58 protein-coding genes and 2 pseudogenes (1 of these 60 running past the window's edge) are annotated in these 57,671 nt (G+C 35.7%); 49 read left to right on the top strand and 11 right to left on the bottom strand.

The features are described 5' to 3' along the window. The 27 genes from nirD to ACK4M9_RS16725 all read left to right on the top strand — a co-directional run. Positions 1-131, top strand: partial view of a nitrite reductase small subunit NirD gene (gene nirD / locus ACK4M9_RS16855; protein WP_409853062.1) — the end only. 196 nt of this gene lie to the left of the window's left edge; only the last 131 of its 327 coding nucleotides appear in the window; the start codon falls outside the window, past its left edge; it ends in the stop codon at positions 129-131. A gap of 32 nt (positions 132-163) precedes the next feature. Further along, positions 164-2,326 (top strand): assimilatory nitrate reductase catalytic subunit NasC, encoded by a 2,163-nt coding sequence (gene nasC / locus ACK4M9_RS16850; RefSeq protein ID WP_409853059.1) that lies wholly within the window; start codon positions 164-166, stop codon positions 2,324-2,326. Positions 2,327-2,348: 22 nt separating this feature from the next. Further along, on the top strand, positions 2,349-3,824 hold the full coding sequence (gene cobA, locus ACK4M9_RS16845) for a uroporphyrinogen-III C-methyltransferase (protein ID WP_409853057.1): 1,476 nt from the start codon (positions 2,349-2,351) through the stop codon (positions 3,822-3,824). Positions 3,825-4,154: 330 nt separating this feature from the next. Beyond that, on the top strand, positions 4,155-5,195 hold the full coding sequence (locus ACK4M9_RS16840; RefSeq protein WP_409853055.1) for a serine hydrolase domain-containing protein: 1,041 nt from the start codon (positions 4,155-4,157) through the stop codon (positions 5,193-5,195). Between the two features lie 225 nt (positions 5,196-5,420). Beyond that, positions 5,421-5,888, top strand: a complete 468-nt coding sequence (gene yiaA / locus ACK4M9_RS16835) for an inner membrane protein YiaA (RefSeq protein ID WP_409853052.1) — start codon at positions 5,421-5,423, stop codon at positions 5,886-5,888. 103 nt (positions 5,889-5,991) lie between these two features. Beyond that, entirely contained in the window at positions 5,992-6,768 is a 777-nt protein-coding gene (locus ACK4M9_RS16830) for a CPBP family intramembrane glutamic endopeptidase (RefSeq protein ID WP_409853050.1), read from the top strand. Between the two features lie 115 nt (positions 6,769-6,883). Then, positions 6,884-7,447, top strand: a complete 564-nt coding sequence (locus tag ACK4M9_RS16825) for a hypothetical protein (RefSeq protein WP_409853048.1) — start codon at positions 6,884-6,886, stop codon at positions 7,445-7,447. A gap of 199 nt (positions 7,448-7,646) precedes the next feature. Beyond that, entirely contained in the window at positions 7,647-8,066 is a 420-nt protein-coding gene (locus ACK4M9_RS16820; RefSeq protein WP_409853046.1) for a VOC family protein, read from the top strand. 447 nt (positions 8,067-8,513) lie between these two features. Then, positions 8,514-8,930: a hypothetical protein gene (locus tag ACK4M9_RS16815; RefSeq protein ID WP_409853043.1), complete on the top strand. Its 417-nt coding sequence runs from the start codon at positions 8,514-8,516 to the stop codon at positions 8,928-8,930. A gap of 93 nt (positions 8,931-9,023) precedes the next feature. Further along, positions 9,024-9,203, top strand: a complete 180-nt coding sequence (locus ACK4M9_RS16810) for a hypothetical protein (protein ID WP_409853040.1) — start codon at positions 9,024-9,026, stop codon at positions 9,201-9,203. 257 nt (positions 9,204-9,460) lie between these two features. Further along, the gene (locus tag ACK4M9_RS16805; RefSeq protein ID WP_409853038.1) at positions 9,461-9,667 is read left to right on the top strand and encodes a DUF5316 family protein; all 207 of its coding nucleotides are present in this window, start codon (positions 9,461-9,463) and stop codon (positions 9,665-9,667) included. Positions 9,668-9,722: 55 nt separating this feature from the next. After that, on the top strand, positions 9,723-10,208 hold the full coding sequence (locus ACK4M9_RS16800) for a GyrI-like domain-containing protein (protein ID WP_409853036.1): 486 nt from the start codon (positions 9,723-9,725) through the stop codon (positions 10,206-10,208). A gap of 88 nt (positions 10,209-10,296) precedes the next feature. Next, on the top strand, positions 10,297-10,818 hold the full coding sequence (locus ACK4M9_RS16795) for a GNAT family N-acetyltransferase (protein WP_409853033.1): 522 nt from the start codon (positions 10,297-10,299) through the stop codon (positions 10,816-10,818). A gap of 110 nt (positions 10,819-10,928) precedes the next feature. Further along, positions 10,929-11,429 (top strand): hypothetical protein, encoded by a 501-nt coding sequence (locus tag ACK4M9_RS16790; protein WP_409853031.1) that lies wholly within the window; start codon positions 10,929-10,931, stop codon positions 11,427-11,429. An 88-nt stretch (positions 11,430-11,517) separates the two neighbouring features. Continuing rightward, positions 11,518-12,045, top strand: coding sequence for a hypothetical protein (locus tag ACK4M9_RS16785; protein WP_409853029.1), 528 nt, complete (start codon positions 11,518-11,520; stop codon positions 12,043-12,045). 167 nt (positions 12,046-12,212) lie between these two features. Next, positions 12,213-12,539 (top strand): hypothetical protein, encoded by a 327-nt coding sequence (locus tag ACK4M9_RS16780; RefSeq protein WP_409853026.1) that lies wholly within the window; start codon positions 12,213-12,215, stop codon positions 12,537-12,539. Between the two features lie 97 nt (positions 12,540-12,636). Beyond that, positions 12,637-13,362, top strand: coding sequence for a polysaccharide deacetylase family protein (locus ACK4M9_RS16775; RefSeq protein ID WP_409853023.1), 726 nt, complete (start codon positions 12,637-12,639; stop codon positions 13,360-13,362). Between the two features lie 50 nt (positions 13,363-13,412). After that, complete coding sequence (locus ACK4M9_RS16770; RefSeq protein ID WP_409853019.1) at positions 13,413-13,973, top strand: GrpB family protein; 561 nt, start codon at positions 13,413-13,415, stop codon at positions 13,971-13,973. Further along, the gene (locus ACK4M9_RS16765; RefSeq protein ID WP_409853016.1) at positions 13,960-14,538 is read left to right on the top strand and encodes an SF0329 family protein; all 579 of its coding nucleotides are present in this window, start codon (positions 13,960-13,962) and stop codon (positions 14,536-14,538) included. Before ACK4M9_RS16770 ends, ACK4M9_RS16765 begins: the two co-directional genes overlap by 14 nt. Before the next feature lie 41 nt (positions 14,539-14,579). Then, on the top strand, positions 14,580-14,936 hold the full coding sequence (locus tag ACK4M9_RS16760; protein WP_409853013.1) for a nuclear transport factor 2 family protein: 357 nt from the start codon (positions 14,580-14,582) through the stop codon (positions 14,934-14,936). A gap of 102 nt (positions 14,937-15,038) precedes the next feature. Next, positions 15,039-16,121 (top strand): hypothetical protein, encoded by a 1,083-nt coding sequence (locus tag ACK4M9_RS16755; protein ID WP_409853011.1) that lies wholly within the window; start codon positions 15,039-15,041, stop codon positions 16,119-16,121. Positions 16,122-16,297: 176 nt separating this feature from the next. Beyond that, positions 16,298-16,915 (top strand): alpha/beta hydrolase, encoded by a 618-nt coding sequence (locus ACK4M9_RS16750; RefSeq protein WP_409853008.1) that lies wholly within the window; start codon positions 16,298-16,300, stop codon positions 16,913-16,915. 21 nt (positions 16,916-16,936) lie between these two features. Continuing rightward, positions 16,937-17,389 (top strand): hypothetical protein, encoded by a 453-nt coding sequence (locus ACK4M9_RS16745; protein ID WP_409853005.1) that lies wholly within the window; start codon positions 16,937-16,939, stop codon positions 17,387-17,389. 362 nt (positions 17,390-17,751) lie between these two features. Continuing rightward, entirely contained in the window at positions 17,752-18,126 is a 375-nt protein-coding gene (locus tag ACK4M9_RS16740) for a hypothetical protein (protein ID WP_409853003.1), read from the top strand. Positions 18,127-18,360: 234 nt separating this feature from the next. Continuing rightward, positions 18,361-19,041, top strand: coding sequence for an ABC transporter ATP-binding protein (locus ACK4M9_RS16735; protein WP_409853000.1), 681 nt, complete (start codon positions 18,361-18,363; stop codon positions 19,039-19,041). After that, the gene (locus ACK4M9_RS16730) at positions 19,038-21,458 is read left to right on the top strand and encodes an ABC transporter permease family protein (protein ID WP_409852997.1); all 2,421 of its coding nucleotides are present in this window, start codon (positions 19,038-19,040) and stop codon (positions 21,456-21,458) included. The genes ACK4M9_RS16735 and ACK4M9_RS16730 overlap by 4 nt, the downstream gene beginning before the upstream one ends. A gap of 171 nt (positions 21,459-21,629) precedes the next feature. Beyond that, positions 21,630-22,139, top strand: coding sequence for a GNAT family N-acetyltransferase (locus tag ACK4M9_RS16725; RefSeq protein WP_409852994.1), 510 nt, complete (start codon positions 21,630-21,632; stop codon positions 22,137-22,139). A gap of 459 nt (positions 22,140-22,598) precedes the next feature. On the opposite strand, the gene ACK4M9_RS16720 is transcribed toward ACK4M9_RS16725, so the two are convergent. Next, positions 22,599-22,802 (bottom strand): helix-turn-helix transcriptional regulator, encoded by a 204-nt coding sequence (locus tag ACK4M9_RS16720; protein WP_409852991.1) that lies wholly within the window; start codon positions 22,800-22,802, stop codon positions 22,599-22,601. Further along, a complete protein-coding gene (locus tag ACK4M9_RS16715) occupies positions 22,803-23,105 on the bottom strand; it encodes a hypothetical protein (RefSeq protein WP_409852988.1) in 303 nt (100 codons plus the stop codon). It lies immediately after the preceding gene. A 261-nt stretch (positions 23,106-23,366) separates the two neighbouring features. On the opposite strand from ACK4M9_RS16715, the gene ACK4M9_RS16710 reads away from it, so the two are divergent. From ACK4M9_RS16710 to ACK4M9_RS16690, 5 genes are all read left to right on the top strand, one after another. Further along, positions 23,367-24,551: a hypothetical protein gene (locus tag ACK4M9_RS16710; protein WP_409852986.1), complete on the top strand. Its 1,185-nt coding sequence runs from the start codon at positions 23,367-23,369 to the stop codon at positions 24,549-24,551. Positions 24,552-24,628: 77 nt separating this feature from the next. Beyond that, positions 24,629-25,141: a hypothetical protein gene (locus ACK4M9_RS16705; protein ID WP_409852983.1), complete on the top strand. Its 513-nt coding sequence runs from the start codon at positions 24,629-24,631 to the stop codon at positions 25,139-25,141. 144 nt (positions 25,142-25,285) lie between these two features. After that, positions 25,286-25,681, top strand: a complete 396-nt coding sequence (locus ACK4M9_RS16700) for an NUDIX hydrolase (protein WP_409852981.1) — start codon at positions 25,286-25,288, stop codon at positions 25,679-25,681. Between the two features lie 113 nt (positions 25,682-25,794). Beyond that, entirely contained in the window at positions 25,795-26,097 is a 303-nt protein-coding gene (locus tag ACK4M9_RS16695; protein WP_409852978.1) for a hypothetical protein, read from the top strand. Positions 26,098-26,202: 105 nt separating this feature from the next. Continuing rightward, positions 26,203-26,604 carry a DUF3888 domain-containing protein gene (locus tag ACK4M9_RS16690; protein ID WP_409852975.1) on the top strand — a complete coding sequence of 134 codons (402 nt, stop codon included), beginning with the start codon at positions 26,203-26,205 and terminating at the stop codon, positions 26,602-26,604. A 131-nt stretch (positions 26,605-26,735) separates the two neighbouring features. Here the strand turns inward: ACK4M9_RS16690 and ACK4M9_RS16685 are convergent, their stop codons facing one another. Beyond that, complete coding sequence (locus ACK4M9_RS16685; protein WP_409852972.1) at positions 26,736-27,275, bottom strand: DUF4367 domain-containing protein; 540 nt, start codon at positions 27,273-27,275, stop codon at positions 26,736-26,738. 117 nt (positions 27,276-27,392) lie between these two features. Between ACK4M9_RS16685 and ACK4M9_RS16680 the strand changes: the two genes are divergently transcribed. From ACK4M9_RS16680 to galU, 6 genes and pseudogenes are all read left to right on the top strand, one after another. Then, positions 27,393-27,932 (top strand): hypothetical protein, encoded by a 540-nt coding sequence (locus tag ACK4M9_RS16680; RefSeq protein ID WP_409852969.1) that lies wholly within the window; start codon positions 27,393-27,395, stop codon positions 27,930-27,932. A 440-nt stretch (positions 27,933-28,372) separates the two neighbouring features. Continuing rightward, entirely contained in the window at positions 28,373-29,644 is a 1,272-nt protein-coding gene (locus ACK4M9_RS16675) for an ATP-binding protein (protein WP_409852966.1), read from the top strand. Positions 29,645-30,099: 455 nt separating this feature from the next. Next, on the top strand, positions 30,100-31,068 hold the full coding sequence (locus tag ACK4M9_RS16670; RefSeq protein ID WP_409852964.1) for an alpha/beta hydrolase: 969 nt from the start codon (positions 30,100-30,102) through the stop codon (positions 31,066-31,068). A gap of 1,115 nt (positions 31,069-32,183) precedes the next feature. Beyond that, a pseudogene (locus ACK4M9_RS16665) lies at positions 32,184-32,389 on the top strand (transposase); the annotation flags it as partial. Between the two features lie 336 nt (positions 32,390-32,725). Further along, positions 32,726-40,951, top strand: coding sequence for a glycoside hydrolase family 94 protein (locus ACK4M9_RS16660; protein ID WP_409852961.1), 8,226 nt, complete (start codon positions 32,726-32,728; stop codon positions 40,949-40,951). A 58-nt stretch (positions 40,952-41,009) separates the two neighbouring features. Then, a complete protein-coding gene (galU, locus tag ACK4M9_RS16655) occupies positions 41,010-41,885 on the top strand; it encodes a UTP--glucose-1-phosphate uridylyltransferase GalU (RefSeq protein ID WP_409852958.1) in 876 nt (291 codons plus the stop codon). Between the two features lie 415 nt (positions 41,886-42,300). Here the strand turns inward: galU and ACK4M9_RS16650 are convergent. The 4 genes and pseudogenes from ACK4M9_RS16650 to ACK4M9_RS16635 form a co-directional block, all read right to left on the bottom strand. Continuing rightward, positions 42,301-42,500, bottom strand: a pseudogene (locus tag ACK4M9_RS16650) (GNAT family N-acetyltransferase); the annotation flags it as partial. 128 nt (positions 42,501-42,628) lie between these two features. Further along, positions 42,629-42,970, bottom strand: a complete 342-nt coding sequence (locus ACK4M9_RS16645; protein WP_409852955.1) for a hypothetical protein — start codon at positions 42,968-42,970, stop codon at positions 42,629-42,631. A 110-nt stretch (positions 42,971-43,080) separates the two neighbouring features. Beyond that, positions 43,081-43,422, bottom strand: coding sequence for a hypothetical protein (locus ACK4M9_RS16640; RefSeq protein ID WP_409852953.1), 342 nt, complete (start codon positions 43,420-43,422; stop codon positions 43,081-43,083). Between the two features lie 151 nt (positions 43,423-43,573). Continuing rightward, a complete protein-coding gene (locus tag ACK4M9_RS16635; RefSeq protein WP_409852950.1) occupies positions 43,574-43,861 on the bottom strand; it encodes a hypothetical protein in 288 nt (95 codons plus the stop codon). Between the two features lie 682 nt (positions 43,862-44,543). On the opposite strand from ACK4M9_RS16635, the gene ACK4M9_RS16630 reads away from it, so the two are divergent. The 7 genes from ACK4M9_RS16630 to ACK4M9_RS16600 all read left to right on the top strand — a co-directional run bounded on the left by ACK4M9_RS16630 (position 44,544) and on the right by ACK4M9_RS16600 (position 49,197). After that, the gene (locus tag ACK4M9_RS16630; protein WP_409852947.1) at positions 44,544-45,446 is read left to right on the top strand and encodes an ABC transporter ATP-binding protein; all 903 of its coding nucleotides are present in this window, start codon (positions 44,544-44,546) and stop codon (positions 45,444-45,446) included. After that, complete coding sequence (locus ACK4M9_RS16625; protein WP_409852944.1) at positions 45,439-46,692, top strand: ABC transporter permease; 1,254 nt, start codon at positions 45,439-45,441, stop codon at positions 46,690-46,692. The genes ACK4M9_RS16630 and ACK4M9_RS16625 overlap by 8 nt, the downstream gene beginning before the upstream one ends. A 197-nt stretch (positions 46,693-46,889) precedes the next feature. After that, positions 46,890-47,285, top strand: coding sequence for a hypothetical protein (locus ACK4M9_RS16620; RefSeq protein WP_409852941.1), 396 nt, complete (start codon positions 46,890-46,892; stop codon positions 47,283-47,285). A gap of 120 nt (positions 47,286-47,405) precedes the next feature. Next, positions 47,406-47,579, top strand: coding sequence for a hypothetical protein (locus tag ACK4M9_RS16615; RefSeq protein ID WP_409852938.1), 174 nt, complete (start codon positions 47,406-47,408; stop codon positions 47,577-47,579). Between the two features lie 677 nt (positions 47,580-48,256). Then, positions 48,257-48,514: a hypothetical protein gene (locus tag ACK4M9_RS16610; RefSeq protein ID WP_409852935.1), complete on the top strand. Its 258-nt coding sequence runs from the start codon at positions 48,257-48,259 to the stop codon at positions 48,512-48,514. Between the two features lie 82 nt (positions 48,515-48,596). Beyond that, positions 48,597-48,851 (top strand): hypothetical protein, encoded by a 255-nt coding sequence (locus tag ACK4M9_RS16605; RefSeq protein ID WP_409852933.1) that lies wholly within the window; start codon positions 48,597-48,599, stop codon positions 48,849-48,851. Between the two features lie 103 nt (positions 48,852-48,954). Further along, positions 48,955-49,197, top strand: a complete 243-nt coding sequence (locus ACK4M9_RS16600; RefSeq protein ID WP_409852930.1) for an amino acid decarboxylase — start codon at positions 48,955-48,957, stop codon at positions 49,195-49,197. 117 nt (positions 49,198-49,314) lie between these two features. On the opposite strand, the gene ACK4M9_RS16595 is transcribed toward ACK4M9_RS16600, so the two are convergent. The 3 genes from ACK4M9_RS16595 to ACK4M9_RS16585 all read right to left on the bottom strand — a co-directional run bounded on the left by ACK4M9_RS16595 (position 49,315) and on the right by ACK4M9_RS16585 (position 52,886). Next, positions 49,315-51,312 (bottom strand): S9 family peptidase, encoded by a 1,998-nt coding sequence (locus ACK4M9_RS16595; protein WP_409852928.1) that lies wholly within the window; start codon positions 51,310-51,312, stop codon positions 49,315-49,317. Between the two features lie 216 nt (positions 51,313-51,528). Further along, complete coding sequence (locus ACK4M9_RS16590) at positions 51,529-51,858, bottom strand: DUF3817 domain-containing protein (RefSeq protein ID WP_409852925.1); 330 nt, start codon at positions 51,856-51,858, stop codon at positions 51,529-51,531. A gap of 263 nt (positions 51,859-52,121) precedes the next feature. Continuing rightward, positions 52,122-52,886 carry a MerR family transcriptional regulator gene (locus ACK4M9_RS16585; protein WP_409852923.1) on the bottom strand — a complete coding sequence of 255 codons (765 nt, stop codon included), beginning with the start codon at positions 52,884-52,886 and terminating at the stop codon, positions 52,122-52,124. Between the two features lie 324 nt (positions 52,887-53,210). On the opposite strand from ACK4M9_RS16585, the gene ACK4M9_RS16580 reads away from it, so the two are divergent. Beyond that, positions 53,211-53,447 carry a hypothetical protein gene (locus ACK4M9_RS16580; protein WP_409852921.1) on the top strand — a complete coding sequence of 79 codons (237 nt, stop codon included), beginning with the start codon at positions 53,211-53,213 and terminating at the stop codon, positions 53,445-53,447. A 353-nt stretch (positions 53,448-53,800) separates the two neighbouring features. Continuing rightward, a complete protein-coding gene (locus ACK4M9_RS16575) occupies positions 53,801-54,862 on the top strand; it encodes a serine hydrolase domain-containing protein (protein WP_409852918.1) in 1,062 nt (353 codons plus the stop codon). A 50-nt stretch (positions 54,863-54,912) separates the two neighbouring features. On the opposite strand, the gene ACK4M9_RS16570 is transcribed toward ACK4M9_RS16575, so the two are convergent. Then, positions 54,913-55,506 carry a hypothetical protein gene (locus ACK4M9_RS16570; protein WP_409852915.1) on the bottom strand — a complete coding sequence of 198 codons (594 nt, stop codon included), beginning with the start codon at positions 55,504-55,506 and terminating at the stop codon, positions 54,913-54,915. 312 nt (positions 55,507-55,818) lie between these two features. Here ACK4M9_RS16570 and ACK4M9_RS16565 point away from each other — a divergent pair, with 312 nt between their 5' ends. Both ACK4M9_RS16565 and ACK4M9_RS16560 read left to right on the top strand, forming a co-directional pair. After that, complete coding sequence (locus ACK4M9_RS16565) at positions 55,819-56,385, top strand: hypothetical protein (protein WP_409852912.1); 567 nt, start codon at positions 55,819-55,821, stop codon at positions 56,383-56,385. Positions 56,386-56,900: 515 nt separating this feature from the next. Beyond that, positions 56,901-57,446 (top strand): DUF3231 family protein, encoded by a 546-nt coding sequence (locus ACK4M9_RS16560; RefSeq protein ID WP_409852909.1) that lies wholly within the window; start codon positions 56,901-56,903, stop codon positions 57,444-57,446. Positions 57,447-57,671: the final 225 nt, after the last annotated feature.

The raw sequence follows: 57,671 nt of genomic DNA, 5'->3' as shown, positions 1-57,671 counted from the left end.
ATTATGTGTTTTGTCCTTTGCATGATCGTAAAATATCGCTAGAAGACGGACTTGTGCAAAAGCCCGATGTTGGTTGCGTAAAAACGTATGATGTTACCGTTATAGATGACAACATTTATATTGATTTTTAGGGAGGTTTTTCAATTATGAAAGGTGTGTCTAAATGCATGATTTAGTTCAGTACTTCAGAGAAAAGCAATTAGAAAAAAGTACCGAAACTACAATGAAAACACGCTGTCCATACTGTAGTATGCAGTGCTCCATGGATTTAATTGAAGAAAGAGTGGAAACTCGAAACCGCTTTAAAGTAAAACCAAATAAAAACGATCCTACATCTGAAGGGAGACTTTGTATCAAAGGTACGTTTGCTCATCAACATGCAATAAATGAAGAGCGAGTTCATTTTCCATTAATGAAACTTGATGGCGAATTCGTTCGAGTTCCTTGGGAATTAACATTTGAAATGATTGCAAACCAGATGAAAAGTTTACAAAAAGAATATGGGCACAATAGTGTGGCTGTCTATGGTGGTGGATCATTGACAAATGAGGAAGCTTATTTGTTAGGAAAGTTTGCTAGAGTTGCGCTAAAAACAAAATATATTGATTACAACGGTAGATTTTGTATGAGCGCAGCTGCTTTTGCAGCGAATGCTACTTTTGGTATAGATCGGGGGCTGACAAATCCACTTTCAGAAATTGAAGATAGCAAATGTATCATTCTTGCTGGTACAAATTTAGCCGAATGTCAACCAACAATGCTGCCATATTTCAAAAGGGCCAAGAAAAATGGAGCGAAAATCATTGTAATTGACCCAAGAAAAACCTTAACGGCGAAACAAGCCGATATCCATGTGCAAATTATCCCTGGAATGGATGGGGTATTTGCTATAGGTTTATTAAAGGTAATGGTTGAAGAAGGGCTAGTAAACTATGATTTTGTAAAAGACCAAACAGATGGTTTTTTTGAAGCTGAACAAAGGGTGAAAGAAATTAGTTATTCTTCAATAAAAAAATTAACTGGTGTTAAATTAGAGACGATTTTTGAAGTAGCAAGATTGTTTGCAACTTCAAAAACCGGGATGATTTTTACCGCCAGGGGAGTTGAACAGCATGCCAATGGACAAGAAAATGTTAGGCATTTTCTAAACCTTTTACTAGCCACTGGAAAAATTGGCAAGCATGCTTGTGGATATGGCGCGATTACTGGTCAAGGAAATGGTCAAGGAGGTCGAGAGCATGGTCAAAAAGCGGATCAATTACCTGGTTATCGCTCAATTGAGAACGAGAGTGACCGAGAATACGTGGCAAATGTTTGGGGAGTTTCCCCAGCAGAACTTCCGCGAAAAGGTGTTTCGGCCTATGAATTGTTTGAGAAAATCGACAAAGGCGAAATCAAAGCAATGGTTGTTATGGGATCAAATCCAATTGTCTCAAATCCAAATGCAATATTTGTGGAAAATTGCTTAAAGAAGTTAGAGTTACTTGTTGTAGTTGATATGTTTCAATCTGAAACTGCTAGATTTGCTCATTTTCTACTACCATCTTCAAGTTATTTAGAAGATGAAGGGACAATGACAAATTTAGAAGGGAGAGTTGTTTATCGACATGCAGAAAGAAAGTTACCTGGAGAAACAAAGCATGATTGGCAAATTCTTTGTCATTTAGCCGAGGCTTTAGGTGTCAAACAAGGATTTAGATTTGCTAATTCAGAGGACATTTTTAACGAATTACGAATTGCTAGTAAAGGTGGGAAAGCAGATTATTCTGGAATTACGTATGAAAACATTAAAGAAAAAGGGGTGTTTTGGCCGTGTCCAGAGCAGAGCAAGGGTACTCCACTCCTTTTTGAAACAGGATTCTTTACTAGTAATAAGCGTGCAAACTTCTTAACCAATTTTGACATCCCAGAAAAAGCAAAAGTTGATGATGAATATCCGCTAATCCTAACAACAGGAAGGCTTATGGAACATTATTTGACAGGGGTACAAACACGAAGAAGTAAACAATTAGTAGAACGTAGTCTTGAAGCGTTTGTGGAAATTCACCCTGAAACTGCAAAGCACCAGCAAATAATAGATGGTGATCTCGTCGCGATTTCATCGCGGAATGGAAGTGCCATTTTAAAAGCAAGATTAACAGAATTAATCCGTGAAGATGTTATTTTCGCGCCATTTCATTGGGGTGATCTTCACAGCGTAAATCGGATTTTTCCACCAATATTCGATCCGAACTGTTACATGCCTCAGTTTAAACAAGTCTCAGTTAAGGTGGGACCAGTTATGAAGATTCAAAAGGATGCTATCTTTCAATCCACTATTAATTAGATATTACGGGAGGTCTGCAACAATGACATATGGAAAAGTATATCTAGTAGGGGCCGGCCCTGGAGATAAACGCTTAATTACTGTTAAAGGTCTACAATGCATTCAAAGAGCTGAAGTAATATTATATGACCGGTTAGTAAATCCGTTATTACTAGAAGAAGCACAAGACAACGTGGAACTCATTTATTGTGGGAAACTACCTCAGCAGCATACCCTACGACAAGAAAAGATTAACGATCTCCTAGTTGCAAAAAGCAAGGAAGGGAAAATGGTTGTTCGTCTAAAAGGAGGTGATCCATCTGTCTTTGGACGAGTTGGCGAAGAGGCAGAAATATTGGTGAAGAATGGTATCGATTTTGAAATTGTACCAGGAATTACTTCAGGGATTGCAGCAAGTGCGTATGCTGGTATTCCTGTCACACATCGTGATTATGCCACTTCGTTTGCTATCGTTACTGGTCACCAAAAATCCAAAGATGGTAAGCCAAAAGTGAATTGGGCAAGTCTAGCTTCTAGTATTGATACGATTGCTTTTTATATGGGAGTTGGTAACTTAGACTATATTGCAAACCAATTAGTTTTACATGGGAAGCCAGCAACAACTCCAGTGATTTTGATTCAATGGGGGACATACAGTGACCAGAAAACATTGGAAGGTACCTTAGAGAACATTAGCCGTAAGGCTTCCGAAGAAAATTTTCAAAATCCAGCGATTACACTAGTAGGATCAATTGTCACCCTGAGAGAGAAGTTAAAATGGTTTGAAAAGATGCCTCTCCATGGAAAAAATATTATTGTAGCTAGGGCAACAGCTGGTGAAGTTGATTTGGCTGCTGAATTAATCGAGCAAGGAGCAGATGTTTTTCAATTTCCCCGCTTTACGAATAAATCACTTTTATTTGATATTACTACTATAAAAAAGTTTCGGAAACTATCATTTTACGATCAAATCTTATTTACATGTCCAACAAGTGTAGAGCAATTTTTTAAGGGATTAACCTTATATGGGATCGACATACGTAATATCAAAGCAGAGTTTTTTGTTAAAACGAGAAAAACGGATAAGCAATTAAAAAAATATGGTTGTTCATCAAGAAGAGAAAATGAATTGTCATTGCTTCGTAATCTCTTAATTATTGGAGCTAAGACCAGTGCCGCCCCTAGTGCCCCCCTTAAAAAACGATTGGACTATTTAGCAACCCATCAACTTGTTCCTGTGGAACATTCTTTTGAAACACTTAAAAGACTGGAAATGGAGAATAGGCTTAATACAGTTGTTTTTCCAAGTGTAAAGTCTATAAGCGTATTATTACATTCATTAACAGAAGCAACGATTGATCCGTTCACTTTTTTTCAAGATAAAAAAGTCATTACTTTTGGAGAGAACTCTTATTTAGCAGCTGTTAAAGCAGGTTTAGCTGTAGATTGTTGTTTAGAGGAACAACCGACCGTAGAATGTTTAATAGACGCATTAAGGAAAGAACGGGTAAGTGTATAGGTGGAAGTGCTATTACACTTGAAACTCGCTAATTAGCTGTCTTAAACAAAAATTAATAAACTAACAAATATAAAGGATGGCTTTTGGTCTCCTGTTAAAAATAAAACTTTATTTGCAAAATGGATATTTATGTTAAAATAGATAGATAGGCTGGTTATTGAGATTTCCTCTAAACTTTAATAGCCTTTCTAAGGAACCAGAAGTGATTATTTAATTTATTTACAGGAATTTTAATAAGGGGTTGATTCCTGCATCGAGGGGGACAGTGTACCTGTCCCCCTGTCCCCATTAGAAACAAGAGAGATAATTTTTTGAAAGAGGAGGGATACGATGAAAACTAATTTACTAGATCGTATAACAACTTTGCAAAGCGAAGATGAATTTTCAGGTACGGTTTTGGTCACTAACGATAAGGGAATTTTGGCAGAAGTAAGTTATGGGTATGCTAATCGTTCTGATCAATTTAAAAATAGGACTTCAACTCGCTATGGAATTGCATCGGGATGTAAGCTTTTTACTGGAATCGCAATTTGTCAGCTAGTGGAGGAAGGACGGCTTTCCTTCGATTTAAAGTTAAAAGAATGTCTTAATGTAGATTTCCCACAGTTTGATGAAGAAATAACAATCCATCATCTATTAACACATACTTCTGGAATACCTGATTACTTTGATGAGGAAGTAATGGTTGACTTCGAAGAAATGTGGATTAAACATCCAATGTATCATATTAGAAGTTTGAAAGATTTTTTACCGTTATTTCAAGATCAACCGATGAAATTTAAAGCCGGAGAAAGATTTCACTATAATAATGCCGGTTATATTTTACTAGGTTTAATTGTTGAACAAGCAAGTAAATGTAACTTTTCTGACTATATTCAAACACATATTTTCGATAAAGCTGGTATGGGGGACTCAGGCTACTTCGAATTAGATGCTCTTCCAGCGAATACCGCACTAGGTTACATTGACCATCCAGACGGAACGTGGAAAACGAATATCTATTCCTTGCCAGCAAAAGGTGGTTCGGATGGCGGCGCGTTTGTAACAGTAAAAGATATGGCTAAACTATGGGATGCACTAATGAACAATGTACTTTTAAGCGAAGTAACCACTCAACAGTTGCTCACTGCCCACGTTCGAGTTGATGATGAAGATAATTTTTATGGCTATGGGCTATGGATAAAGAAAAAAGGAGGCGAGATACAGAAGTATCATGTGATGGGTTATGACCCTGGTGTTAGTTTTCATTCTGCTTTTTATCCGGAGACGTTGAATAGAGTGGTTGTGTGTTCAAACAAGTCTGAAGGTGCTTACGGTATAATGAAGGGCATTGAAGCTGAACTACATGTAGGAAGTAGTATTAGTGAATAGTTGACTTATATTTTTGATGTGCGGTAGCCGAATTAAGGTTATCGCCTTTTTATTAATCTAATGAACAGAAAAGTCTAGCTAGTCAGAATCACCAAAAAAATAATCAAGGAAAATTTATCTATTATTTGTAATAAATTTCTATATAATGAAATTAGGGGTGAAGCACTACCGTGTATTTGGGGTGCTTTATTTTTATAACATGCAAAGATGGAGGCGAAACATTGAATGTCAAATGAACATGAAGTTTTAGTTGAGAAAAAACAAAGTGATTTAAAAAGGAAAGTAGAAAGGAAAGAGGGAGAACCGACTCCGGCTTTCGTGGGAGCTTCTTGGGGAGCGCTGTTAGTAGGTGTAGCGGCTTACCTTATCGGTTTGTTTAACGCAACGATGGAACTGAACGAAAAAGGCTATTACTTTGCTGTTTTAATTTTCGGACTATATTCAGCGGTATCTTTACAAAAAGCAGTAAGAGATAAAGATGAGGGAATTCCAGTTACAACTATTTATTATGGCATTAGTTGGTTTGCACTTATTGTCGCTATTTCATTAATGGCAATCGGTTTATTCAATGCAGGAAGTATTGATTTAAGTGAAAAAGGATTTTATGCTATGGCATTTGTTCTAAGTTTATTTGCAGCCATAACGGTTCAAAAGAATATTAGAGATACACAGAGGGCAAGAGAAAGAGATTAAAGGGACAGAGGGACAGGTTCACTGTCCCTCCCCAATTGCTAACAAAACCGAAACTAAAATTACATTACCCTTAGAACTATTTTAAATTTGGCGGTGACATTAAATGGATTTGTTACGTGAAAGCATAGAGGAAAATCAACGCACAGTTAATCTTAGCGTGTGGAAGGTACTTCTCCTTGTTTTTGTACCTACTTCAATATTAACAATAAGCTATCTCATTGTAGGTCATATACTTGGAGAAACGATTCCAACTCTATTAATATTTTTTATTTTAGCACTATCAATTCTCTTCCCCATACAGCTCTATGTGGTATTTTCTGCTAGTAAGAAAGAGTTTGGAAGATATTCTTTAAAAAGTGCATTTTCAAATTACCAAAAGTTAAGTTGGTGGAAGATCATTACCTATGCAGCACTCCTATGGGCTTTTGCTGGTGTAATGTCCGCAACAATAGCCCCATTAGAAGAGATGTTTTTTGCCCCAATTACTGAACGATTTTCGAATATTTTACCAACATACTTTAACTGGACTAATTTTGATTACTTGGAAAACTATTCAAGGAACATACTGTTGTTGACTTGTGGTGTTTATTTTATCTTAAATGGATTTATTGGTCCTATCGTTGAAGAGCTATTTTTTAGGGGTTATCTCACACAGAAATTTAGTAGATTTGGCAACTATGCCCCATTCATCATAACAGTATTATTTTCTTTTTATCATTTTTGGTTACCGTTTAATAATTTGTTTAGAATTATAGCCTTTTACCCTGCATACTATATTGCTTGGAAAAAGAAAAATATCTACATAGCCATTGTATTTCACTGTCTTTGCAATTTAATTTCAGCTTTTGGCTTTATTCTGGCAGTTTATGCTATATTGTAAAGCTTAATTCTAGATGAAAACTTCCATTTCAAAGCACAAGATTAAGGTAGATAATACGAAGGATAATATGTAATTAGATTGGGGAAAATACAGAAAAAATGTAAGGGTGAAGTAAATGAAAAAGTGTATTTTCCTACTTTCGCTTGTCCTAAGTATCGTAATTTCATCAAACATAGATAAAGGTTATGCAATTGTAAATGATAGTCCTCGTCCTTTTGAAGAAACTTACATTGAAATTGGCTATAAAACCGTTGAAGAAGCCTTAAGTGATTTTGAAAAGCATTTTAATCAAAGATTAGCGTTACCACTTAGAGTGCCGCCAATCGTTTTCACCCATAAATTCGGGAGATTTAATGATTTAGAAGGAGATCTAAACGACAGTTTTGAAGTGGAAGTCGTCAACGAAAACTCCGGAAAAAATCATTATATGATTAATGTAAAGCATATTGAGCATAAACTTAAAATTCCACAAAAATACAGGATAGATGAATATACCTTAAACAACGGAAACAAAGCACAATTCATAAAGATTTCTACTAATTTTAATGCCCTCGTATTTGAACGAGATTGCTGGCAATACATACTTAGTGTCGATAGTAGAGTGTCTAAGCAAGTAACTCCTGAAGTCCTTATCGAGATTGCTAATTCCATCGATTATACAACTACTTCAAAAAACTAAAAGGTTTACACATGAGGCTGTCCAAAAAAGTGTCTGACACCACGCGTCTACTGCTAAATATAGATGTATAGGTCTATATTCGGTGCCCTAGCGTTGTCTAATACTTTGTTTTTGGACATCCTCTTATTTTTGGTCCAAGCAGGGATCAAATGATAAGATTGAATGACACTGGAATATATTCAACAAAGGAGGGACTAATTTGAACTACATTTTAGACCACGTTGGAATTGCTGTTAGAAGTATTGATGATGCACTCCCATTCTATTTAAATATATTAAATGGCGTATTAGAGGACCGATACACTAGTGATATTCCAGGTGTTGAAGTTCACGTAGCTGTTGTCAAAACCGATGATAAAATAATCGAACTACTGGAGCCAACGAACAAGAACTCACCAATTGCTCGCTTCATAAAACAAAAAGGAAAAGGAGTACATCATCTGGCATATCGCGTTGACGATTTGGATAAAGCAATACAAGAAGGTAGAAAAAATGGAATTCGTTTTCTAGACGAAACACTTCGTACTAACACGCGCGGAAGAAGACTAATCTATATTAATCCCGTATCAACAGACGGAACATTAATGGAACTTTGTGAGTATCTAAATTCAGAAAATTGAACAGGTATTCTCAAATAATCATGCATAAAAACTTCTCGTGAGAAAAAATTCTAACAATAAAGAACGTATCAAAATAAATCCAGTTTTTCGCAAACATTAATTTGAAAAAAGGCGATTAAAATAGCATGCTGTTTTAGTCGTCTTTTTTATTTCTAGGCTAAATTCCCATAGGTAAAAGCCTGTGATCATGAAATTAAAACAAAATTGCGATATAAACCAGTGAATGAATTCCTATTTTTTCTTTGTAGTCAAGTTAGAGAAAAAAATTTTAGGTGTTACACCCAAGAACTTAAATATATGTTAATATATGTATAAGATTTGAGGAAGTGTGTTCTAAATGCAATGGAGAATGGTTGTTAAATATGGTTCTTTTATACTTTTTATTCTGAGCTAAAGAGCCTGGGCAGTAAAATAGGAAAAAATAGATCAAAAAAGGTGGTTTTATTAATGAAGTTTAGGATGTTGCTCGGCACTTTTCTTTTGATCATCTTAACAGCTTGTTCGTCAACGACACAAACTGTTGTGACCGGTGAGGTAATCTTCTACGGAGAAGGAGAACATTGGAATGTTAGTTACATATACAATTCAGAAATGTACGATGAAAAAAAGCTGAATTGGATTGAAATTGAATTTAAAGATTTTGAAGCAGTGTTAGAAGATCTCGGTAATCTTTCCATTGAATTGGAAAGTAGAAATGGTTTGATTAAAGGTATTGTCGGAGATATGGAAACGGAAATCGAGGGAAATGTTGTTTCTTTTTTAGTTGGTACTGTTAATCAGGAGACATATGAAGAAGATGAGTTTAAGATGACTATAAAATCGCAAGATAAACAGGAAGTTATAAATTTGCAGAAAAAACAATGATATTAAAGTAATGAAGAGTGGAGCAGTCATATTAAGATGTTGATCGTGTTTCGATTAATAAATGGTTAAATCGTAAACTTGGAGGCGTTATATTTGGAAAGTGCAGTCTTTTGGATAACAACTATCGGTGGTTTATTATCATTTGGTGCCTGGATTTGGTACTATGCTTCATTAGGAGAGAGAATTTCGAAAGAGGAAAAAGAGGTAGGGAAAGATTTGACGTATGAAATGAACCCATTTACAGGGTCCACTGGTAATCTCAAAAAGAATTAGCGATCCATTCTTGAATATTTACAGGAAATATTCAAGAATTTTTAGTTAAATAGTTAGCTATAATTAGAACAAAAGTGTTAGAAAAAGTGAATGAGCCTGTCAAAACAAAGTGTCATACACTTTTGGGACAGCCTCATTCTTTATTAATGTCAAATAAAATAGCCCAGGGTAATAGGAGCAAGATCATTAACATTCCTATGAAACTAATTATAACTCCGAAACGTACATAAATTAATGAACTGAGAGGGGTAATCTATATGTTGAATTTGTTTCTTATTATTGGTGCTATTGGCATTATTATTTCTGGTATTTTTATTGGGGCTTGGACTAACGGACTGCAACAAAGAGCTAATTTTCATTCTGAAACAGAAAACCATAGACATTTCAGAACAAGAATAGCAATGGTTTCTGGTTTACTTGGACTAATTTCGTTAGGTGTTGCCGGATTAATATATTATTTTTAACCAAAAAGGATCTTGAAGAAAGGTCCTTTACGTTTTTTGAAACGGGGGAAATAAAATGAGCTATGAAATTGTATCTTTACCAGCCTATCGTGCAGTAGGATTAAAATGGGAGGGGACTTTCTCTGAAATTGTACCAAATTTAAAAAATATTATTAAACAAATGGAACAAAGATCCCAGGAGTTACAGTATAAGATCAATCCTGATATTCAGTTAGGGTTATCTTATCATGTAATTCCAAATGGCTTTGCGCATTACTCTGTGTTTGAAGTGAGTGAGCAGCAGGAAATTCCTGATGGGATGATTGAAATAAAGGTTCCTGAAATGACATATGTGAAAACTACTCATAATAAGCGAGAAGATATAACAAAGACTTATACAGCTTTGCATGAATGGTTGATTAAAAGTGACTATACCGCATATAGAAAAGCTGGGGTAGACTATTATGACCCAGATTTGCCAATTAAACATGAACATTATCCAGTCGACCGAGATCCAAACGATCCGCATTTTGATATTTATATTCCGCTTATGAAAAAATAAGTCTTCTTATTTAACAAGCGAGATACCTACTTGAACTACTTTCTCTTTGTAACTAGTTTATTTGAGTAATTTGATAATGGAGACTAAGATGATAATTAAAATGACACAAGCTAATATAAATGATTTTAATAAATCAAACGATGGTTTTATTGTTTTCGGGAGAATTGTACCTAAATTTGAAAATCGTATTTGGAAATATACTGAGGAACTATTTTCTAAACCATATTTTAAGAAATATGAAGATGAAGAGATTGATATAGGTTATATTGAGGGTGAACGAAAAGTAGTATTTTTTTATTACGCTGAAAACAACTGTATTGGTCAGATTAGACTTCGAGGAAACTGGAATGGATATGCCTATGTAGAAGATGTTGCTGTTGCAAAAGAATATAGAAAAAATGGTGTTGGAACCGCATTATTAAATAAAGCCTTCGAATGGGCAAAGGAGAATAACTTTTGTGGTCTTATGCTTGAAACACAAGATATTAATGTCTCTGCTTGTCGCTTTTATTCCAAAAATAATTTTATAATCGGATCTATTGATACTATGATTTACTCAAACCTTTCAACTGCTAATGAAATAGCTATTCTTTGGTATTATAAGTTTTAGTTTTACAGTTTGGCAATATCCGAACGAACAGTGACCTAAAGTGAAACAAGGATCTCTCTTTTCAACAATTTAGCTAGAATAATAGAGAAATAGTTCTGTGGGGGATATATTTGAAAAAGATATTAATGCAGATTTTTATTGCTAGTGCAATTAGTGGAGTATTATTTTATTTTATCAATCTAATGAACCCGTCACCTGGAAAAACCTCGGGGAATGGGAACCCGGCATTAATTCATATGGTAGTATTAGTACCGCTGTTTTGTTATTTAGTAATTCTATTCGTTAAATTTTTTAAGGAAATGAACATTAAACCTACTATGTTAGTACTTGGTATTGTCGCCATTGCTACACATTGGATGGTTGGCTTCTTTTATCAGAAAGGTTCCTATATTAAGCACAAAAATATTTTACAAGATTTGTATTACGAGCAACATGGATTTGAAGATAATGTATATATAGACCAGATAACCTCGTTATTTTCTATTCATGTAAACAGCCAATATTTCAATCTAAACACTTATTTGATGTTTTTAACACTATCAATTTTAATTTCCTTCTTGGTTATTATTATGCAAAAAAGAATAAAGAGTATGCAAAATTTAACAAGGTAGACGTCTTTCTGAAACATCCAGCAGCGACGTTTTTTATGCAGCTAGTATTGTTGATATGAAAATAGATTTAAAGAGGGAATGACTAACCATGAAAAAGTATGTTTCACTATTATCATTATTGATCATATTCATTGCCATTATCGTAAGTTTTAATAAAAATGCGCAAATTGTAAGTGAAGTACAAGGAGTAGAAGCATATACTCCGAAAATAACAATAGGGGACCAAGAAATTGACGTAACAACACAAACTATTTGTTGGACTATGGATGTTTGTATGGGTAGCGTGAGTGGTTACAATCTCGACGAGACAATGACTACAAATTATGTGGTCAAATCTGGCGAAACATTGAAAATTAAATTTAATGATAAACCTTTACCAAACACAATAAATTTAAAAATAGAAGAATTACCTGACTATCATGAGCAGTGGAGTTATAAGCAACGGGATGATCTCCCGTTATTCAATTATTTTCTTATGCTGCGAAACACACCTAGCTATATAGAACTTCCAAACGAGCAAGGAACTTATACTTATAACATGCTTGTTTATTGGCATGGTGAAAAGAAAACCATTCAAGGAATGGCAAATTATCGATTTAGTATTACATTTCAATGATTTAACTATGGTAAAAATGGACTTAAAGTATTCGAGTGCGAATAGTTCAAGAATATGCTAATAATAGACTTACTTGGAGTAAAATAAAGAAATAGATCTAATTATGAATGAAAAGAGATTTGGCTCTATGATATAATCAAACGTATTATTTATTAGAGGTGATTAAAATGGATAATGAACAATTGCTAAAAATCATCTTAGAACGATTTGATAACCTAGATCTTCAGTTTAACAACGTAGATCGTCAGTTCAAGAATATAGATAGTCAGTTCAAGAACATAGATAGTCACCTTAACAACGTTGAGCTTCAATTTAAGGTAGTTTTATCAAGGCTTGATCGAATAGAAAAAAGTCAACAGGAAGATGTTAAAGATACTCTTCATCTTATTACTAAAAAGGTTGACAGAATTACGTATGACGTTGATTATTTAAGTGAGAAAATTGGTAAACATGATACAAAAATTAATAGTCTCGAGAAGAGAATTCAGTCCTAACATATCTGGACTGATTTTTTGTTGAGAAATTACCCTTTATATTTTGTGGGAAGCTAGTATTATATTAATAATGACAAAAGATATTATTGGGGGAAATATGAGGAAAATAATGATCATAACTAGTATTACAATCGTACTTTTTATTAGTTTAGGCTATTTATTAAACGAGTTATCTAAATCAAGAACGTTCCAATTTTTTGGTGGTTTAGTTACAAGTGTAGAAGTAAACGAAAAATTAGTTGCATTAACGTTTGATGATGGTCCTGGAGCTAACACAGATAAAATAGTAGATATTTTAAGTAAACATGATGTGAAAGGGACTTTTTACTTAACGGGACACGAGATTGAAAACTTTTTTGATGATGGAGTTAAAATTGTACAAGCAGGACACGAAATTGGAAATCACTCTTACTCCCACAAACGAATGGTTTTTAAATCACCATCTTTTATAAAAGATGAAATAGAGAGAACAGATGAATTGATACGCCAGATTGGCTATAAAGGAGAAATCACTTTCCGTCCACCTTATGGAAAAAGGTTATTGTTCCTGCCGTATTACTTATCTAAAAATGAAAGAAATACAATTTATATGAACATCGAACCTGAAAGCTATCCAGAAATTGCCTCAGACTCAAATAAGATTGTTAAGCATGTAGTTGATAATATAGAGCCAGGTTCGATCATCCTATTACATGTCATGTATGAAAGTAGAATTGAATCTCTCAATGCCGTAGAAGGGATTGTTACTTCATTAATAGAGCAAGGATATACATTTGTGACAGTATCGGAACTGATAGAGTACGGAAGGGAGAATGGGAAATAGGTGCCGATTTTAAAGTAATGAGGAGCTTATTCGAAGAAAGGGAGATTTTTTTGAGAAAGGTTGAAGTATGTTCATACAATGAAAAATGGCCATTAATGTTCTTGGAAGAAGCTGAAAAGTTGAAATTAATCTTTGGAAATGAAATTTTAGACATTTATCATATTGGTAGTACTTCTGTTCGAGGGTTAAAAGCTAAACCAATAATAGATATTATGCCTGTTGTTGAAGACATTACCCTCGTCGATAAATATAATGAAGAGATGCAAAACAATGGATATGAACCCAAAGGTGAGAATGGACTACTTGGCCGAAGGTACTTTCAAAAAGGTGGAGACAATCGCTCCCATCACGTTCACATTTATCAGGTTGGAAGTAATGAAATAAAACGACATTTGGCCTTTCGAGACTACTTGCAAAGCCATCCATCCTTAAAGAAGACGTATGGTGACTTAAAAGAGAGACTGGCGCAACAATTTCCACATGATATTGAATCGTACATTAATGGGAAAGACCGTATTGCAAAAGAAATTGAAGAAAAAGCATTGGAATGGTTTAAAGAAAATCAGAAACATACTCTAATTATTGATGGTGATTCCTATGCAATGGAGTAAGACGAAATCAACACTTGAAAGTTTTTTATGTGATAAGTTAAAAGGACGTATCAAGTTATATGCAACCGTTTATCGGAAATTCCCAGATTGTCCAGCTAGGGTTTGGATTACATTTGACAAAAAAGAAATAGTAAGTGCTTCTGATCTTACATATGCAGTAAAACATGAGAAACTATATCAACTTATGAAAGAGGAAGGAAGTTTAAGTGGAATTCCCTATAACCCAGATTGGGATGTAATGTTCAACTCTTTGGAACGACAGGAACTAATTAAGGCTTCAGAGGATACGGAAGAAATGATGAAAAATCAAAGCATTTTTGAAGGCTATCATTTCTATGCCCCATTAATAAAATACAGTTCTTTGTCCATTGATGAAGCAATGAATTCGGAAAATATTATTATTAAGGCATACTCAATGCTAGATAGAAGGTTAGGTAAAAGGAGATTAAAACAATTAATTTTTACTAAGGATACTCATCCATTGGTTGTTCATTTTTATAAAATAAGATGTGAGGTTGAGGGATTGGGTATCGTTGAAGATGCTAATAAGACTGAAAAAGATTAATCTATCTTTTTTACAAAACATTAAACAAGGGAGAGAGTTTAATGGAATTTAGATCGCTAGAAGAAGAAATTCTGTATCTTGAAAAACAATTAATGACGTATGATTATAACGAGTTAAACGAGCATCTCGCAGAGGATTTCTTGGAATATGGAAGCTCTGGGAACATTTTTGATAAAAAAGCGCAACTAGATGCTGTTAGAGAAGATAAAACAGTTACTAATTCAATTAGATATACAGTCACCTATTTTAATATTAAACTATTAGCTGCAGATGTTGTATTAGCAACGTATCGCTCGTTAAGACATAATAATAACAAATTGGTATTAAGAAGTTCGATTTGGAAAAGGAACGAAGGGAAATGGCAAATGGTCTTTCACCAAGGAACGTTCGCCAAATAAGAACCCCTAAGATATAAGAAAAATTAAATGTGTTATTAATTGTAGTTAAGTTCCAGAGTTAGAGAAAGCTTTGCTACTGTTTTAAAAGTAAAGGGGAAGAAAATGAAGTATAGAAAGATTATATTTTTTTTGGTTTGTTTATTATTTTATATCGGAGTTTTACGGATACCAACAGTACAACAATACTATACAACTGCGTTGGTAAGTTTGCTTAATATTAATACTGAATATAAAGAAGTAGGGAATATCGTATTTAGATATGATAAGAATTATTATTACATAATTGATGAATTAGAGAAAGAAGTAAAAAATATCAATGAATTAGGGAATGCATGGTTTAATGGGGAAACCAACTCAAGTCTAACCGTATATCTTCCAAAGTCGTTTATTGCTCGTGTGATATTAAAAGGAAGTAATGCAATCTTTATTCCGAAAAGTAACATTGCTGTTTTAGATGGCAGACTAAACGAAGATTCCCTTATGCACGCATTGACACATGAATATGCCCATTTTCACATGATGAATAAGATGGAGGACATAGAATTAAGTATCTCTGATGTTCCAGAATGGTTTCATGAAGGAGTTGCTGAAGCTTTTGCACATCGGTTTGCTCCGCTGCCTTTTCTAGAAGCAATTAACTGGTGGCATGTAATCCCATTTTCTGAGATGAAATTTAGAGGGGGAGGCAGTGGAGAGGTTATTTCCGAATGGTATGTTATGGCTCATTTTACTGTTGAAAAACTTTTAAAGGATCATGGCGATCACGTCATTAATAGTTTAATTGAACTAACAAAAGAAACTAGTGATTTTACCGTAAGTTTTAAAAGCCTAACGGGCCAGCAATTAGTTGACTATCATGAGTGGTTAGTAGTAGATCATCAATTTTTCGAAAAAATCAATGCATTGTACGCAGAAGGTGATTTTGAAAAGGTAAAAACGATTCTTCTCCAGTTCGATTATGAAAATGGCCCGTATTATCTCAAAGCGAATTCGGTTTATTTTCTGCTAGAAAATATTTACGTAAAAGAAGAACAGTGGGCAAAAGCGATAGATATGGTCGTGAAAAGTTCGTATTACATACAATATTCTTCATCGTGGAAAGATGCTTCTGAGTATGCTCTAAAGCTAAATGATAAAGAAAAAGCACACTATTTTGCACAAAAAGCAGTTGACATTGCCGATTAAAATAATAAGGATTATTTTAATGATTGGTTAAATGTTGTAAGAAAACAAACTCGGACAGTGAACTAATGTGGGGGAGTTTCGGAACTGTTGCAATGGATAGTTGTTGTATTATTCAGCAAATAATCTTAAATCACCAATGCAATAATAGTAAAATGTTTATCCAAGGGGTGAAAAAGATGGATGAAAATGAAGTTGTCGACTCTAAAATGATACCTTTTAGAATCATAGAGCAAAAAGAACCATCAAATAAATTAGCCATTATCTTACCAGGAGCAGGCTACACAACCCAGGCGCCGTTGTTACATTTTACAACAGGTTTATTGTACAAAAAAGGTTTTGATGTCTTACATGTTAACTATACATATAACAGTAAAGAGTTGTCGGCTCTTAGTGAAGAGGATTTCACTAACGATGTCCAACTGGTCATTGATACTGTTTTAAAAAACAAACCATATGAAATATGCTACTTTGTGGCAAAATCAATTGGAACAATAGGGTTAAGCCATTTATTAAAAAATCCGATGTTTAAAGATGCAAAAGCCGTTTGGCTGACCCCGCTATTACAAAGAGATGATGTCTTTAACGCAATGAATAACACCAATAATAGAGGGCTTTGCATTATTGGAGACAAAGATCGTTGCTTTATTATTGACCGATTTGAAGAATTGAACAAAAACACCAAACTAACTTTAAAAGTAATTCAAGGTGGAAATCACAGTTTAGAACTTGGTGATGAACCAATAGAATCTATTGATATTTTGAAAAAAGTAATTTTAGATATTAATGAATTTTAAAAAAGAATTGGAGCGATAGTTTTGAAACGATATCTTATAGCAATATGTATTTGTTTCCTTATTGTTACAGCGTGTGGAAAGCAAGAAAGTGTTGTCGATTTTGAATTAATAGCAAATGAAACTAGTATAATAGCGCTTCATATAGGTGGTGTTGATGTAAATGGTGCATCAACTGAAGAGACAAATATAACAATTGAAGAAGAAAATAAGATAAAAAAAGTAATAGCTTTATTAGTGGGTATCGACTTTGTTCCAATAGAAAAACAGGATGTTTTAAACCAAGGATTACATAAAGCTATTGGTTACAATCTATTTTTTATTGAAGATTTCGATTCACAAGAACATCCTAGTTTATGGTTATTAAGCGATGGCGAAACGATCATTATTCCAACTTGGGGAGAACAGTATTTTATAATTAGAGATGCTGCAAATTTACACAAACAAATTTTAAACATATTAGAGGTTCAATTTTAGTTCCTTTTCTAATTGAATTTGTTAATAATTATAAATAGAGTTGCCAATAGCAGAAAATTGGCAACTCTATTTTTTTTATTTAAGCTTGATTTGTGCGTGTAATTGATAATTTTTTGCGCCAAAAAGAGTAAAATATGCGCCAAAAATTAGAGTTGCAGCGCCAAACTTAATTTGTGCGCGAAAATGAGCTGCTGTGAAAGGTGGATACAATTTATATTTATAAATGAGTTACAAGCATTTTTTACCAAAGGAAATGGAAAAGGAAGGGAAATTAATAGTTCTTGTAGAATTACCATCATAATGTTAGTTGATACTATTGAGCTGTTTTATAAAAGAAAAAAGGAAAATATACGGAGGATTGCATGAATATTTCATTAGGTTTGCTATTTATTTTAATATTTTATGTTGATAGATTTTTTGGGGGGGAATTTAATAAAGGTGAATACAAAGACTTAACTGAGTTCATGAATTGGTCCGATTCTAAAGGAGGAAAGGTTGTACGTTGGGGAGGAATATTGTCGGTATTACTACTTATTTCCGTTGCGATTTATGTCTATATTCAAAATGATATCAACCTTTACAAATGGTTCTGGGTTTTCTTTTATATTATCGCTTATGGAATTAAGTCATTAGGTGAATGGATGTACCTTGAAGGCAGAAAGTATCTATTTTCCTTGTCCTTAATGATGTTCGGGATAATAAGTGTGTTAGCTATTTATCATTTCAATGCTAATTAATAAAGTATTGTAGTAGCAGACTTTAGTAAAATAACATTCCGGTGCACTATTGGAATGTTAGTAAGAAAAAAATAGTTCTATTGGTTTATTTTACAAAAATTAGAAAAAGGTGTTTCCTTTAATAAAATCTATGAGTATATTAAAAATATAATAAATAACAATTTATGGTAGTATATATTGGAAGAAATTGAGAAATTGGCTTATTTATTATCACTAACTATTTAAGGAGAAAACATGATGATTAGAGTTGAAAATTTATATAAATATTTTCATGTTGGAGGTAAGAGTAATCCCATTCTAAATAACATCAATTTAGTTGTTGAGAAAGGAAGTTGGACAAGTATTGTAGGTCTTTCTGGAACAGGGAAGTCTACCTTGTTGAAGTGTCTATCAGGTTTAATGAAACCAGAGGAAGGAACAATTCATATTGGAGAACACAATATTTACAATTTAAAGGAGAGTTCACTTAGTGATTTTCGGCGTAAGAACGTCGGTTTTATCTTTCAAGATTTTAAACTGCTTCCCCACTATTCTGTGTTGGACAATGTAACTTTACCACGTATCTATGATGAAGGTAGGGAAGTACTAGAATCAAAGGCAAAATTACTTTTAAAAGAAGTAGGAATAGTAGAACAATTGTTCAATCGACTACCGACGAATTTATCAGGAGGAGAAAAACAACGTGTTGCCATAGCTAGGGCATTAATTGCTACACCTGATGTATTACTATGTGATGAACCTACTGGTAACCTTGATATAGCAAATCGAGATCAAATCACAAACTTACTTTTGAAAATTAAGGAAAGTGGTCAGACATTAATTGTTGTTACTCATGATGAAGCAGTAGCTGATTTGGGAGATACATACTATCACCTAAAAGGTGGAGTACTGAACGAGGTAGTGATGAATAAATGATCGGATTAGCGTGGAAACGTATCATTAATAGGAAGTGGAATTCGCTTATTACGATTTTCGCCCTTCTCGGCATATTCATCATAGTCCCACTAGGAACCCATTTTGCTCAAGAATCAAAGATTACTGTGGAGGAAGCAATTGAGCAATATGCGAGAGGTTCCTATGACATATTAGTACGGCCGTCTACTGCAAGAACCGAGATTGAAAATATGCTAGGTGTTGTAGAAGAGAATTATATTGGTGACGGTCTTGGTGGAATATCTATTCAAGAATGGGATGAAATCAAAAGAGATCCAGATATTGAAGTAGCAGCCCCTGTAGCGTCACTTGGATATTTCTCTGGGAACCGTACATCTATAAATCTACCATACCTAGATCACCCTGCCCGAATGACATTTCAGTATTTCACTACAGATGGTGTGAATACCTTCCCTATTGATAAAGAACATAGCTTCACATATTTCGAAGGTAAGGAAATGGAGTATGAACAATACCTTGATTTAGAAGATAAAGTAATCGGTGCATTGAGTATTCGGTTACCTCAGAATTATTACTTGTTAACAGCAATAGATGTAGAAAGTGAAAACGAGCTAACAGGATTAAATTTTAATGCATTATTAGAGCAAGACATAGATGAGGAACAACTAAATATATTTCTTGAATATCGTGGGAATCCACCAGTAATACCCGTTCTTCAACGAGAGGACCTGCACATTCCCCTTAGTTTATCTGTAAAAGTGGAAGAATTAGATATTTCTTTACAATATTATTTAGATCGGTATGATTTAGGGGACCATATCTTGAATATTTTTACAAAAGAATATGACAAGATAGAAGATTTACATAACGAACTAATGCGGCTGCAAGCCATTTCTGCAACCGAATATGTAGTAGATTTAAGTAAATATCAGAGCCCTTACAATGGAACAACCATTGACCTGACAAAAGATTTCAAGCCACAGATTGCGGAATATGGTGGTACTTTGTCTAATGACTCTTCTCTATATTATGTTGCCTCAAAAATTGACTATAAGTTTGTTGGGGATGATAAAATTGAAGTTCATAAAGTCAGAGAAGTATCCCCGCCATTGTATAAGGAAGTAACTGAAAAGGGGCAAAGCTACCTTGAGGAATTTTCTGCCCCATTTATGCTTTGGCAAGTAGGAACTTTCTCTCCAAGTGAACAAAGTAATCTTCTTGTATCTAGTCCTTTAGGTATTTATTCTTCTGAAGAAGTGAAAACGCTCGATAACGTTTCCTTGACACCTACCTTGATGCCAGGAGGATTTATAGCTACACCTGCAGCGGGCGTTACAACAATAGAGGCAGCAGAAATAATTAAAGGTGAAACACCTATTGATGCTATTCGGATACGGGTTGCAGGAATTGATACTTATAATAAAATAGCACAACACAAAATTGAAAGTGTAGCAACTAGGTTATTGGAGCAAGGATATGAAGTAGATATTGTTGCAGGCTCATCTTTTAGAAAGTTAGAAATGAACGTTGAAGGTATCGGAGTTGTGATAGCGCCATGGACTACATTGGGTGTAGCACAGACTCTCACACAGAATTGGAACCTATCTACATTTATTAGTACCATACTATTTGCCATGTTTGGTGTAGCCTGGTTTTGGTTCCGCCAAATACTCGAACGAATGATCCTTTCTAGGGAAAATGAAATATTAACAACCCTCGGTTGGAGAAAATCGAAAGTAATGATGCGCAACTGTATGGAACAATATATTTTAATTACTACTGCTTTTATAATAAGTATATGTATATTTTTATTACTAAATATGAATATCAAACTCATTTGGGTTTTAATTGGATTGTGGTTGCTTTCTCTGTTAGTAGTAACTTTTGTTTTTTCAATAACAAAGAAAATCAAATCAAGAGAACAAAGCTATCCAATATGGTCTAGTATCATTCATTACAGAGATCTCATCGTACCAACCATGCTATTGCTGTTTATAGCCGTAGTTCTCATATTTGTACAAGCGGTCAGTTTATACTCTACCTATATACAATCAATAGAAACAAGTTTAGGTGAATTTACGTTTGCAATTACATTTTATTTACAATTTTTTATCCTTATCGCTACATTATTTCTAGTATTAATAAGTATAAGTGAATCGATAAATACGATTATTGATGCTAGGAAAATAGAATTTTCGATGTATTTCACAATAGGCTGGACAAAAAAGATGATTTTAAAACATTTCGGTAGGGAAGTTGCTATTTGGGCAGGTATCTCCATTTTTTGTGCAAATATAATTGCGGTTATCATTTTACTAAGCTTAAATCTAACATTTAAATCAATATTAGTTGGGCTTTTTGGCACATTTATGATTACAATAATCCCAATTATCTATATTGTTAGAAGAAAAACTTATCAATTAGCTGTTGAAAGCTAATACCCACTAGAGCAGTTGGCTAGCGCCACCGAAATAAAATACAAAAACAAGTGGTCGGATCTTTTGCTGCTAAAGAGGCGAATGGTACGACCACTCGTTATTGAATGATGAAAGAAAAATGGGTAATAATACAACAACAAATTCCTATTTTGTTAGAAAGGTAGCATAGATATGATCCAAAAAAATGACTTGCTTATTCGCCTTATGAATATCGATGATTTGGATGTCATGGTCAAATGGCTAAATGACAAGAAGGTATTGGAGTTCTATGATGAACCGCCATCTGATTTAGCTAGAGTGATGACAAGATATGGTCCAAGGATTGAAGGGAAACATTATGTTTCTCCTTATATAGTAGAGTACAAACATGAAAGAATAGGTTATATACAACATTATAAGTATCGAGTAGAAGAATTAAAAAAATACGGCTATCCAGTAGACCGGGTTATTTATGGGATCGACCAGTTTATTGGAGAAACTCAATTATGGGGTAAAGGGTTAGGGGCAACAATGATTCAAATGATGTTAAATTACCTAAATACCAATAAAAGGGTCTCAAAGGTTGTTTTAGATGTGAAAAAAAATAATGCTAGAGCAATCTCATGTTATAAGAAATGTGGTTTCAGGGAAATTAAAGAGCTTAGCAATGACCTACTTTTAATGGAATGGTCGAAAGCGTGAGATGAGAAACTTCATCTTTTTCTATAAAAAGTCGTAATTAATGAATAGATAAAGCCGATTGATCCAAAGATGATTAGTGATGTCTCTCGGTTTAAAAATTTCCCATCAATTTCTCCCACTCTGGATAGATTATAGAAAAAATGAAAGATCCAATAATAACACCGATAAAACTAAATAAAATAGCTTTTGCACACCAAAAAAGTATCATACTTAATCGCTTTTTAGGTAGAAAATCAGTAATTATAGTCATAGGAAAGTAGATGATAAGAAAAATAAAAAAACCTACATAAATGCTATAAAATCCAATCAATACGTCTTCGTAATTAGCAATTTTTGTACTCTCTACATTTTCTAAAATAGCAAATCCAAGAGTGAACAATGTCCAAATTATTTGTCATTTTACTAAGCTTAAATTATGGTGAGGAATGCATCAAAAGACCTCGATATGAGGTCAATTTGTCACTCTATAACAGAACCACTGATGAAAAGCTCATCTACTGTCGTATCCAATACAGAGGCTATGTCAAAAGCTAATTGTAAAGTAGGGTCATATTTATCGTTTTCAATCGCATTTATCGTTTGTCTGGAAACGTTACAGAGTTTGGCCAGTTCGTCCTGGGATAATTTAGCTGATTTTCTTAATTTCTTAATTTGATTTTTCATTTAATCACCATATTTTTTTCTGTAAATTAATAATGTTACCAAATATATAATTGAAATCACCGTCAGAAACGCTATCGGCGAAATTCCATTACCATTATAAGAAGTATTCCCCTGAATAGTTAGATAAATTGACTGTGCAACTTCTAAAATTAGCATACCTATAACTACGATAAATGCATATGATTGAGCTTTCGTGTTGATAAACTTCCTTCTTTCATCACCCTTTTGAGAAAATGTTGCAACAAAAATCAAAATTCCGCAAACTAACAATATGACAGAATACACAATTTTAACCCAATCCATTTTAAATTCCTCCTTATTAAAAATGTAAAAAGTATTTGACACTTTTATTGTAGCATTAGCTTCAAAAATGTCAAATACTTTTTACATTATAAATTTTTATAAAATTATAAAAACAACAATCTTTTTAGAAAACAAGCTTTTTTCAAAGAGTGCGTTTCTATATTAGGAACGCTTTTTATTTTTTCCAAATTAAAGTAAAAAGGTGATAAGATTATATTTGGAAGTATGTAATCTAGATTATAAATGTAGAGGATGAGAAGGTTGAATATTTATCTCGATAGAATCGTTCAAGACTTAGGAAATTTAAATTTGTCCATTTACTGGTCAGGTTTCCAATCGGTTGCATACGCATTGTATGATAAAAATGATGTTTATCTTTTCAACCATCCTAGAATGACAAAAAATCAGAAGTATCAAATTTTAAAGTGGGATAAACAATTTATTGGCTGTACAATTATTCTCTATGATGATTACCCAACAGCAATCGTAAATTTCGAATTGTATGAGGACTATGCAAGTATATATTCTATTCTAGTTCACGAATTATTTCACGGTTATCAATATGTTAAAGGCGAAAAACGATTCCCGAATGAAATTGTAGGAATTACATATCCGTTAACAAAAGAAAATGTGGAATTACGAAATAAAGAAAGATCAAGCCTGTACTGTGCTTTGCTAGAAAATAATCGTATGAAAAAGAAACAATATCTAAATACTTTCATTGCCCTAAGAGAAAAAAGAGCTGCCATCATGAATAATTATTTATTATACGAAAACTTAGTTGAAACAATTGAAGGACCTGCCTGGTATGTTGAACTAAAGGCTTATTCGGAAAAGAGTCCGTTGGATCACAATTCAGTTCTTGAAAAATATGGACAACACCTTATAGATAAATATAATTCCACTCTTGATATACGAAGAAGTTGTTATAGTTCTGGTTTGGCTATGTGTGTATTACTTGATGAGTTTTCACCAGGTTGGAAGGAACATTTTTTGGGGAATGAAGAAACTTTATATGATTTATTAAAGCAGCTTTCCAAAGGTTTCGTAAAAATAGATGATGTAGAAATAAGTCCTGAAACAGAAGAAGTTATAAGTGCCGCTAAGAATAATAGGAGAAAAGCATTTGAAAGTTTTGAGCAACAAAAAGGAATTCATCTCTTTATCGAAGGGGAAATAACGGCAAAATCATTTGATCCAATGAATATCGTTCCATTCGAGGAAAGGCTTTTACATAAGAACTTTATAATGGTAAGCATGAACAAAGAAGACTATCTTTTGCAACAACCAGTTATAACTTATGGTGGACTTCAAAATATAAATAAATTGCATCTTTTATTAAAAAATACTCCCATAGAAAATGGTGAATACCTTACCATTGAAGGTGTAGGAATAATAAAGGGAAGAAGATTTGAGAAACAAAAAAACACATTAGTACTGGGCTAATGTTAACGGAACAGTAAAAGTAACTTTTTTTTATTAGAGTATAGAGCAAACAATTCATTAATATTAGGAGTGATCTTATGGCATCATTAAAAGGCAGTATTTTTTTTAGAATTGTGAGTTCGTTATTAATTAGCTGCATTTTATTTATGAGCGTTAAGATCTCGAATGTAGAAGCTCTGTCTTGTGCCGAGCCAGACCCTCCCTTAAAAGAGATGGTGTACTCGGAAATCGTCTTTAAAGGTAAATTTGTTTCAAGTTCAAAAGATAAATTGCATTTCAAGGTACAGAAATTATGGAAAGGCCAAGTTGGCAATAATATAAGCTTATATGAAAATTATTGGACGGAATTCATTCCTGGAAACGAGTACATAGTATTTGCCGGTAAGGACGAGGGCAAGCTTCGTCCAAGGTTATGTGGAAATACAGGGGTAGCTTCTCCAGATCTTGAAAATCAACTTGGGAATATTATTCCGCTTACAGAGCAGCAGCCAAACCCAGCACCCTCTTGGTCTAGTATTCTATTTACAATTGCTGGATTAATATTTATTGGGATTTTATTTTATTGGTTTCGAAAGAAATACTTCAAGTAAAGCGTTCATATCTCAGTAATCCCGCGGTAGATTGATTGACTGGGTTTTCGAAATAGCAACTATCAAATCGGAAATAGCTGTTAACACTGATTTAATATTAAGCTGTTTATCTAAAATTATTTTTGTGATTTCGAGGGGGAGAAAATGAGAAACCGAGGTTCCGTTGTACTTATCCAAGGTAAAAAAGTTGGATTAATCAAAAGAATAAAGAATGACTCTGTCTATTATGTTTTCCCCGGCGGTGGAATTGAAAATGGAGAGTCACCAGAAGAGGCAACGAAAAGAGAAGCCTTTGAGGAATTGGGAGTTGAAGTTAAGGTTAATGAATGCATTGCAAAAGTTGAATTTAATGGCACGCAATATTTTTTCTTATGTGAAATAATAAGTGGAACCTTTGGTAATGGTGCAGGTGAAGAGTTTACTTTTAGAAACAACGACAGAGGAACGTATATTCCAATATGGGTAGATATAGAAAGGCTACCATCTATAAATGTAATACCTAAAGAAGTTGCTTTAAAGGTACAATCTTTATTCAATTAACAAAAGCGATAGAAAAAACGAGCTATTACTTGAAACATTTCATGGCTATTAATCGTATATGTTGTAAGAGCATTTATTAAAAACGAACAAAAAACAATTTAGGGGGACCAAAATTGGAAGCATTTATTTATATCATTTTTTTATTACCATTATATCTTGTATTAATTTGGACGTACTTTAACCCTGAGGAAAGTATGCTATTTGGGAAGAGGTGGATGTATAGAGAAGATCCTGAATTTTCAAATGCTGCAGTTGCCTATGTTAAATTTGCTGCGGTACTGGCTATGCTTATACAAACGATTATAGTGGCTAGTTTAATCTTTGATAGTTACCTAATCCGACTATTACTAGTTTTAGCATTGTTTCTATATATCATTTACAGTGTGTTTAAACTTCGCAAAAAGGTATTGAACTAACGTGGGCACACTGAAAGAGAATATCTTTCAACGCGCTTCTGAAGTAATGTTTCGTAATTGAATAAATTCTGTTTAGTTTCAAAAACTAGGCAGAGGTGATAATTTATGAAAAAAATAGCCGCTGTACTTTTGTTAGCAATATTTTTAACAGGCAATCAAACGCCTACTTTTTCACAGACAATATATGAAGCTGATACGGAATTTTGTGACACCCTCAAATATGCACTAATTAATAGCCTAAGAGAGCCGATTGATCAAGCAATAGCTGAAATTTATAGAGATGATAAGGATGCACCAGCAGGTCTGACTTGGGCTGCATATGATTCGGAAATCTTAAAGATCAAGCAAGTATATGGCGTAGGCGGCGCTTATGAAGTAACAGTAAAAGTAACTCCATATTACCGTGCCCATATTACTTATGGTGAAGATATAGTTGTAGTAAGTGCAGATGGTAATCTAATCGGATATCAGCATTTAAAAACATACCCTAGAATAGAATTCAATTAATGAATGTTTGGAACCGGTTCCTTTTTTAAAAACAACAAAATAATATAAGCGGTATTTCATCGGTTGTTATGCCGTTGTTTACCGTTTTACATCAACAGAAAAGAACGCTAAAGTTTCAGCGCTCTTTTTCCTTATTTCATAGAATTTGCAATTTTTATCATCTGTTTTTTATTGAAATGTGAAGAGTCCATTTCAATATAAGTGTCATGATCTATCCACCACAAAATTCCTCCAGGCATCCAACTTTGTCCCCATGGAACAAACCTACCCTCATTACCATTGATCACTATTTCTTCTCCCTTCTCAAAATTTGGTGTAAACTCTACAAACTTAATTTCAGTTTCTGATTGATTGTTTGGATGAACAATGATCTCTATCCTTTCTTCTTGATAATTAGTAGCCTTATGCTGAGTGATCCCAATTAGTAAGTTTTCGCCTGTTCTATCAAAATAATGGAGCCTGACTTTTCCAATGCTTTTTGTTAGGTCAAGCGGATAAGGTTCTTTTATCTCTGATCGTTTTATAGATAATTTTTTCGGAATTAATAATTTGAAATCAGTTAGTTCTTTCAAATCATTAATAGTTTGTTTATCAAGATTAGCCAATACTGCGGTGTGATTAATTGGTAGTAAAAAAATTATTGTCAATAGTACGAGCATTATAGTTCTCATCAAAAATTCCCCCTTCCAATATTCCGTAGTTCAGTTTATGATTAGTCTAATAGTGGGATATTATTCCATTACTTGAGCTGCAAGGAACATTAATTACATAAACATTGGAGGACATAAATGAAAAGGAAAACGTTCTTTATTTTATTTGGAAGTACATTGCTTTTCATAGGTTTAATCATTTGGTACAGACTTCCAAAAGAACTAAACAATACTTATGAAGGCGTATTATTTAATTTAGGAACTGAAAATTCAGCTACAGAAAAAATCGTTAATGTTGAATTGAATGGGAAAGTACAGAGAAGTCTATTCGGCTATAAAACATATAAAGGCACGATAGTTATCGATGGTGAAGTAATTCCGCCGTTAACTGCTAGGTATGCAGAGGTGGAATTTAAAGTAGGGAGTGGCTATTCAAACGGCAATACTATTCAATTCATTGACGATGACCTAGATGGTAATTACATATTCGGAACTATTTATATTAGCGATGATCTTAGTGCGTTAACAATTGCAATTAATGAACAACTGGAATTAGGTGGATCACAGTGGGACAGTGGAGATGGGTTGGTTTTATCAGCGCCTGCTACTACTAGAAAAGCCGCCTTAAACATTACAAATGAATTAATGAAACACCAGTCATTAGATCCCTTTGAATAGAGTTGAAAAAAACTGTACAACTATATTTGATAAATGAATTGCAATAATTCAATAAAGATATATAAGTAATCAAACTATTAACCTATTAGTCCAAAAACGAAAGGCGCTGGAACGATACTGTGAGATTAGTAAGCATCAAAAGTGAAGAATTGAAAATGTCTGACTCAGTTGAAATGAACTGGGTCATTTTTTATGGAGTTTGGTATCAATGTGCAAATCTAGCTAAATCTACCGAAATTTCTAATTTGATTTTATGTTTTTTGCAGTTGATTCGGAATCGGTGATGGGTTGTTACATGTTTATGTCTTTTTTAGTGGAATTAACAGCGATTCACTCATTTTAGGTCGCATTAAATGCAGGGATGTTGTAGTATATGTCGAATTACCTATTATTCAAATAGAATGAAGATTGCGTGAAAATAGACTAGGGTGGGAAAATGGATGTACAATTATCTTGAGGCATTATTATTGAATATGCTCTTTTTGGTTGTTTTTTTATTATTTATTCCGCATATAATTGAAACTAATTTAAAGAATTTATCTAGCAAGCAGAAAGAACAGATAAAATTAGGCTCTACAATAGTGGCGATGATAAGCTGTATGTCTTTTCCTTTTCAAATTGGGGACGAGATTTTCATGGATTTACGGACTGTCGCCATCATGGTAGGTGGATTTTACCTTGGTAGAAAAGCGACTGTGATTTTAGTCGTCATTTTTCTAATTTATCGTAGTTATTTAGGTGGATTAGGAAGCGGAGTATTAGCAGCAGTGACTGCTGGCACAATTCTTTTAATAGCGCTATTTCTCCTTCATGACATATTTAATAAAGCGACAAAACGAAAGAAGGTTTTCATCGCATGTAGTTTTTCTTTGTTTTTATGCATTATTCTTTTGGTAGTGCGGGCTATCCTATTTGAACATTTAATTTGTTCTGATTATATGGCGATGATAGCATTTTTATCAATTCACTTACTGAGTACATTTTTTATTGTTTATTTTTATGAAGTGATGAGAGAAACTGTTTATCTTAACAAGCAAGTGATTAAGGCAGAAAAATTAGAGATCGTTAGTCATCTAGCATCGAGTATTTCACATGAAGTACGAAACCCACTTACTGTTGTTAAAGGTTTTTTACAAATGTTAACTAAGGATAAATTGGATGAAGAAAAAAGGGACATGTATATTGAATTATCTCTAAACGAAATTGATCGAGCAAATGATATCATTGTAAATTACTTAACTTTTGCCAAACCAGCCCAACCAGAATATGTAATCATTGACCTTCAACGAGAATTAAATCGTTCTATCGATATGATTAGACCAATGGCAAACATGCACTGTGTTGAAATAGATGCTAACATTGAACCAAGTTATATAAAAGGAGACACACAACTTTTACAGCAATGCTTCTTAAATATTACAAAAAATTGTATTGAGGCAATGCCTAATGGTGGCAACCTTTTGATAAATACTAAAGAAATCGATGGGGATATAATGATAGAAATAACGGATACTGGAGAAGGAATGACTAAAGAACAACTTCATCGATTAGGAGAGCCTTTTTTTACAACGAAGGGTCGAGAAGGGACAGGACTCGGTATGATGGCAGTTTTAAAAATCATCGAGAACATGAACGGTAAGCTTGATGTTAAAAGTAATGTAAAAGAAGGGACTAAATTCAGTATTTACTTTCCACAGTCACAGACACCGTAATGTAGCTGACACAATTTAATAGGGGAAATAGGGATATCTTCGACTTGAGATCGTCTCTAGTAGACGAAAGTAAAAGCATTTCTTAATAGAGATGCTTTTTATTGTGTACTAGGCATGGCAACTATCTAGGTGGTGAAAGTCCACTGCAAATTCGGTGCCAGGCACCGATAGGAATTGGAATTGCGGTGCCTGGCACTAAAAATCACCAGGGCCTCCCTAAATTTACTATTTACAGGTGACCGTGTTTATGGAAAAATTCATTGACAGGAAAATACCGGGTGGCCTTGCCTTGATTGGTATGAGGTAAACGAACTTGAAAATCTTGCATGTAATCTAGTAAACTTGTGTTATAGTTTCAGCATCAGCAATGCGATAATACTTTAAGAATTAGTTTAAGCATCAACACGCGTAGATACCTTAATAAATTTCAAACATGATTGGGAGAGAAGAAAGACATGAAATTCAGAAAGAAAATTATCGTACCAGCAATTGTTGGTTGCGTTTTAGTTGTTGGTTACTTTATGATAGGCAATTATTTTTACAATTATGCTCTTAATGCAAATGATCAAAAAGAGTTTTTAGAGGATAATCCAAATTTAGCGAAGAGTGAAGCGGTTATGGCTGATGTAGCCGAAGCGGCTAAACTTGCAGACTATGAATTTAAAAAGCAGCATCCACCTTCAACTATGTCAATTTTTTCAAACGATCAACTTGAGTTGAAGTTACAGGCAGATATATATCAAAACGGAGAAGGTAATCCGAAATGGGCGATCATAACACACGGCTATACATCGAATGCAGCAGCTATGACGAGATGGGTTCGTAACTTTCATGAACAAGGATATAATGTTTTAGCCCCTGATCTTCGTGGACACGGAAATAGCGAAGGAGATTACATTGGCATGGGCTGGCATGACCGCTTAGACATGTTAGCTTGGATCGATGAAATCATCAAGATGGATCCAGATGCACAGATTGTATTATTTGGGATCTCAATGGGTGGGGCAACGGTGATGATGACCGCAGGTGAGGAACTACCACCGAATGTGAAGGTTATCGTTGAGGACTGTGGTTACACCTCTGTTAGTGGTGTATTCATCTATCAATTGGATGATTTGTTCGGTTTGCCTGAGTTTCCAGTTTTAAGAGCGGCAAACACTGTGACAAAGCTACGTGCAGGGTATGATCTTTACGAGGCTTCAGCTTTAAAGCAATTAACTAAGAGTAAAACGCCGATGCTGTTTATTCATGGAGATAACGATACCTTTGTTCCGTATACGATGTTAGATGAATTGTACGAGGCAGCCCCAGTTGAGAAGGAAAAGCTAATTATTCCTGGTGCGGGCCATGGCGAAGCTGAAATCGTAGATCCGGAGTTATATTGGAATACGATTTGGAACTTTGTAAGTAACTATATTGACTAATAGTTAATAAAGGAAAACAATGAGGCTGGGACAAAAGTGTCTGACACCACGCCAGACCTTAAATATAGATAATCAGATTTATCAAATATCTATATTTATTTCCTGGCGGTGTCTGACACTTTGTTATGTCCCAGCCTCATTTTTACTTATGCTGAAATTTCAATTTATTGTTCTGGATCTTTATAGATATCAATCTCACTTGTAACTATATTGTCACATGGCCTGCAGTCATACTTCCGTGCGGTACAGCCCATGTCAATTAGTGGTTATCAATGCAGGATAAATTAGTAACGACTGCGGTTTAGCTTCGGACAGGTTCAAGCTGAAAAAGAGAAAAGTAGTCCGAACCTTGGCTAACTTCGGACAGGTTCAAGCTGAAAAAGAGAAAAGTAGTCCGAACCTTGTTCAACTTCGGACAGGTTCAAGCTGAAAAAGAGAAAAGTAGTCCGAACCTTGTTCACCTTCGGACAGGTTCAAGCTGAAAAAAAGAAAAGTAGTCCGAAGCTTGTTCACCTTCGGACAGGTTCAAGCTGAAAAACAGAAAGTAGTCCGAACCTTGGCTAACTTCGGACAGGTTCTAGCTGAAAAAAAGAAAAGTAGTCCGAACCTTGTTCACCTTCGGACAGGTTCAAGCTGAAAAAGAGAAAAGTAGTCCGAAACTTGGCTAACTACGGACAGGTTCAAGCTGAAAAAGAGAAAAGTAGTCCGAACCTTGACTAACTTCTGACAGGTTCAAGCTAAAAAAACGAAAAGTAGTCCGAACCTTGGCTAACTTCGGACAGGTTCAAGCTAAAAAAACGAAAAGTAGTCCGAACCTTGTTCACCTTCGGACAGGTTCAAGCTGAAAAAGAGAAAAGTAGTCCGAACCTTGTTCACCTTCGGACAGGTTCAAGCTAAAAAAAAGAAAAGTAGTCCGAACCTTGGCTAACTTCGGACAGGTTCTAGCTGAAAAAAAGAAAAGTAGTCCGAACCTTGTTCACCTTCGGACAGGTTCAAGCTGAAAAAAAGAAAAGTAGTCCGAAGCTTGCTCACCTTCGGACAGGTTCAAGCTGAAAAAGAGAAAAGTAGTCCGACAGGTTCTAGTAGAATTATGATGATATCCTTTCAAAACGTAGAAGCTTTCAGAAGACAAGACAAGTTCTATCTAACGTAATCAGAAGGTCGATGTGGAACCAGTTTTTGGATTCTTGAAGGCTAATTTGCGTTTCACTCGATTTTCTGTACGTGGAAAATCTGTGGAAAATCTAAGGTTGTAAACGAAATGGACCTTGCATTAATGGCCGTGAATTTACGGAAATTCACGGCTAATCACTTAGAATGAATTTAGGGTTACTATAGAAAAAAATAGATAAAAGTAAAATTGATTGCGTCAATTTCACTTTTATCACTATTTAGAAGCTAGTTTTGTCCCAGCCCCTTTTTTCTTTGTCATTAAAAACTTCTTTACATTTACAGAATGCGACTTCCTAATTTTATAGCAAAAACCTTGAAACATGCAATGGAACAAGGTTTTTTGAGAGTACAGCAGATCATATCAGGAGCGAATCGTCCTCAATCTCCTTTCTTAAATAAATCAAAATAAAGATTCTATGAATAATTCCCCCCTTAAAAGAGAAAATTTTTATAGATGCACCAATAAATACCTTGGGGGAATTAGATGATTTATATGGATAAAATAAAAGAACAAGCTCATAATTGTGCACTTATACATGATCCATTTATTATTCGTAAAGCATCGAAACAATTTTTCAAGAAAAATGATTTAAACATACAGAAACTACGGGATTTTGTAAAAGTGTTACAGGATAAAAAGAGTTCATGTTCTCAACCTGCGGAAGAATGGTTGTTAGATAATGTAGAATTCATAGAAGAACAAGTGTTGGTTATTAAAGATGAATTATCAAAAAAATTTGTAAATTCTTTGCCTCATCTGAGTAAAACAGAAGAAGCGAGAATCTTTTCAATCTGTTCTGATTATCTTAGCTTTACAGATGGACAATTAAAGAAAGACACTTTTCTAACGTATATTAGATCCTATCAGGAGGTATCGGTCTTAACATTAGCTGAAGCATGGGCACTGCCATTGATGATGCGAGTTGTCGTAATCCAGAAATTAACGGATGTCATGGATGTGATTAAGGAACGCCATGATGTATGCACACAAGTTGAAAGTTTATTATCTAGGACAGACACGTCTACAATTACGCCGGAAAAGCTAAAGCAGGAACTGGAAGAAGCAGGACATGAAATGCCACTATCGGGTTCGATGATTGTTCATTTAGTAAAACATCTTCGTGAGCATGCGGATTCCTCACCAACTGTTGGTGAGTGGTTAATGTGTAAATTAGAAAACGGGCCGGAAAGTCTGGATCATATTTTGTCCTATGAATACCAGCTTCAGGCAAATTATCAGGTGACAACTGGCAATCTAATTAGTAGTCTACGGAGTCTTTCGCGGTGGGATTGGCGTGAGGCTTTTGAGGATATTAGCATTGTTGAACAAACCCTTCGTAAAGAAAGTACTGGTTGCTATTCGAAATTGGACTTTACAAGTCGAGACACACTTCGCAAGCGAGTCGAGAAACTAGCTAAGCGTTTCCAACTGCCTGAGAATTTAGTCGCAGCCCAAGCAGTGGAGTTAGCAGATGGTGCTGCAAAGGAGCTAGCAACGACGGAAACTAACGATTTACCAAGGCAAGCATATGTCTCCTATTATCTGTTAGATCCAAAAGGGCTTTATGCATTGCGAGAAGGACTCAAATCGTGTGGAAAACCGAGGGCATTACCTGAAAAAGTCTTTTTACGGCGAGCAACAGGAACTTATTTCAGTGTGCTAGCCGTTTCCTTACTAATAGCAATGACCGTATTTATTGGGTATATCGGCTGGGAGCAACTTTTAACCCCAATGGAATGGCTTGTCATTGCCATTGTCCTTTTGTTGCCGGCAACGGAGTGGAGTGTATCTTTCGTACATTGGTTTATTGAGAGAATTAAACATCCAATTCCGCTATTACGATATGATTTTTCAAAAGAAATTCCCGATGATGCATCAGCAATGGTTGTCATTCCGGTTATTTGGTCTACGGTAGAGGAAGTAGAGGAACTTCTCGATCGTTTAGAACTACATTACCTAGCGAATCGCGACAAAAATCTTCATTTTGCGCTTCTTGGAGATTACAAAGATAGTGATATGGAGAGCACGGCTGACGATGAAGTCGTATTGGAAGCAGCTATATCTGGAATTAAACGTCTTAATCGAACCTACCCAAATCAAGCTTTTTACTTGTTTCAGCGTAAAAGAAAATGGAATTCTTCAGAAAAAGTGTGGATGGGCTGGGAAAGAAAACGTGGAAAATTGGTTGAATTTGTTGAACTATTAAAAGGGCATCAGGATACGAGTTATAACAAGATTGAAGGAGAACAATCGTTTCTTTCGCAAATTCGTTACATCATTACCTTAGATGCGGATACTCAACTTCCTTTAGAAAGCGCTCAAAGGATGATTGGAACGATACACTTACCTTATAACAGACCGAGGTTAAACCAAACTGAAACGAGAGTCGTCGAAGGCTATGGTATCCTTCAGCCACGAATTGGCATGAGTCATGAAGCAGCGATGAAATCTCGTTTTGCGAGCCTTTGGTCAAGTGACACTGGAGTTGATCCGTATGCTTTTGCCGTTTCAGATCCTTATCAAGACGGATTAGGACAAGGAATTTTTACCGGAAAAGGAATCTTTGATGTCGACACATTTTACAAGGTTTTATGCGAGCGAATCCCTGAAAATCGTTTGTTAAGTCATGACCTACTAGAAGGTGGTTTTTTAAGTACTGGCTTACTATCAGACATTGAGTTAGTTGATGATCATCCTTCTCGGTTTAGTGCCTATCAAAAACGGCTCCATCGCTGGGTTAGGGGAGATTGGCAACTTTTATTATGGCTTTTCCCAAAAGCTAAAAATCGACGTGGCGAATTAGTGCCTGTTGATTTAACAATACTGACACGTTGGCAAATCATTGACAATTTGCGCCGAAGTATCCTACCGCCAGTACTTTTTGCGATCCTAATACTGGCAATAACGGTGCTACCTGGCAATTTCATTCATTGGTTTGTTCTAGTGTTTGCGACATTTATGATTCCAGTGATACGACAAATTATAAATGTTAAAGCGATATTTTTGCATCGAAAAAGTATCGGGTATACCTTTGCTCAAGTATTGGTTTCCATTATAACGTTACCTTTTCAATGTGTGGTATTGTTGGATGCGATTGCCCGAACGTTGTATCGGCTTGGAGTATCAAAACGCGGCTTATTAGAATGGGTACCTGCTGCTGATGTCGATCGTCAAAGTAAACGAAATGGAAGCTTGTCTGGAATGTACGGTGGATACGCTCTTGTAGCTATCTTTTTTCTAGCAGCTTTATCGTTTGGAAATGAAGTCATTTTAGTCAGCTCCGCGTTATTAAGTGTGATTTGGCTTTTGGCGCCATTAGTCATTAATTGGTTGGATAAACCTTCTCATCAAGATGAAGTTAGCTTTTCTAATGATGAGAAGGAAGATTTGCAAAAGTTGTCCCATCAGATCTGGTCTTTTTACGAAGACTATGTCACGAAAGAGGACAATTGGCTACCACCTGACAACGTTCAATTTGAACCGCCAAATGGGATCGCACATCGTACCTCGCCTACAAATATTGGATTGTACTTAACTTGCGCTTTAGCTGCGAGAGACTTTGACTTTATCGATACTAGAGGGTTAATTGATCGCTTTGAACGAACGTTAGATACAATCGAAAAAATGGAAAAGTGGGAAGGGCATTTATATAACTGGTATGACACACAAACGTTACGTCCCTTACATCCGATTTACGTTTCGACAGTTGATTCAGGTAACTTTGTTGTCTGTCTAATCACCGCAAAGGAAGGTCTAGCTGAGTGGCTTCAATTAGGCGGTGGAACTGAAAAAACTAGTGACGATAGTAGGGAAAACAAAGAATCGCTTAACATTGCTTTTTCGGAGGAACTTACGCCAAAGTTTGGGAAAAACATCGAGAAAAAAGTTCAGGATCGCTGGTTTAATAGAGGGAAGCGGTTGTTAGATCGTTTGGATCAATTAATTGAAGAAACGAACTTCCGACCATTATATAACCATAACTCGAATTTATTTTATTTAGGCTATCATGTGGAGCGACGTCAACCGGATGAAGTTCTATACGACTTAATGGCTTCAGAGGCGAGGCAGGCAAGCTTTGTTGCCATTGCACTTGGACAAGTGTCAGTTTCACATTGGAATGGATTAGGTCGGACGCTAACCAAGGTAGGGAATAAACCATTATTGCTATCGTGGTCTGGAACAATGTTTGAATATTTAATGCCGTGGTTATTTATGAAAACTTACAAAAATACGCTCTGGGATACGACTTATCAGGCTGTTGTTAATAGGCAAATTGATTATGCACAGCAGAGAGGAATCCCATTTGGCATATCTGAATCGGGTTATTATGCATTTGACTATCAAATGAATTACCAATACCGAGCATTTGGCGTTCCGGGGCTAGGATTTAAGCGTGGTCTTGAGCAGGACTTAGTGGTAGCTCCTTATGCAACAATTCTCGCGTTACCTTTTGCAAAGCAAGATGGACTTGCTGCCTTAAGGAAATTAGAGGATTTAGACGGTAGGGGGAAATACGGATTTTATGAGGCGCTTGATTTTACTCAAGAAAGGCTTCCAAAAGGTCGTAAGCATATCACGATTCGCAGTTACATGGCACATCACCAAGGGATGAGCATGTTAACGCTTGCGAATTTACTGTTACCAAAAACGATGTATGATCGTTTTCATCGCAATAAACAAATACGTTCAGCAGAACTCTTGTTACAGGAACGTATTCCTAAAAAAGCGAAAGTGATCAAGCACCCAGCGATTACACGTGTTCATGAGCCGTATTCAGAATTCGTTGAATCTAAAGTGTCATTTCGAGAGTTTACCTCTGTTGATACAAGGACTCCTGAGGTCTGTGTCCTTTCAAATGGGAAATTTACGTCAGTCGTTACGAATAGTGGTAGTGGATTTAGTCGCTACGAAGGACTATCCGTATCTAGGTGGCGGGAAGACCCAGTGGCTGATCCATGGGGTAGCTATGTATATATTTATGATGTCTCAAAGGACAAGACTTGGTCACCATCTTATCAGCCATGTAAAGTGGAAGCTAAGCAACAACGTGTTCAATTTGGCTTAGATCGAGTGACGTTCCTTCGTGAAGACGATGATATAAACACAACAATGGAAATCTGTGTATCACCGGAGTGGAACGCTGAAGTTAGGCGGATTTCCTTAACGAATGTCAGCGAAGAAACGAAAATTTTAGAGGTTACGACGTTTGTAGAACTTGCTATGGCTAACCCTATTGCTGACGATGCACACACTGCTTTTAGCAAGCTGTTCATTCGTACAGCTTTTGATGAAGACACAGGTTGTCTAGTAGCTGGGCGGAGACCACGTGAAGAAAAGGATAAAACACTTTGGGCTGCACACTCTCTAATGGTCGAAGGCGATACCGTTGGCGGACTGGAGTATGAGACAGATCGCTCTAGTTTTATTGGGCGTGGGAATCAGCTTGCCAACCCACAAGGGATTAGCTCTCACTTAAAAGGAAAAATAGGTTCGGTTGCTGACCCTGCTTTTGTCATGAGAAGGCGGATCACGGTTGAACCGGGGGAACAAGTCCAATTAAAAGCAGTTACGTCTGTCGCTAATACGCGGGAAGAGGCCATTGATATTGTGCATCGATTCGCAACAGAGCAAGCGGTTGAACGAGCTTTTCAACTGGCGTGGAACCGTGCAGAAATCGAATTAAGAAATTTACATTTGAGCCATCGAGAAGCGGCTGGATTTCAAATTTTTGCTGGTCATGTGCTATATAACGCTCCATTTCGTCAGGAGCGACAAAATAGCATCTTAAAAAATCAAAAGGGACAGTCAAGTCTTTGGTCTTATGGTGTATCTGGAGATCGTCCAGTGATCCTTGTCCAAATTGACAATCAAAATCACTTACCTTTTGTTGCGAAGCTGTTAACAGGGCACGAATACTTGAGAAGATTAGGGGTTTCGTTTGATCTAGTTATCCTAAATGAATCGGAAGAAGGGTATCAACAAAACCTCCAGGAAGCGCTTCAGCGTGCCGCAGAATATGGTGTTGACCGATTTGGTGAAGGAGTGTCTGGCGTTTATGTAGTTGCTGCTAGTCAGTTACCTGAAACGGATAAAATCTTACTACAGTCAGTTGCACGTGCCGTCTTACGTGCAGGTGGTGCAAGTTTATTTGCACAAATGCGTTTACCTAATTCTAAATCTGAGCTTCTATTACCAGGACTTTTAGTCCCAGAAGCTTCTAGTGAGCAAGAGACAATCGTCACTGGAGGTTCAGAGCAGGAGGAAGACCAGAAGGATTGGTTGTACTTTAATGGTTGGGGCGGCTTTTCTCCTGACGGAAAAGAGTATTTTATCCAAATAAAAAATGGAAATCACTTACCTGCTCCTTGGATCAATGTTATCGCAAATCGCAAGTTTGGTTTTCTTATTTCAGAACTTGGTACTGGCTACACTTGGTGGCGAAATAGCCGCGAATGTAAGCTAACCCCATGGTCGAATGATCCTGTCCTTGATCCAGCAACGGAAACTGGATTTTTAAGGGATGAAGGAAGTGGAGAAGTGTGGTCGTTAGCCCCTTCCAACTCTCATTCGAAATCTGCCTATAAAGTTACACACGGCAGAGGGTATACAAGCTTTAATCATCAAAGAAATGGGATTAAACATGAAATGACGATGTACGTCCCGCTAGAAGATCCAGTGAAGATTATTAGGCTTAAGCTTGAAAATCAAACTTCAAAGCAGAGACAGATTTCGTTGACCTACTATGCTGAATGGGTGTTAGGAGTACAACGTCAATCGACCGCGCCGTATATTGTAACGGATTGGCTATCAGAGGCAAATATCCTAACAGCAAAAAATACGTACCAAGAAACGTTCCGAGAGGCGACTGCCTTTTTAGGAATCTATACAGATCAGGATAGTCAACAAAATCAAGATCTTACTTGGACTGGTGATCGTGCGGAGTTTATCGGACGTAACCGTAGCGTCGAAAACCCAGCTGCGTTGGAAAGAGATCGATTATCTGGTCGCATAGGCTCTAATTACGATAGTTGTGGCGCAATTCAAAAGAAAATTACAATCGAACCAGGCGAAGAACAAGTAGTTTATGTCTTGTTAGGCTGTGATAGTTCGAACGAGGCTGTCATTAGTTTAGCGAAAAAATATCGTTTAAAATCTAGTTGTGAAAAGGCTCTAGAAGAGGTGACTCTTTTCTGGAATCGACATCTAGATCAAATAACCGTTTCTACCCCTTCACCTGAAATTGATATTCTTTTGAACAGCTGGTTGTTATACCAATCGCTTGCCTGCCGCATGTGGGCGAGATCCGCTTTCTATCAAGCGGGTGGCGCATATGGCTTCCGAGACCAACTCCAAGATTCCTTGGCATTGTTGCACACTCTCCCGGAAGTGACAAGAGAACAAATTATTCGCCATGCTTCCCATCAATACATCGAAGGCGATGTGCAGCATTGGTGGCATGAAGAGACAGAGCGCGGTATTCGCACCTTATTTTCCGATGATTTACTCTGGCTGCCATACTGTGTTTCTAGATATATCGAACATACAGATGATAAGACGGTCTTGGATGAGGTGGCACCGTATCTCATTAGTGATCAACTTCGTGAAGGTGAACACGAACGGTATGAGCCAACCGTACTTTCATCTGAAACAGGAACGGTTTATGAGCATTGCTTACGAGCCATTGATAAAGCATTAAGTCGAATTGGTGAGCACGGTCTTCCATTAATCGGAGTAGGGGACTGGAATGATGGGATGAACCTTGTCGGTGCAGAGGGTCGTGGTGAAAGCGTCTGGTTAGGTTGGTTTATTTGTGACGTGTTACAGCGCTTTGCGATTGTTTGCCGTGAACAAGGTCAACCAGATAAGGAAGCTCATTACTTGAAAGTAAGAGAACAGTTGACAGCAGCATTAAATGAACATGGTTGGGATGGTCAATGGTACCGTCGAGCGTTCACTGATTCGGGCCAATGGTTAGGATCAGCTCATAATGAGGAATGTCGTATTGATGCAATTGCGCAATCTTGGTCTGTCATTTCAGGTGCTGCTCCAAGAGACAAAGCAGTACAAGCGATGCGCTCATTTGATCGAGAGTTGGTTGATCGGGAGCTTTCGGTTGTACGCTTACTAACTCCTGCTTTCGATAAGACAGAACCTAGCCCTGGGTACATCCAAGGATATCCACCTGGGCTTCGAGAAAATGGAGCTCAGTACACTCACGGTGTCATTTGGGGAATTGTAGCATGGTGTCAGCTTGGAGAAGCAGATAAGGCATTAGAAATGTTTAAAATGCTTAATCCAATGACACATACGAGAACAGATCACGAAGTAAGACAGTATACTGGTGAACCTTATGTGATGGCAGCTGACGTTTACACGGCAGAGCCACACAAGGGGCATTCAGGTTGGACGTGGTATACAGGGGCTTCAAGCTGGATGTACCAAGCAGGAATAGAATGGATTCTTGGAATAAGACGTCGCGGCGAGAAGCTGTATATTGACCCTTGTATTTCAAGCGAGTGGCCAGGTTATACGGTATCCTACCGATTTGGAGAGACCATGTATGAAATTACTGTAAAAAACGAATCAAGCACTACAAAAGGCGTAAAACGATTAATCATCGATGAAAATGAAGTTCCTCTTTCAGGAGACGGGGCGTATGTCGTATTAGAAGATAACCAAAAGAAACATAATGTCGAAGTAATAATGTAAAAAAAGAATGTGCCCATCTGGAAAGTCCAGGTGGGCACTAATTGGAGGAATTGATTTAATGTCTCAAAAAATTAGAAAAGCAATTATACCTGCAGCGGGATTTGGTACACGTTTTTTACCTGCGACTAAGTCACAGCCAAAAGAAATGCTTCCGTTAATTAATAAACCAGCAATTCAATATATTGTTGAAGAGGCAATTCAGTCAGGAATTGAACATATTCTAATTATAACTGGAAGAGGAAAACGATCGATAGAAGATCATTTTGATCATAGTGTAGAGCTAGAAAATATACTTAGAAGTCGTGGCAAGTGGTCTCAATATAAAGAAGTGTTAGATATCGCTAAAATGGCAGATATTCATTTTATTCGGCAAAAAGAACAGTTAGGTCTTGGCCATGCAGTTCATTGTGCACGCTGTTTTGTTGGCGATGAACCGTTTGCCGTTATGTTAGGCGACGACATTATTCACCATTCAAAAAAGCCAGCACTACGTCAAATGATCGAACAATTTGAACAGTATGGAAAAAGTATTGTAGGTGTTCAGGAAGTTGAGATGAAAGAAGTGTCTAAGTATGGGGTTATTTCTGGTAAGCAACTTCATGATCAGGTATATGAGGTAGACGATTTAGTCGAAAAACCTCCGGTTGAGCAAGCACCATCGAATTTAGCGATTGTGGGACGTTATATTATTCACCCTGATATCTTTGATATTTTAGAAAAAACAGAACCAGGAAGCGGTGGCGAAATTCAATTAACCGATGCCCTTAAAGCACTTTGTAGCACTCATGGAATGCAAGCGAACATATTACAAGGTGAACGCTTCGATATCGGAGACGTTTGGGGGTATATCCACGCCACTTTATCCTTAGCAATGGAATCGGAAGAACTACATGAAAAGCTAAGTAACTTCTGTTCAAAACGATTACAGGCATAGATGGTGTTCGTGAAATTGAGTACTATTTGAAGGATGGAGCGATGGAGTTTTTCTCGAAATTAAATTAAGTATTAAAAAAAGAACCCTATAAAGTTAACGGGTCCTGTATCTATCGCAAAAACATAAATTACAGTTAGAAATGTAGGTGACCTATATTTTGCACTGTAATTTACGATTATCTAAAAAATGTAAAAAGGCTCAGTCAATTTGAACGGAGCCTTTTTACATTTATTATTATTATTTTTGTTGAACGCACCCGTTTGTTCAATAACAGATTTCCTAACTATTTCTCTTTAATTAGGTAGTAAGAAGAAAAAATCCAAAAATAATAACAAAGAACCCATAAGAACTAAAATAACTTTCATTAACCAATATTGAAGATCAGATTTAATATTGATTAGTTATTGTAACAGAATTATTCGCCTTTATCAAAACCGAGATGAACAGAGTCTGCAATCCTTTCATAGCCAATTTCTCTATGATCTTATTTGATGTCGGATTCATCAGATCTGTGTACAGGACACAAAAGTTGAAGTCTTTAAGTAGTTCTCTTGAAACCGCCTTAACAAGCGTCCGAGCATATCCTTTTTTGCGTTCTTCCTTTGGCGTGTAAACCAAACCTCATAATCAAATAAAATCGAAGGCACCGAATTAGAAAAACTTTTTCATTCCGTATTTGGCCCTGATAAGGTATAAACGACTGCTCATCTTGAACAATCGCCTCCGTTAACTTAATAAGGGAATTAATTAACTGGACCATAAACATTAATACACTTTCCCGAATAAGCATTAATAACAACAGTAGGTGCTTTATCACCGTATTTAAGATTAATTTCCCACTTTTGTTTATTCATTAACTTATTATAGAACCCATCTTGTTGAGATAAATAAGTATAAATATTTTCATTAGGTATTGTTTCTATTTCAATATTATCTGCAAATATACCCATTTTGTCTGGTGGATTATTTATACAGTCCACTGCACTAATCATTGCTTCTCCAGAATTCATTATTGGTTTTTGGTATTCATAAAAAGTAATAAACAAAATTCCAATAAACATGAACATTATAATTTTTTTCACCATAATCCCTCAGTTTCATAAAAGGTTAACACTATTTTCTTCTTCAATTTCCTGCTCTGTTGCCCCAATAAATAGGAACTGCCATTACAACAGTTCCTCAACTAAAACACCCATTAGTTCAGTAACACAATTTTTTCTGCACTTTGTAATGGTATTCCAGGTAATACTTTAATTAATTGTTCCTCGAATTCAATCTTTAACTTTTTCCCAACCTCTAAATGATTAAGTTCTAACAACTTATTGTCATTATCAATTATCTTTGTCTCTTTACCTACTAAGACATTTACCAAATAGTATGTAGGGTTTAATTTTTTATTGCTTTTAACTGTAAGCAAAATAGAATAGTCATCTTGTCCATAGTGAATTTCCTTTATTGTAAAAGTTTCATTTTGGATGAGAAAGAAGGAAACAACAAGAACTAAAATACTAGTTAAGATTATAATAGCTTTTTTCATTTTTTCTCCTTATGATTTTTACTTTTCTGTTCAGTTATTGCACTAATTTGCTCTTTACTTGAACAACGGTAGGAACTGCCGTTACAACAGTTCCTCAACTAATGCACCCAGTTAGTTTTAGTTCATTACTGTACAAGGTAATAATCTTCTATTAGGCATTAATTCTGCTTTTAATTCTATATATATAAATTGTTAGAAGAATAGAAGTAAGAATAGAAGAGATTAAGAAAGGATTGCTCCACCATGTAACATTATAACCCGTACCGAAAGTGACTTCATTCGGCAATGTACCAGCTTGTTCATAGGCATCAACAATATCTGGAACATTAATAACGGTTAATATGTAACCAGAAATCCATTGAGAAAGTAAAAATATAGCATTTAATGATAAAAAAGAAATTAGAAAAATAGATAAAACTTTGATTAGTTTGTTCCTCATATACAACACTTCCTTTCAATAACAACTTTATTTACGAGGGAATAAATAAAAGGTTTCATTATTGCATAATCCGCCTCGTTCGCTTAAGTACATTTCCACAAAATTAGTAATAATCTCTAATTATTTTAACATAAAATACCAATACTTAGTTTTTTTTATTCAGGATTTAAGTTTGTTATTCATATTTAGAACTGCAAAGATCTATTTAACTGTACATAGCCATACGAAAAAATGAGGCTAAAACACCCATCCCGTTTGCACAATAAATTGTCTGTTCTCCTCTATCCTCTAATATACGAGGCACCATTTCACCGTTAAATTTTGCAGTTCCCTCGATTTTTATTTCCAAATAGGTGATTTTGTAGCTTACCATCAATATGCATAGTTATGTTTTCCGAAAGAACCTCAATATTTAAATGGTGAAAAACACCATTTAATGTTTTCTTTGTGCGAGTAACGAAATCATTGGTCATTTAGCCACCATCAAATTTACGATCCTAATAAAAAATCCCTATCCTATGAAACCTTTTTGGTTTTCACACGTATTACATGAGGGAAAGTTATTGTTATATTTGGTATTATGTGTAAAATAGGAGTGTAGAAAAAGCAATAATCGCAGTGCATAATTGCCTTATATTCTAAGAGATTAGAGCTTGCGAGTGCGAGAGGAAAGGGGAATAACATGACTTTAGTGCTTAACGGAATTAAAAAGAAGTTTGAAAATCATTATGCTGTTGATGGCATCTCTCTTAGAGTAGAAAAGGGAGAGATGTTCGGTATGCTTGGGGCGAATGGAGCTGGGAAGACCACTTCTTTTCGTATGATCCTTGGTCTGCTTGACCCGACTGAGGGATCGGTTACGTGGAATGGAGAACGGATCAGCTATAAACGAACTCACTTAGTGGGATATTTACCAGAGGAACGTGGCTTATTTCCGAAACTAACTGTAAAAGAACAATTGATCTATTTAATGAGACTTAAGGGAATGAAGAAGCCAGAGATTATTAAGGAGATGCGCAATTGGCTCGAGCGCTTTCAAGTTCCTGAATACGAAAATAAGAAAGTTGAAGAACTTTCAAAAGGAAATCAACAAAAAATTCAATTTATGGCATCTATTTTACATAAACCAGAGCTGTTAATTTTGGATGAGCCTTTTAGCGGTCTTGATCCAGTCAACTCTGATATGTTAAAGAAAGCAGTACTCGATTTACAAAGCGAAGGAACGACGATTGTTTTTTCAAGTCACCAAATGAGAAATGTAGAGGAACTTTGTGAAGACTTGATTATGTTAAAACGGGGGAAAGCGGTACTGCATGGTAGTCTAAGAGAAATTAAGCGTTCCTATGGGATGAAAAGTATCAGTATCCGTGCTGATTATGACTTACAATTTCTCGAGTCTATCCCAGGTGTATTAACATTGGAAAAATTAAAGGACGGAGCGACAGTGAAAGTAGAAAACGAGAATGTCGCAGAAGCAGTTTTCCAAAAAATTATGGAAAAAGGTTTCGTCCGTAAGTTTGAAGTAGAAGAGCCTTCATTACATGATATTTTTATCGATAAGGTAGGAGGTGATGGAGATGAGTAATTTCTGGATTATAGTCGGACATACCGCAGAAAAAAGGCTTAAATCAAAAACATTTCTGTGGTCTACGATCATCATTTCTGTCATTGTAATTGCATTAATGAATATTGGAACGATTGTTGATACTTTCTCAGGGGACGATGATACAGTTGAAAAATCGACTGTGGCAGTTGTAACTAGTGAAGGAAATGAGGAACTAGGTGATATGCTCTTCTCGTATGAAGAAGGGGAATTCAACTATGTCAACTATACTGATGGTGATATAGAGTCAGCCAAAGAAGCGGCAGAAAATAACGAATTCGATTATGTTCTTGGATTATCCGGAGACATATTAAATCTTGAAGCGGAATTTTTTGGTGCAGGTATGGATTTTATGGTCGGACAGCATGTTAGAATGGAACTTCAACGGATGAAAGAAACCGTTGTTACGAATGAACTCGGCTTGAACCAGGAAGAACTGGCGAAGATTTACTACCCAATAACCTTTAATGAACTACCTTTAAGTGAAAATGGTGAAGTGAAGACAGAGGAAAGCCATATGCAATCATATTGGATGGTTTATGGTCTTGTGTTTGCGATTTATATGATTATCATTTTATTTGGTTCAATGATTGCAACAGAAGTAGCAACAGAAAAATCTTCAAGAGTCATGGAACTAATTGTATCTAGTGTTAACCCGGTAACACAAATGTTTGGAAAAATTATTGGGATCGGTATTTCAGGGTTAGTGAACTTATTGTTGATTGTCGTTGCCGCTTTGGTTGGCTACAAAATTAGTGGTGCTGATTACCTTGACACGATTTTTCGAGACGTAGTTGATCTTTCGCTATTAGGTTATGCCTTATTACTTATTGTTTTAGGTTACCTATTATACGGTGGAGTAGCTGCCATGCTAGGTGCACTCGTAAGTCGTGCTGAAGAAGTGAACCAAGCACTACAGCCATTAATTTTTCTTGCGATGATTGCATTTTTCGTTGCAATGTTTGGTCTTAACGTACCAGATACAATGTTCATTAAAGTTCTTTCTTATATTCCTTTTTTCACACCGCAATTGTTATTCCTGCGAATGGGAATGACGACGGTGCCACTATGGGAAATTATCATTATCATTAGCATCTTAATAATCAGTGTAATCCTTATTAATCTGCTAGCAGCAAGAATTTATAAAGGTGGCGTGATCATGTACGGCAAGTTTTCATTTAAAGACGGCATGAAGCAGGCACTACGATTAGGAAAAAAAGAAAAGTAAGGCGATGATTTTAGCTCCTAGTTCCCTCGTATTTAAAGTATAAGGGATAGGGGCTTTTTTTGAAAACTCAGAGTTTTACACTGGGTATTTATGTTAAAATTCAATTAGCTTTGTGAAATACAATAAAAGGAAATTGGTGTTATGATTAAAGTATGTAACTGTATGGTTGGATTAAGCATAGGAGAGGAAGGTGACGTATGAAAAAAAGAGTTAATTTTATATCCCAGGCTTTAGCAGTGGTTTTTTTCACTTTAGTGGTTATAATAGACTTCTTCCCTGATATAGGCATAAATATGTCGATAGGGGTAATAGGGTTTGTTACATTTATTATGTTTGCTGTTCTTACTCGACAAAAACAAGAACAAGTATTTAGCTCAAGCAAACAGGTACTTATTTTTACTGTTTTTTCGGGGACATACTTTTTTTCATTACTTATAATTTTAAGTTTACTTGGTGGTGCTTCCCAGGTTGGTGTTGGATTGACTAATCCAATACTATGGGGGTTATATTTGATAGGAGCTCTTGTTTCCTATACTAAGTATAAGAAGGAATTAAAACATACAACCAACAATGGAAGCGGAACTTTTCAATAATTCTTAAATTATGTTTTAAGCTAACGATAAGGAAAAGCTGAACATGGGACTGTCAATTGCGGCAGTTCTTCGTTTTTCAACTATTGAAACATTATAATTATTAATTTAAGGGGAGCTCTTATGATGTTATCTATCATTTTGTATATTGTTGGAATATTTATTCTTTATATAGTAATTGAAACGGCAGTTAGGAGAGGAATTAACGCTTCCATAATAGGTAAATTTCTTGAAAAGAAGTATGGGATTAAAGAAGATAAAAAATCTTTTTTTGATGATGATTTAGATAAAAATTAGAAATAAACATGTTGAAGTATAGGATGCACTAGTTAAGGGACTATTGTATATCGAGGGATTTTTCTTATTATAGGGGGAAACCTATGGAGGAGATTTCCAATACTTTCGATATTGGTTGTGAAAAGTGTAACAGCGTTCCTGTTTAAGAGCAGGTGCGCATTTTTTGTGCAATATATAAAGAAATTAGTGTTTTGTAAGACTTACTGATGGCATTACATTGTAATCAACATCTTCTAGTTCACTTTCGAAAGTGATTTGTTAAATAGATTGCTAATTTCCAAAAAAACAATATTTGCCTATTTTAAATAAAAAATTGTCTTTTGTTGTCAAAAAACATTGCTAATTCCAGTCAATAATTCCATAATAAAGTAAGTGAAATTGTATATATCCTACATTTTTACTATGTGTAATGGGGGCGGGAATATTTTTATTAGACATATCAAGTCTTGGAGAAGTTAACGGACCAGATGCACACATGCCTTCTAATCTAGCGTTACCCCAAAAAGGTGAATGGGCGTTTTTGCTTTCTACAGATGATGAGTTATTTAATATTTTAGTTTAGGACATTAATGATAGCTTTAAGGGGAATTTTGCAGCGTTGGACCTGGTTGCTTAGTATACCAGGTTTATTTTTTATAAATTTAACGAATTACGAGAGAGGTAAAGGTGGTTTTAAAATGGAGAAGATAAGTTTTGTTACGGGAATTGGATTAATAGCATTAAGTGGTATTTTATTTACTATTGAAAGGTTTATCACTGTTTTCCAAAATGCTAGTGAAAGTTTTCCAGTAAAATTGAACGGAAATGGTTCTTATTCTAGTCAACCTATGCCTGGTATCTTTGATAATTTCTTTGTAGGATTATTTTTAGTTCTTGGAATAGTTTTGTTGGTATTTGCGGGAATTAAAATATTAAAAACTCAAGGAGATAAATAGGTTCCTTGTTCTACTAGCGGAACGGTATTGGAAGAGTAGTGGAACAAGGTACATTGTCGATTTATAACATAGGAGGTTAAAAATGAAAAAGCCAATAGTAATTGAATTGACGTTTGTTTGTATCGCATTATTGATTTTATTTTCGGGTTCATGGAACGTTAGTGGTATTTTAATACTTGCACTTATTACAGCTGTTTCTTCACAACTCATAAACTATTATTACTTTCGGAAACAGTTTCAATTGGCGTGGTATATCAATAGATTTTTAGGGATAGGTATAGTAGTTTTTGTGTTGCCGATTATCATGGCATACATTTTAGCTTTATATAAAATATAGGTACCAAACAAGCCTTAAAATTTGGTGATAATCGTCACTGCTTAGAAGTGCATTACTTGATATTCTTAACATATTAAATAAAAAAATCAGGTGGTGCCACAAAATGTTAGATGCAAAAGTACAAGGGAATGTAGCAATCATTGATGTCCGTGAAAATGTTTTAAGAGGTGAACACCCGAAAAATTTGGTATTAGAGTTTGTACAAAATGCTAAAGAGGTAACAAGATTTGAAATTCATTTACCTCTTAAGGGTGAGCCAATGGTTACTTTACTCCAATCAATAGGGTTGAATGCGTACATTGAAGAATTGGGCCCTGAACATTTTAGGATTATTGCAGAAAAATAATTTGTGATAAGAGGTCTCTACACACTCAAATGTTAAGAGTAAAGAAATAGGTAACTAGATTAGTGAAGGACGGCACTTCCTTTCTTTTTAGAAGGAGAGCCGTCCTTTGTTTTTTAATTAATTTCGGCGGTCTTCAAACCAGCGGATTAAATGCTGCAAGCGCTCTAAGCGGTGCTTTGGATTACCTGAGCGTGAAAGATCATGATTTTCATCTGGGAAGCGTACGAGTTTTGTCTCTACGCCTAGACGTTTTAGGGCGATATACCATTGTTCGGCTTGCTCCATCGGGCAACGTAAGTCCTGTTCAGAGTGTAGGATTAACGTTGGCGTTTTGACATTACGTGCAAACGTAAGAGGAGAGAGTTTCAATAGTTTCTCGACATCATCCCATAAATCAGCATGTCCGTGCTGCCATTCAGTGAAGAAAAAGCCGATATCGCTTGTTCCGTAGAAGCTATGCCAGTTACAAATACTACGTTGCGTGACTGCTGCTTTGAAGCGATCTGTACGAGTGACAATGACATTGGTCATATAGCCACCGTAGCTTCCTCCAGTCACAAATAATTGTTCTTGATCGATATAGTTAAAGTTTTCTAGAGCATAATCGACACCAGCGATAATATCTTCATAATCCATACCACCGTAGTCACCGATCACCGCATTGACGAAGTCGTGGCCATATCCGTGGCTTCCTCTTGGATTTGTGTAAAGGACAACATAGCCTTTTGCGGCCATTAATTGCATTTCGTGGTGCAATCCATTTCCATAGGCTGTTGCTGGCCCGCCGTGAATTTGCAGGATCATCGGATATTTTTTACCTTCTTCATACCCGTAAGGCTTTAAAATCCAACCTTCAATCTCGCCACCATCAGTACTCTTGTAATGGAAGTTTTCGGGAGTACTTAAATAAACCTCGTTATAGAGATCCTGATTCCAATCAGTAAGCTTATTACTATTTTTTACGTTAGTTAAATCTTGCGTAACTAAATCTCCTGTTGAATGAGGAGTCGCCAGAACAAGAACGGCTTGATCGTCACTTACAATATCATAAGACGTTACAGATGCGACTGCTGGTGAGAGGGCAGCTGAAACCTCACCAGCAAGATTTACCTTAAATAACTGGCAATCACCACCAACCGTTGCGTTGAAGTAAATGTGAGAGCTAGCAGTATCCCAGATTAGCCGTTGCTCTGCCGTGTCATACTTCGCATCAACACCGACAAGATTACCAACTGTGTAATCAAAGCTTTCTGTTAGGTTTGTTAATTGACCAGTTTCTGTAGAAAGGAGGAGAACATTGGCGTTTCCTTGACTTCTTTCACCACGATCATGACCTGCTACCGCTAGCCATTTACCATCAGGTGATAGGGAAGGGGCCATAATATAACCATTTGCTTGATAAAAGAGTTCTTCTTTCTTTGCCCCAAGATCGTATTTCCAAATCGCAGGGAGGTAGCCCCATTCTTGATCTTCTGCCTTTGTTCCAATATAAAATAAGCTTTTTCCATCTGGAGTAAAACGAGGCTGACCAAAATCATGGTCACCTTCTGTAATCTTTGTATATGCCTTTGTTTTGAGGTCGAAAACATAAACATGCTTACGGTCCTCGTTATAAATCCCAACCCCGTCACCTTTATAACGAAGTCTAGTAATAACCTTCACATCACTTTTTTCTTCCTTTTTCTCATCTTCCTTATCAGAAGTAAGCTTTAATTCGCCGGTAATCGTCACAGCCAGTGAACTGCCGTCTGGATTCCAATCGAAATCACCAACACCTTGCTTGATGTCTGTTAATTGAACAGCTTCACCACCATCAGTATGTAAAAGCCATAGCTGATTTTTGCTAGTACGGTTTGAGCGGAAGGCAATCGTGCTTCCATCAGGTGACCACTTAGGAGCAACATCTTTGACTAATTGATCTTTTGAATAATGAGACGTAAACTGTCGCCCTTTACCATTTAAATTAGTGACATAAATATGAGAATAGTAGCCATCTTTTTCTTGATCAACATGAGTTAATACATAGGCAACTTTGTCTTTGTTAGGTGATACGACAGGATCGCCAACAAACTTGAATTTACATAGATCTTCCGCTGTAATCGGACGCTTCGTCATTTTAATTCCTCCTAATATTCCAAACTATAAATCTATTTTAACATTTCGGTCACCGAAATAAAAGTTTTTGTGTATGGTGCCTGGCACCTCATATGCCATTTAGGTGCCTGGCACCTCTTATGGACAAGTTTATTAAAAAGTCCACCTGAGATGGACAAAATATCAAGTAGGTGGAGGTGGTGCGAACTAAAAAAAACTACCCTTGGCGCAGTTGGTTTAATGCTGCGCTGGGGGTAGAGTTATATCGTGTCCATAACTAAATGTTTGTTTAATACGTCGATCTAAGATCAGGTTACCAAATGGAATAAAAGCAGCAACTACGGCACTAATAAACCATATGTAAGACCAGCGTATTTTATATGTTGTATAAATACAAAGAAGGAAATAAGCAACGAAAAGTATACCATGAAGAGAGCCAACAATCGTAACCACCTCAGGAATATCTGCTAGATATTTTAAGGGCATTGCGATGAAAAGTAATATAATTAACGATAGGCCTTCAAAAAAGCCCATAATTCGAAATCGACCAAGATCTGTGTCTAGCATATTGAACCTCCTCATGAATTTTTTGTCTAATGATTTGACGGTAAACCATACTTAATTAACATTTCTGTTATATAAAGTATAATAAATTAAAATGCAAGATTGTACAACTTTTAGGGCTATGTAGGTACCTTAGTTTATTGCTTTTTTCTAGCGACCCTAAAATACTAAGCGAGACTTATGAAAGTATTTACTTAGAATTAAGGGATTTAGTTGGCAATTAGAAAAAGGTAAGAGAGACGAATAAATCGCTCTCTTACCTTCGTTTATTTTTTCATTCCTGTATAAATGTGAATGGCATCTCTCAGAAATTCCGCTGCACCATCTTGATCCTTATCATAATATGCTTTAAAGCGCTCGTCGTCCACATACATTTGTGCAAGACCAGCGTGAGCTTCTTTACTGTATTCAGACCAGTAATATGTCAGCCACTGTTTATGCAAATCGGCAGCCTTTTGAGCAATATCGCTTGATGGATCTCCAACTTTTAACGCAACTGCTAAGGTTTCATGAACTTGCTCAGCGAGTCTTGTGACTTTTTCGTAGTCCTCCTGAGTCATGTTTTGAAGCTTTGCATTTGACTGATTAATCGTCTCATCTCCATATTTTTCTCTAGTTTCATTTCCGTATTTGCGCTCGTTCTCCTCAATCAATTCCTGTTTAAATCCTGCAAACTTTTCTTTATCAGACATAGAAATTCTCCCTTCTTTTACGCCTATCGTTTTGTCTACGTTGGCAATTAACAAATCAAGTTGGTCTCGTTTGTCTAACAGCTTAGTACGGTGCTCCCTTAATGCTTGATTGGCGTCAAAGCAAGGATCATTGAGAACATCCATGATCAGGTCCAGTTCTAACCCAAGCTCTTTGTAAAAAAGAATTTGCTGCAATTTATCAACTTCCACTTGCCCGTAAATTCGATATCCAGACGAATTGGTTCTAGCCGGCTTTAGAAGGCCAATTTCATCATAATATCGAAGTGTACGTGTGCTAACACCAGCCAACATTCCAAGCTTTTTTACGGTATATTCCATGACTTCACCTCCTGACAATTTAACTTTACACCTTTACGTTGCGTGAATGTAAATAGGATTTTTCAAAAAAAAAAAAACGATTTTTAGATGGAAGATATTCTGAGAATTGTTCCGAGGACTTTCTAAGATTTGCAAACAATAACTAGGAGTAATCCTATAAGGCTCTTTTTCTCCGAAACAGAAAAATTCAATAGTGGTAAATTGACAGAAAATTTAGTATAATTACTTCAGATAAGCAATTGCGTGATTAAGCCATTTTTCATTCTGACTATTCATTATAACCTAATAAATGATTGTATAAGACTTAAAATGGAGGGGAAGTAAATGATACTAGAGCTAACTACAGAAGAAGAATTTCAATACTTTAAGTGGAGGGATGGTTATATTATCATTCAAGATCCAACTCGTACATTTATACATCGGTCCCATTGTCAGGACGTGAGAATTTCTAGTTTTAGAGAGAAATTGAGAAATCACGGCGGCTATTTTACAACTGAAGATTTAGATTATGGGATTAAAAAATTTCAAGCTGAAAAATGCTTAAATTGTTGCTCTAATTAGAGATTGACTATGTATGTTTACCCTGCTAAAAAGCATGAATTAATTAGGAGAGGAAAAACTAAACAAAATAGAAATGGCTTACCAAAACACATTCAATTTGGTAAGCCATTTTTTATATTCACTATTAATTTGCAGGCAATTTTTAATACTACTGCACGGAAACGTGCTTTCTGTCAGTTAGTTTTCATTTCACTGACAAAAATGACGGAAGTATTTTTGGGGTTTAATGTTAAAATTTATGTAAGGATTATAGTAAGTGAAACTTAATTATAGATAAGAAGATTTCGGGAGTAATGGAACCTGAATGATAAAAAGGGAGCCAGTTGAAATTGAAATTATAGGGGGGAACAGTGATGATGAAAATCAAAGAAGAGTTGCTCAATCAATGTTTACAAGAAATAATTAACAAAAAGAATGTGTTTAGTGCAGTACTTCGTGTCGAAAGTGGAGATAATTCATTCTCATGGACAGGCGCTGCTGGCGAGATGCAAAAAGATAGCCAATACTTTATCGCCAGCGTCACAAAACTATATGTTACGGCAATTGTCATGGGCCTTATAGAGGAAGGGAAATTAAACCTTAATGATAAAATTGCCAAATATATGCCTAGTGAATATATGCAAGGACTTCATGTGCTCAAAGGAGTAGATTATTCGAACGACATCACGGTTGAGCATCTGATTTCTAACACATCTGGGTTGCCGGATTACTTTTTTCATAAGCAAGCGAATGGAAAAACAGCTGCTTCATCGTTGCTAGAAGGTAATGATCAATCATGGAATTTAGATACAACGATTCAAACAGCAAAAAAACTCACACCAAATTTCCCCCCAGGAAAAAAGGGTAAAGCTGCTTATTCGGATACTAACTATCAGCTTCTTGGTAGAGTTATTGAAATTATTACAGAAAATAGGATTGACGGAGTATTTAAAGAGTATCTTTTTAATAAGCTCAGTTTACGCCATACCTATGTTTTTAAGGATATTTCTGACAATGCGCCTGTACCTTTTTACTATAAGTCTAAAAAACTATGGTTACCAAATTATATGGTATCAGTGCCAGCTGAAGGAGGCATTGTTTCGACCGCGGAGGAATCAATGTTCTTCATAAAAGAATTTTTTAACGGCCGTTTTTTCCCGAAAGAGAATATTGAGAAGTTAAAGAAATGGAATTTAATTTTACCGCCGCCTAGCATTTTTTACTACGGGATAGGTTTGGAAAAGCTTTTCACGCCAAGAATCATTTCTCCATTTAAACCGATTAAAGAGATTGTCGGATTTTGGGGGCAAACAGGTTCTTTTGCCTGGTATCATCCCGATACAGATCTATACTTTTGTGGTACGACTAATCAGATAAACGGAGCAGGACATGCTGCTGCAGGGAGCGCGATTTTTAAGATAATTAAATCTGTTTAAAGGTCAGGGTGCCAGGCACTGAACTACGAGTGGTGCCTGGCACCCACTATTTACGGGAGGTACACTAATGATTTCAGGTATTCGACAACGCCTTGAACGTTAGTTTCTAAACACAAGCCGCGGCTCTGTAACGCCGATCGGTGCTGCTCAACAAACGCATGTACTTCTTGTTTGATCATTGAATTCCATTTCTGTAACTCTGCTTGTGTTTGCTCATCTAACTGTTCTTCTACAGTTAAACAAATAAATGAGCGGCATGTTGAATTTTTATATGCTGGAGGAAGAGTGCATCCTTTTTGTGGTTGAAAAAATTGACAAACAGAATATTGAAGGCGTAGATCATCTTTTTCAATTTGTGAAAGATGGTCTATCTTTTCTTCAAAATAAAGAGGACTTACCTCGGCGTTAATAATAATTTCATAGGGCATAATAGTAGCTGACCTATGCTGAAAAATCGTTTCTATAAAAAAGTCCGCTTTCCCAGCCTTGATCATCTGAAAGATTTCAAATAAACCAAAAACAGGACTATAGCTGCAGCACCCAACATGAAGCATCTCGGGACGAGCTGGAGCAAAATAAGTGTCTTTACATGTTAAACAAGCACTAGTCAAAACCTGTTTGTGTTGACTGTCAAACGTAATCATACTATCACCTACCTGAAATCTTACTATAAAGGATATTAGAACTCTTGTACAGCGTTGGGTGGGACGAGGGGACAGGTACGTTGTCCCACCCTTTAAGATAATTGTAAATCGGTAAGTGATGAGAACAGGGACAGTGAACCTGTCCCCTTCATGAGAACTAATGTTCCCGCAGTAACTAAATTATGATATAATAATAGTAGATTTCAGAGTGGAGGTGTTAGCGTTTAACCGTAGTTAATTAAATTGTTTATAAGTCGTCCGTTGTAGCTTATGTTCGTGGTATAATCAAAGAAATAAGTTGGGGTGAACAAGTTGGAACAATTATTAAAACAATTCATGGGGAAAATTGACCAGCGATTTGACAAGCTGGATGTTGATCTTCAAGAGTTACGATTAGACGTTACGGAGTTAAAAGACGGCCAATCAAAAATGCGCGCGGATGTAAATGAGTTAAAAGATGGCCAATCAAAAATAAGAGCGGATGTAAATGAGTTAAAAGATGGCCAATCAAAATTACGAGCGGATGTAAATGAGTTAAAAGATGGTCAATTAAAAATGCGAGCGGATGTAAATGAGTTAAAAGATGGCCAATCAAAATTGCGAGCGGATGTAAATGAGTTAAAAGACGGTCAAACAAAAATACGAGCGGATGTATATGAATTAAAAGATGGCCAACAAAAATTAGAGGTTGGCCAATCAAAATTGCAAACTGATGTAACCGAATTAAAAGAAGGCCAAGTGCGCCTTCAACAGAATATCATTGATAGTCTTGGATCTTATACAGAAAAAATTACTGAACATATAGATAATAGAACTGATGCCTTAAATAAACGTGTTTATCGTCTGGAAGTAGAAGTTGAGAGGATAAGTAGACAATAAAATATCAGTGCCGATAATAGTCAAATCCTTTCACAGATGTCATAAAGAACAATTTTAAGAAGAGCTAATTGATAACTAACGGGTTCGGTATTGAGGTACAAAAACTAATTACGCAGTGGAATTAGTGAGCGAATTAATCACAAATATATTGTCTATAAAATAACATTGAAAAAAGCAGGGGGAATTTACTTTCCTTTGCTTTTCTTTGTTTTTTCTGAAAAGTTCCAGGTCTATTGGATGTTATGTGAGCCAGGCGAAACAAATTTTGCTGGCTCAAAGAAATAGACTTTTATGCCGCTAGTCCAAATAAAGTGCACGACTCTACCGATGTAAGCCTTATACTAGCACTACAGAACGAAGCAGTTTACTTTAACAAGAAGAAAAATGAAACTTTCTATCTTCTGAAACGCTTCATTTGGGGGAATTAACAATTATTGAACTATGTTAATAATTTGGATATTTTTTTTGTTGTTAGAAATTATAATAAAAGATGTTAAAAAGTTGGAGGTGAAAAAATGTCTAATCCTTTTGAAGCCGTTTGGAATACATTAAAAACCTTAGTTGATACAGAACCTAAATCGCAACTGCATGTAGGAGAAGTAATGAGCATCTGGACTTACTTAACGGTTCTTGATGAGGCATTAAGATATGAAGAAGTAGGTTTAAATACGACCATAGATAATGAAGTAAAAGAATTACTTGTAGATGCTAAAAAATTATGTGAAAGTCAGTCCGAGAGATTGTCGAGATTTATGCAAAAAGAGGGACTTCCACTGCCTCGAAGCCAGGAGAAAAAGCCAGTATCAGAGCCAAATGAAATTCCATTAGGAGTTAAGCTTACCGATGATGAGATTGCAAATGGAGTATCTTTAAAAATTGCAACTGCCGGTCTGGAATGTGCAATAGGGAATTCCCAAGCTATCAGGACAGATGTTGGATTGATTTGGACAGAGTTTTATACAGAGATGTTAGCTTTTGGAGCAACTACTAAAACACTTTTACGAAAAAGAGGTTGGTTAAAAGTACCACCTTATTACTGCCCACCAGGATTACCTAAATAACAAAAAAACCAATTAATGTTGGCTTTTTACATGTAATATAAAGTAGGGACAAGAAAAAAGCTAAGGATAAATATGAAAACAAAGCGGAAGTGAGAGACAAGGGTACAGTAAACTGTACCCTATAGAGTGGACACCTTATTAAAGGGACGATCTCTATAGGGTACTTTTTTAATGTATAATAGTGAAAATAGATGATTCGGATTCGAGGAGAAAATTCATATGAAT

Source organism: Anaerobacillus sp., assembly GCF_046314235.1.
Taxonomy (GTDB): Bacteria; Bacillota; Bacilli; order Bacillales; family Anaerobacillaceae; genus Anaerobacillus.
This window is presented reverse-complemented; position numbering and strand designations above follow the sequence as displayed.

Bases quoted from the DNA above. Each gene is read 5' to 3' on its own strand.
- nasC (WP_409853059.1), top strand. From the start codon at position 164: ATGCATGATTTAGTTCAGTACTTCAGAGAAAAGCAATTAGAAAAAAGT.
- cobA (WP_409853057.1), top strand. From the start codon at position 2,349: ATGACATATGGAAAAGTATATCTAGTAGGGGCCGGCCCTGGAGATAAA.
- ACK4M9_RS16840 (WP_409853055.1), top strand. From the start codon at position 4,155: ATGAAAACTAATTTACTAGATCGTATAACAACTTTGCAAAGCGAAGAT.
- yiaA (WP_409853052.1), top strand. From the start codon at position 5,421: ATGTCAAATGAACATGAAGTTTTAGTTGAGAAAAAACAAAGTGATTTA.
- ACK4M9_RS16830 (WP_409853050.1), top strand. From the start codon at position 5,992: ATGGATTTGTTACGTGAAAGCATAGAGGAAAATCAACGCACAGTTAAT.
- ACK4M9_RS16825 (WP_409853048.1), top strand. From the start codon at position 6,884: ATGAAAAAGTGTATTTTCCTACTTTCGCTTGTCCTAAGTATCGTAATT.
- ACK4M9_RS16815 (WP_409853043.1), top strand. From the start codon at position 8,514: ATGAAGTTTAGGATGTTGCTCGGCACTTTTCTTTTGATCATCTTAACA.
- ACK4M9_RS16805 (WP_409853038.1), top strand. From the start codon at position 9,461: ATGTTGAATTTGTTTCTTATTATTGGTGCTATTGGCATTATTATTTCT.
- ACK4M9_RS16800 (WP_409853036.1), top strand. From the start codon at position 9,723: ATGAGCTATGAAATTGTATCTTTACCAGCCTATCGTGCAGTAGGATTA.
- ACK4M9_RS16795 (WP_409853033.1), top strand. From the start codon at position 10,297: ATGATAATTAAAATGACACAAGCTAATATAAATGATTTTAATAAATCA.
- ACK4M9_RS16785 (WP_409853029.1), top strand. From the start codon at position 11,518: ATGAAAAAGTATGTTTCACTATTATCATTATTGATCATATTCATTGCC.
- ACK4M9_RS16780 (WP_409853026.1), top strand. From the start codon at position 12,213: ATGGATAATGAACAATTGCTAAAAATCATCTTAGAACGATTTGATAAC.
- ACK4M9_RS16775 (WP_409853023.1), top strand. From the start codon at position 12,637: ATGAGGAAAATAATGATCATAACTAGTATTACAATCGTACTTTTTATT.
- ACK4M9_RS16765 (WP_409853016.1), top strand. From the start codon at position 13,960: ATGCAATGGAGTAAGACGAAATCAACACTTGAAAGTTTTTTATGTGAT.
- ACK4M9_RS16760 (WP_409853013.1), top strand. From the start codon at position 14,580: ATGGAATTTAGATCGCTAGAAGAAGAAATTCTGTATCTTGAAAAACAA.
- ACK4M9_RS16755 (WP_409853011.1), top strand. From the start codon at position 15,039: ATGAAGTATAGAAAGATTATATTTTTTTTGGTTTGTTTATTATTTTAT.
- ACK4M9_RS16750 (WP_409853008.1), top strand. From the start codon at position 16,298: ATGGATGAAAATGAAGTTGTCGACTCTAAAATGATACCTTTTAGAATC.
- ACK4M9_RS16740 (WP_409853003.1), top strand. From the start codon at position 17,752: ATGAATATTTCATTAGGTTTGCTATTTATTTTAATATTTTATGTTGAT.
- ACK4M9_RS16735 (WP_409853000.1), top strand. From the start codon at position 18,361: ATGATGATTAGAGTTGAAAATTTATATAAATATTTTCATGTTGGAGGT.
- ACK4M9_RS16730 (WP_409852997.1), top strand. From the start codon at position 19,038: ATGATCGGATTAGCGTGGAAACGTATCATTAATAGGAAGTGGAATTCG.
- ACK4M9_RS16725 (WP_409852994.1), top strand. From the start codon at position 21,630: ATGATCCAAAAAAATGACTTGCTTATTCGCCTTATGAATATCGATGAT.
- ACK4M9_RS16720 (WP_409852991.1), bottom strand. From the start codon at position 22,802: ATGAAAAATCAAATTAAGAAATTAAGAAAATCAGCTAAATTATCCCAG.
- ACK4M9_RS16715 (WP_409852988.1), bottom strand. From the start codon at position 23,105: ATGGATTGGGTTAAAATTGTGTATTCTGTCATATTGTTAGTTTGCGGA.
- ACK4M9_RS16705 (WP_409852983.1), top strand. From the start codon at position 24,629: ATGGCATCATTAAAAGGCAGTATTTTTTTTAGAATTGTGAGTTCGTTA.
- ACK4M9_RS16700 (WP_409852981.1), top strand. From the start codon at position 25,286: ATGAGAAACCGAGGTTCCGTTGTACTTATCCAAGGTAAAAAAGTTGGA.
- ACK4M9_RS16690 (WP_409852975.1), top strand. From the start codon at position 26,203: ATGAAAAAAATAGCCGCTGTACTTTTGTTAGCAATATTTTTAACAGGC.
- ACK4M9_RS16685 (WP_409852972.1), bottom strand. From the start codon at position 27,275: ATGAGAACTATAATGCTCGTACTATTGACAATAATTTTTTTACTACCA.
- ACK4M9_RS16680 (WP_409852969.1), top strand. From the start codon at position 27,393: ATGAAAAGGAAAACGTTCTTTATTTTATTTGGAAGTACATTGCTTTTC.
- ACK4M9_RS16675 (WP_409852966.1), top strand. From the start codon at position 28,373: ATGTACAATTATCTTGAGGCATTATTATTGAATATGCTCTTTTTGGTT.
- ACK4M9_RS16670 (WP_409852964.1), top strand. From the start codon at position 30,100: ATGAAATTCAGAAAGAAAATTATCGTACCAGCAATTGTTGGTTGCGTT.
- ACK4M9_RS16660 (WP_409852961.1), top strand. From the start codon at position 32,726: ATGATTTATATGGATAAAATAAAAGAACAAGCTCATAATTGTGCACTT.
- galU (WP_409852958.1), top strand. From the start codon at position 41,010: ATGTCTCAAAAAATTAGAAAAGCAATTATACCTGCAGCGGGATTTGGT.
- ACK4M9_RS16645 (WP_409852955.1), bottom strand. From the start codon at position 42,970: ATGGTGAAAAAAATTATAATGTTCATGTTTATTGGAATTTTGTTTATT.
- ACK4M9_RS16640 (WP_409852953.1), bottom strand. From the start codon at position 43,422: ATGAAAAAAGCTATTATAATCTTAACTAGTATTTTAGTTCTTGTTGTT.
- ACK4M9_RS16635 (WP_409852950.1), bottom strand. From the start codon at position 43,861: ATGAGGAACAAACTAATCAAAGTTTTATCTATTTTTCTAATTTCTTTT.
- ACK4M9_RS16630 (WP_409852947.1), top strand. From the start codon at position 44,544: ATGACTTTAGTGCTTAACGGAATTAAAAAGAAGTTTGAAAATCATTAT.
- ACK4M9_RS16625 (WP_409852944.1), top strand. From the start codon at position 45,439: ATGAGTAATTTCTGGATTATAGTCGGACATACCGCAGAAAAAAGGCTT.
- ACK4M9_RS16620 (WP_409852941.1), top strand. From the start codon at position 46,890: ATGAAAAAAAGAGTTAATTTTATATCCCAGGCTTTAGCAGTGGTTTTT.
- ACK4M9_RS16615 (WP_409852938.1), top strand. From the start codon at position 47,406: ATGATGTTATCTATCATTTTGTATATTGTTGGAATATTTATTCTTTAT.
- ACK4M9_RS16610 (WP_409852935.1), top strand. From the start codon at position 48,257: ATGGAGAAGATAAGTTTTGTTACGGGAATTGGATTAATAGCATTAAGT.
- ACK4M9_RS16605 (WP_409852933.1), top strand. From the start codon at position 48,597: ATGAAAAAGCCAATAGTAATTGAATTGACGTTTGTTTGTATCGCATTA.
- ACK4M9_RS16600 (WP_409852930.1), top strand. From the start codon at position 48,955: ATGTTAGATGCAAAAGTACAAGGGAATGTAGCAATCATTGATGTCCGT.
- ACK4M9_RS16595 (WP_409852928.1), bottom strand. From the start codon at position 51,312: ATGACGAAGCGTCCGATTACAGCGGAAGATCTATGTAAATTCAAGTTT.
- ACK4M9_RS16590 (WP_409852925.1), bottom strand. From the start codon at position 51,858: ATGCTAGACACAGATCTTGGTCGATTTCGAATTATGGGCTTTTTTGAA.
- ACK4M9_RS16585 (WP_409852923.1), bottom strand. From the start codon at position 52,886: ATGGAATATACCGTAAAAAAGCTTGGAATGTTGGCTGGTGTTAGCACA.
- ACK4M9_RS16580 (WP_409852921.1), top strand. From the start codon at position 53,211: ATGATACTAGAGCTAACTACAGAAGAAGAATTTCAATACTTTAAGTGG.
- ACK4M9_RS16575 (WP_409852918.1), top strand. From the start codon at position 53,801: ATGATGAAAATCAAAGAAGAGTTGCTCAATCAATGTTTACAAGAAATA.
- ACK4M9_RS16570 (WP_409852915.1), bottom strand. From the start codon at position 55,506: ATGATTACGTTTGACAGTCAACACAAACAGGTTTTGACTAGTGCTTGT.
- ACK4M9_RS16560 (WP_409852909.1), top strand. From the start codon at position 56,901: ATGTCTAATCCTTTTGAAGCCGTTTGGAATACATTAAAAACCTTAGTT.